The 55,587-nt window shown below is 65.8% G+C and carries 55 protein-coding genes (1 of these 55 only partly in view); 27 read left to right on the forward strand and 28 right to left on the reverse strand.

The window, feature by feature from the left end; translation table 11 throughout:
* Positions 1-651 precede the first annotated feature (651 nt).
* Positions 652-2,250, reverse strand: a complete 1,599-nt coding sequence (ahpF, locus tag BG61_RS08490; protein ID WP_035939062.1) for an alkyl hydroperoxide reductase subunit F — start codon at positions 2,248-2,250, stop codon at positions 652-654.
* A gap of 82 nt (positions 2,251-2,332) precedes the next feature.
* Positions 2,333-2,896, reverse strand: a complete 564-nt coding sequence (gene ahpC, locus BG61_RS08495) for an alkyl hydroperoxide reductase subunit C (protein WP_035939064.1) — start codon at positions 2,894-2,896, stop codon at positions 2,333-2,335.
* Between the two features lie 296 nt (positions 2,897-3,192).
* Between ahpC and BG61_RS08500 the strand changes: the two genes are divergently transcribed.
* Positions 3,193-3,888 (forward strand): NADPH-dependent F420 reductase, encoded by a 696-nt coding sequence (locus BG61_RS08500; RefSeq protein ID WP_081868013.1) that lies wholly within the window; start codon positions 3,193-3,195, stop codon positions 3,886-3,888.
* Positions 3,889-4,150: 262 nt separating this feature from the next.
* The gene (gene ribA, locus BG61_RS08505) at positions 4,151-4,819 is read left to right on the forward strand and encodes a GTP cyclohydrolase II (RefSeq protein WP_035939066.1); all 669 of its coding nucleotides are present in this window, start codon (positions 4,151-4,153) and stop codon (positions 4,817-4,819) included.
* A gap of 18 nt (positions 4,820-4,837) precedes the next feature.
* On the opposite strand, the gene BG61_RS08510 is transcribed toward ribA, so the two are convergent.
* A complete protein-coding gene (locus tag BG61_RS08510; RefSeq protein ID WP_035939254.1) occupies positions 4,838-5,560 on the reverse strand; it encodes a 2OG-Fe(II) oxygenase in 723 nt (240 codons plus the stop codon).
* A gap of 261 nt (positions 5,561-5,821) precedes the next feature.
* Between BG61_RS08510 and BG61_RS08515 the strand changes: the two genes are divergently transcribed.
* Positions 5,822-7,969: an NHL repeat-containing protein gene (locus BG61_RS08515; protein WP_051672387.1), complete on the forward strand. Its 2,148-nt coding sequence runs from the start codon at positions 5,822-5,824 to the stop codon at positions 7,967-7,969.
* A 52-nt stretch (positions 7,970-8,021) separates the two neighbouring features.
* Here the strand turns inward: BG61_RS08515 and BG61_RS08520 are convergent, their stop codons facing one another.
* The 6 genes from BG61_RS08520 to BG61_RS08545 all read right to left on the reverse strand — a co-directional run bounded on the left by BG61_RS08520 (position 8,022) and on the right by BG61_RS08545 (position 14,692).
* Positions 8,022-8,516, reverse strand: coding sequence for a hemerythrin domain-containing protein (locus BG61_RS08520; protein WP_035939068.1), 495 nt, complete (start codon positions 8,514-8,516; stop codon positions 8,022-8,024).
* Positions 8,517-8,565: 49 nt separating this feature from the next.
* A complete protein-coding gene (locus BG61_RS08525; RefSeq protein WP_051672378.1) occupies positions 8,566-10,920 on the reverse strand; it encodes an ATP-dependent DNA helicase in 2,355 nt (784 codons plus the stop codon).
* A gap of 65 nt (positions 10,921-10,985) precedes the next feature.
* Positions 10,986-11,564, reverse strand: coding sequence for a VOC family protein (locus BG61_RS08530; RefSeq protein WP_051672379.1), 579 nt, complete (start codon positions 11,562-11,564; stop codon positions 10,986-10,988).
* Positions 11,565-11,758: 194 nt separating this feature from the next.
* The gene (locus BG61_RS08535; protein ID WP_063740966.1) at positions 11,759-12,952 is read right to left on the reverse strand and encodes a transglutaminase domain-containing protein; all 1,194 of its coding nucleotides are present in this window, start codon (positions 12,950-12,952) and stop codon (positions 11,759-11,761) included.
* A 301-nt stretch (positions 12,953-13,253) separates the two neighbouring features.
* On the reverse strand, positions 13,254-13,709 hold the full coding sequence (locus BG61_RS08540; RefSeq protein ID WP_035939266.1) for a RidA family protein: 456 nt from the start codon (positions 13,707-13,709) through the stop codon (positions 13,254-13,256).
* A 41-nt stretch (positions 13,710-13,750) separates the two neighbouring features.
* On the reverse strand, positions 13,751-14,692 hold the full coding sequence (locus BG61_RS08545) for a LysR substrate-binding domain-containing protein (RefSeq protein ID WP_063740967.1): 942 nt from the start codon (positions 14,690-14,692) through the stop codon (positions 13,751-13,753).
* 147 nt (positions 14,693-14,839) lie between these two features.
* Between BG61_RS08545 and BG61_RS08550 the strand changes: the two genes are divergently transcribed.
* Positions 14,840-15,682 carry a class II aldolase/adducin family protein gene (locus BG61_RS08550; RefSeq protein WP_035939070.1) on the forward strand — a complete coding sequence of 281 codons (843 nt, stop codon included), beginning with the start codon at positions 14,840-14,842 and terminating at the stop codon, positions 15,680-15,682.
* A gap of 129 nt (positions 15,683-15,811) precedes the next feature.
* Positions 15,812-17,125, forward strand: coding sequence for an MFS transporter (locus tag BG61_RS08555; protein WP_035939072.1), 1,314 nt, complete (start codon positions 15,812-15,814; stop codon positions 17,123-17,125).
* Between the two features lie 62 nt (positions 17,126-17,187).
* Here BG61_RS08555 and BG61_RS08560 read toward each other — a convergent pair whose 3' ends face one another.
* On the reverse strand, positions 17,188-17,874 hold the full coding sequence (locus tag BG61_RS08560; protein ID WP_035939074.1) for a GntR family transcriptional regulator: 687 nt from the start codon (positions 17,872-17,874) through the stop codon (positions 17,188-17,190).
* Positions 17,875-18,125: 251 nt separating this feature from the next.
* Between BG61_RS08560 and BG61_RS08565 the strand changes: the two genes are divergently transcribed.
* The 7 genes from BG61_RS08565 (at position 18,126) to BG61_RS08590 (ending at position 24,122) form a co-directional block, all read left to right on the forward strand.
* A complete protein-coding gene (locus BG61_RS08565; protein WP_035939077.1) occupies positions 18,126-19,667 on the forward strand; it encodes a Rieske 2Fe-2S domain-containing protein in 1,542 nt (513 codons plus the stop codon).
* 76 nt (positions 19,668-19,743) lie between these two features.
* Positions 19,744-20,739: a PDR/VanB family oxidoreductase gene (locus BG61_RS08570; RefSeq protein ID WP_035939081.1), complete on the forward strand. Its 996-nt coding sequence runs from the start codon at positions 19,744-19,746 to the stop codon at positions 20,737-20,739.
* A gap of 32 nt (positions 20,740-20,771) precedes the next feature.
* Entirely contained in the window at positions 20,772-21,281 is a 510-nt protein-coding gene (locus tag BG61_RS08575) for a hypothetical protein (protein ID WP_035939083.1), read from the forward strand.
* 226 nt (positions 21,282-21,507) lie between these two features.
* Positions 21,508-21,639, forward strand: coding sequence for a hypothetical protein (locus BG61_RS44630; RefSeq protein ID WP_267908591.1), 132 nt, complete (start codon positions 21,508-21,510; stop codon positions 21,637-21,639).
* A gap of 40 nt (positions 21,640-21,679) precedes the next feature.
* Complete coding sequence (locus BG61_RS08580; RefSeq protein ID WP_035939085.1) at positions 21,680-23,257, forward strand: FAD-binding oxidoreductase; 1,578 nt, start codon at positions 21,680-21,682, stop codon at positions 23,255-23,257.
* Complete coding sequence (locus BG61_RS39180) at positions 23,254-23,682, forward strand: hypothetical protein (RefSeq protein WP_051672381.1); 429 nt, start codon at positions 23,254-23,256, stop codon at positions 23,680-23,682. Before BG61_RS08580 ends, BG61_RS39180 begins: the two co-directional genes overlap by 4 nt.
* An 86-nt stretch (positions 23,683-23,768) precedes the next feature.
* Complete coding sequence (locus BG61_RS08590; RefSeq protein WP_035939087.1) at positions 23,769-24,122, forward strand: DOPA 4,5-dioxygenase family protein; 354 nt, start codon at positions 23,769-23,771, stop codon at positions 24,120-24,122.
* Positions 24,123-24,209: 87 nt separating this feature from the next.
* On the opposite strand, the gene phaP is transcribed toward BG61_RS08590, so the two are convergent.
* The 5 genes from phaP to BG61_RS08620 all read right to left on the reverse strand — a co-directional run bounded on the left by phaP (position 24,210) and on the right by BG61_RS08620 (position 28,107).
* Entirely contained in the window at positions 24,210-24,785 is a 576-nt protein-coding gene (phaP, locus tag BG61_RS08595) for a phasin family protein (RefSeq protein ID WP_035939090.1), read from the reverse strand.
* Between the two features lie 488 nt (positions 24,786-25,273).
* Positions 25,274-25,558 carry a hypothetical protein gene (locus BG61_RS42740; protein WP_158447182.1) on the reverse strand — a complete coding sequence of 95 codons (285 nt, stop codon included), beginning with the start codon at positions 25,556-25,558 and terminating at the stop codon, positions 25,274-25,276.
* A 63-nt stretch (positions 25,559-25,621) separates the two neighbouring features.
* Positions 25,622-25,846, reverse strand: a complete 225-nt coding sequence (locus BG61_RS08605) for a hypothetical protein (protein WP_035939095.1) — start codon at positions 25,844-25,846, stop codon at positions 25,622-25,624.
* A gap of 316 nt (positions 25,847-26,162) precedes the next feature.
* Positions 26,163-27,101: a DMT family transporter gene (locus BG61_RS08610; protein WP_370818102.1), complete on the reverse strand. Its 939-nt coding sequence runs from the start codon at positions 27,099-27,101 to the stop codon at positions 26,163-26,165.
* A 544-nt stretch (positions 27,102-27,645) separates the two neighbouring features.
* Complete coding sequence (locus BG61_RS08620; protein WP_035939102.1) at positions 27,646-28,107, reverse strand: hypothetical protein; 462 nt, start codon at positions 28,105-28,107, stop codon at positions 27,646-27,648.
* 715 nt (positions 28,108-28,822) lie between these two features.
* Here BG61_RS08620 and BG61_RS08625 point away from each other — a divergent pair.
* A complete protein-coding gene (locus BG61_RS08625; RefSeq protein ID WP_241486490.1) occupies positions 28,823-29,113 on the forward strand; it encodes a hypothetical protein in 291 nt (96 codons plus the stop codon).
* A 48-nt stretch (positions 29,114-29,161) separates the two neighbouring features.
* On the opposite strand, the gene BG61_RS42745 is transcribed toward BG61_RS08625, so the two are convergent.
* A complete protein-coding gene (locus BG61_RS42745; RefSeq protein WP_158447181.1) occupies positions 29,162-29,326 on the reverse strand; it encodes a hypothetical protein in 165 nt (54 codons plus the stop codon).
* 350 nt (positions 29,327-29,676) lie between these two features.
* Between BG61_RS42745 and BG61_RS08630 the strand changes: the two genes are divergently transcribed.
* On the forward strand, positions 29,677-29,970 hold the full coding sequence (locus BG61_RS08630; protein ID WP_129572317.1) for a hypothetical protein: 294 nt from the start codon (positions 29,677-29,679) through the stop codon (positions 29,968-29,970).
* A gap of 184 nt (positions 29,971-30,154) precedes the next feature.
* Positions 30,155-31,381, forward strand: a complete 1,227-nt coding sequence (locus BG61_RS08635; RefSeq protein ID WP_035939109.1) for an NAD(P)/FAD-dependent oxidoreductase — start codon at positions 30,155-30,157, stop codon at positions 31,379-31,381.
* Between the two features lie 409 nt (positions 31,382-31,790).
* Here the strand turns inward: BG61_RS08635 and BG61_RS08640 are convergent, their stop codons facing one another.
* From BG61_RS08640 to BG61_RS08655, 4 genes are all read right to left on the reverse strand, one after another.
* The gene (locus BG61_RS08640; RefSeq protein ID WP_035939112.1) at positions 31,791-32,819 is read right to left on the reverse strand and encodes a S1C family serine protease; all 1,029 of its coding nucleotides are present in this window, start codon (positions 32,817-32,819) and stop codon (positions 31,791-31,793) included.
* 92 nt (positions 32,820-32,911) lie between these two features.
* Positions 32,912-33,814, reverse strand: coding sequence for an ATP adenylyltransferase family protein (locus BG61_RS08645; RefSeq protein WP_035939114.1), 903 nt, complete (start codon positions 33,812-33,814; stop codon positions 32,912-32,914).
* 76 nt (positions 33,815-33,890) lie between these two features.
* On the reverse strand, positions 33,891-34,643 hold the full coding sequence (locus tag BG61_RS08650) for a hypothetical protein (protein WP_051672382.1): 753 nt from the start codon (positions 34,641-34,643) through the stop codon (positions 33,891-33,893).
* Positions 34,644-35,942: an L-fuconate dehydratase gene (locus tag BG61_RS08655; protein ID WP_035939116.1), complete on the reverse strand. Its 1,299-nt coding sequence runs from the start codon at positions 35,940-35,942 to the stop codon at positions 34,644-34,646. It abuts the gene before it with no gap.
* Between the two features lie 131 nt (positions 35,943-36,073).
* Here BG61_RS08655 and BG61_RS08660 point away from each other — a divergent pair, with 131 nt between their 5' ends.
* From BG61_RS08660 to BG61_RS08680, 5 genes are all read left to right on the forward strand, one after another.
* Positions 36,074-36,814, forward strand: a complete 741-nt coding sequence (locus BG61_RS08660; RefSeq protein ID WP_306434264.1) for a GntR family transcriptional regulator — start codon at positions 36,074-36,076, stop codon at positions 36,812-36,814.
* A gap of 78 nt (positions 36,815-36,892) precedes the next feature.
* Positions 36,893-38,371: an ABC transporter substrate-binding protein gene (locus BG61_RS08665; RefSeq protein WP_035939120.1), complete on the forward strand. Its 1,479-nt coding sequence runs from the start codon at positions 36,893-36,895 to the stop codon at positions 38,369-38,371.
* A 62-nt stretch (positions 38,372-38,433) separates the two neighbouring features.
* Entirely contained in the window at positions 38,434-39,585 is a 1,152-nt protein-coding gene (locus tag BG61_RS08670; protein ID WP_035939122.1) for a carbohydrate ABC transporter permease, read from the forward strand.
* The gene (locus tag BG61_RS08675; RefSeq protein ID WP_035939124.1) at positions 39,582-40,619 is read left to right on the forward strand and encodes a carbohydrate ABC transporter permease; all 1,038 of its coding nucleotides are present in this window, start codon (positions 39,582-39,584) and stop codon (positions 40,617-40,619) included. Before BG61_RS08670 ends, BG61_RS08675 begins: the two co-directional genes overlap by 4 nt.
* The gene (locus tag BG61_RS08680; RefSeq protein WP_081868015.1) at positions 40,616-41,734 is read left to right on the forward strand and encodes an ABC transporter ATP-binding protein; all 1,119 of its coding nucleotides are present in this window, start codon (positions 40,616-40,618) and stop codon (positions 41,732-41,734) included. The genes BG61_RS08675 and BG61_RS08680 overlap by 4 nt, the downstream gene beginning before the upstream one ends.
* A 25-nt stretch (positions 41,735-41,759) precedes the next feature.
* Here the strand turns inward: BG61_RS08680 and BG61_RS08685 are convergent, their stop codons facing one another.
* Entirely contained in the window at positions 41,760-42,197 is a 438-nt protein-coding gene (locus BG61_RS08685; protein WP_035939127.1) for a hypothetical protein, read from the reverse strand.
* Between the two features lie 306 nt (positions 42,198-42,503).
* Here BG61_RS08685 and BG61_RS08690 point away from each other — a divergent pair, with 306 nt between their 5' ends.
* The 3 genes from BG61_RS08690 to BG61_RS08700 all read left to right on the forward strand — a co-directional run bounded on the left by BG61_RS08690 (position 42,504) and on the right by BG61_RS08700 (position 44,736).
* Positions 42,504-43,013 carry a hypothetical protein gene (locus tag BG61_RS08690; protein ID WP_035939129.1) on the forward strand — a complete coding sequence of 170 codons (510 nt, stop codon included), beginning with the start codon at positions 42,504-42,506 and terminating at the stop codon, positions 43,011-43,013.
* A 256-nt stretch (positions 43,014-43,269) separates the two neighbouring features.
* A complete protein-coding gene (locus BG61_RS08695) occupies positions 43,270-44,034 on the forward strand; it encodes a ParA family protein (RefSeq protein ID WP_035939281.1) in 765 nt (254 codons plus the stop codon).
* Between the two features lie 24 nt (positions 44,035-44,058).
* Complete coding sequence (locus BG61_RS08700) at positions 44,059-44,736, forward strand: methyltransferase family protein (RefSeq protein WP_035939131.1); 678 nt, start codon at positions 44,059-44,061, stop codon at positions 44,734-44,736.
* Between the two features lie 63 nt (positions 44,737-44,799).
* On the opposite strand, the gene BG61_RS08705 is transcribed toward BG61_RS08700, so the two are convergent.
* Positions 44,800-45,249 (reverse strand): anthrone oxygenase family protein, encoded by a 450-nt coding sequence (locus BG61_RS08705; protein ID WP_035939134.1) that lies wholly within the window; start codon positions 45,247-45,249, stop codon positions 44,800-44,802.
* Positions 45,250-45,725: 476 nt separating this feature from the next.
* On the opposite strand from BG61_RS08705, the gene BG61_RS08710 reads away from it, so the two are divergent.
* The 3 genes from BG61_RS08710 to BG61_RS08725 all read left to right on the forward strand — a co-directional run bounded on the left by BG61_RS08710 (position 45,726) and on the right by BG61_RS08725 (position 48,842).
* Entirely contained in the window at positions 45,726-46,643 is a 918-nt protein-coding gene (locus BG61_RS08710; protein ID WP_035939136.1) for a LysR family transcriptional regulator, read from the forward strand.
* 1,486 nt (positions 46,644-48,129) lie between these two features.
* Entirely contained in the window at positions 48,130-48,477 is a 348-nt protein-coding gene (locus tag BG61_RS08720; protein WP_035939140.1) for a hypothetical protein, read from the forward strand.
* Positions 48,474-48,842, forward strand: a complete 369-nt coding sequence (locus BG61_RS08725; RefSeq protein ID WP_035939143.1) for a DUF2784 domain-containing protein — start codon at positions 48,474-48,476, stop codon at positions 48,840-48,842. The genes BG61_RS08720 and BG61_RS08725 overlap by 4 nt, the downstream gene beginning before the upstream one ends.
* A gap of 15 nt (positions 48,843-48,857) precedes the next feature.
* Here BG61_RS08725 and BG61_RS08730 read toward each other — a convergent pair whose 3' ends face one another.
* From BG61_RS08730 to BG61_RS08740, 3 genes are all read right to left on the reverse strand, one after another.
* The gene (locus BG61_RS08730) at positions 48,858-49,022 is read right to left on the reverse strand and encodes an FmdB family zinc ribbon protein (RefSeq protein WP_035939146.1); all 165 of its coding nucleotides are present in this window, start codon (positions 49,020-49,022) and stop codon (positions 48,858-48,860) included.
* Between the two features lie 130 nt (positions 49,023-49,152).
* Positions 49,153-49,968: a mechanosensitive ion channel family protein gene (locus tag BG61_RS08735; RefSeq protein ID WP_035939149.1), complete on the reverse strand. Its 816-nt coding sequence runs from the start codon at positions 49,966-49,968 to the stop codon at positions 49,153-49,155.
* Positions 49,969-50,071: 103 nt separating this feature from the next.
* Positions 50,072-50,602, reverse strand: a complete 531-nt coding sequence (locus BG61_RS08740; RefSeq protein ID WP_035939150.1) for an Lrp/AsnC family transcriptional regulator — start codon at positions 50,600-50,602, stop codon at positions 50,072-50,074.
* A gap of 151 nt (positions 50,603-50,753) precedes the next feature.
* On the opposite strand from BG61_RS08740, the gene mdeB reads away from it, so the two are divergent.
* On the forward strand, positions 50,754-53,462 hold the full coding sequence (mdeB, locus tag BG61_RS08745) for an alpha-ketoglutarate dehydrogenase (protein WP_035939152.1): 2,709 nt from the start codon (positions 50,754-50,756) through the stop codon (positions 53,460-53,462).
* Between the two features lie 50 nt (positions 53,463-53,512).
* Here the strand turns inward: mdeB and BG61_RS08750 are convergent, their stop codons facing one another.
* The 3 genes in view from BG61_RS08750 to BG61_RS08760 are tightly spaced (at most 55 nt apart) and all read right to left on the reverse strand, a layout consistent with a single transcriptional unit that may run on beyond the window.
* Positions 53,513-53,848 carry a c-type cytochrome gene (locus BG61_RS08750; protein ID WP_035939154.1) on the reverse strand — a complete coding sequence of 112 codons (336 nt, stop codon included), beginning with the start codon at positions 53,846-53,848 and terminating at the stop codon, positions 53,513-53,515.
* A 4-nt stretch (positions 53,849-53,852) separates the two neighbouring features.
* On the reverse strand, positions 53,853-54,179 hold the full coding sequence (locus BG61_RS08755) for a ribbon-helix-helix domain-containing protein (protein ID WP_035939155.1): 327 nt from the start codon (positions 54,177-54,179) through the stop codon (positions 53,853-53,855).
* A 55-nt stretch (positions 54,180-54,234) separates the two neighbouring features.
* On the reverse strand, positions 54,235-55,587 hold the 3' portion of the coding sequence (locus tag BG61_RS08760) for a GMC family oxidoreductase (RefSeq protein WP_035939157.1). It continues 216 nt past the right edge of the window; only the last 1,353 of its 1,569 coding nucleotides appear in the window; its start codon lies beyond the right edge, outside the window — the gene reads right to left on this strand; its stop codon occupies positions 54,235-54,237.

The following is a 55,587-nucleotide window of genomic DNA, read 5'->3' on the forward strand; positions in this document are numbered from 1 at the left end:
TCGGTTCGTTGAGCGGATAGGTACGCGACCCACTGTGGCAGCGCGCCGTCAAGCGGAGTGGTAAGGCAGTCATTCATCCGTCTTGGCACTGCGTGCCCGACGTAAGGTGCGCAAGGAGTCGGGTACGCGCGGCGTCAAGCGCTGCGCCTTCGTACGCAAGAAGAAAAAGCGCAGCGATTGGTTGTAGTGGACCCCACGTCCGAGCGAAGCGAGGACGGATGAATGATTGCCTTACCACTTCGTTTAATGGCGCGACGACGCAGTGGGCCCGCGTACCTATCAGGCTGAAATACAGAGGTGGACACTCCAACGGTCGGGCCACTTTGAATGAATCAAACGTGGCCACGTCCTAACACCGCTTACCCCATAGCTGCTTTCTTTGGTTACTTTCTTTGCAGCAGCAAAGAAAGTGACTGCCGCCCCGCACAGGGGCGAAGCTAATAAACCAATAGCAATGCAAGTTTCATAGAAGCCGAAGCGCATCAAACGGTTCAAAAAACATCAAACTCCAAGCGGCATGCCTGTGCAAAGAAAGTGACTGCCGCCCCGCACAGGGGCGAAGCTAATAGACCAATATCAAAACAAGTTTCACAAAAGCCGAAGCGCATCAAACGGTTCAAATAACACCAAACCCAAGCGCCAGCGGCACGCTTACGCGACGACGATGCTTTCCTCCGCGCCCACGTCCTCTTCGACCGAACTACGGATCAGATGATCGAACGCGCCAAGCGAGGCCTTGGCACCTTCGCCGACCGCGATCACGATCTGCTTGAACGGCACGGTCGTCACATCGCCGGCGGCAAACACGCCGGGCACCGACGTCGCGCCCTTCGCATCGACGACGATCTCGCCGTGTCGCGACAGCTCCACCGTGCCCTTCAGCCACTCGGTGTTCGGCACGAGCCCGATCTGCACGAAGACGCCTTCGAGTTCGATGTGCTTTGCTTCCCCGGAGCGCAGATCCTTGTACACGAGCCCATCGACCTTCTTGCCGTCGCCGTTGATTTCCGTGGTCTGCGCCTGCGTGATCACCGTCACGTTCGCCAGGCTCCTGAGCTTCTTCTGCAGCACCGCGTCGGCGCGCAGCTCGGCACCGAACTCGATCAGCGTCACCGCACTCACGACCCCCGCCAGATCGATCGCCGCCTCGACGCCCGAGTTGCCACCGCCGATCACCGCGACGCGCTTGCCCTTGAAGAGCGGCCCGTCGCAGTGCGGGCAATACGCGACACCATGGTTGCGATACTCGCGCTCGCCCGGCACGTTGATCTCGCGCCAGCGCGCGCCCGTCGCGAGCACGATGGTCTTCGCCTTCAGCACGGCGCCACTCGCCAGACGCACCTCGTGCACCCCGTTGATGCGCCCGGGAATCAGCGCTTCGGCGCGCTGCACGTCCATGACGTCGACGTCGTAGCTCTTCACGTGCTGCTCGAGCGCGGTCGCGAACTTCGGCCCCTCGGTTTCCTGCACCGACACGAAATTTTCAATCGCAAGCGTGTCGAGCACCTGTCCGCCGAAGCGCTCCGCGACGACGCCCGTCGTGATGCCCTTGCGCGCCGAATAGATCGCGGCGGCCGCGCCCGCAGGTCCACCGCCGACGATCAACACGTCGAACACCGGCTTCTTTTCCAGTTCCTTCGCGGCGCGCGCGCCCGCATTGCTGTCGAGTCTGGCGAGGATTTCCTTCACGCCCGTGCGGCCCTGGCCGAACACTTCGCCGTTCATGTAGACGGTCGGCACGGCCATGATCTGGCGGGCCTCGACTTCGTCCTGGAAGAGTGCCCCGTCGATCGTGACCTGACGGATGCGCGGATTGATGATGCTCATCACGTTCAGCGCCTGCACGACTTCCGGGCAGTTCTGGCACGAGAGCGAAATATACGTTTCGAATTCGTAGTCGCCGTCGAGGTTGCGGATCTGCTCGATCACCGCGTCGTCGAGCTTGACCGGGTGGCCGCCCGTTTGCAGCAGCGCCAGCACGAGCGATGTGAACTCATGGCCCATCGGAATGCCGGCGAAGCGGATGCCCGCGTCCTTGCCCGGTTCGCCGATGGAAAACGACGGCTTGCGCTCGTCATCGCTATGCTTTTCGATCACCGCGATGCGGTCCGAAAGCGACGCGATTTCCTCGAGCAGGGTCCGCAATTCGCGCGACTTGTCGCTATCGTCGAGTGAAGCGACGATCTCGATCGGCCGGCTGACCTTTTGCAGATAGGCTTTCAACTGAGTCTTGAGATTGGCTTCCAGCATGGCGTATCGATTTTTCCGTGACAAGGCGTGTGACATCCAGCCCCGCTTCAGCGAAGCGGGGCCGGACCATGAGGCGAGGCGCTCAGATCTTGCCGATCAGGTCGAGCGACGGGGTCAGCGTTTCAGCGCCCGGCGTCCATTTCGCGGGGCAGACTTCGCCCGGATGCGCTGCGATGTATTGCGCAGCCTGCACCTTGCGCAGCAGTTCGCCCGCGTCGCGGCCGATGCCGTTGTCATGGATCTCGCACAGCTTGATCTCGCCTTCCGGGTTGATCACGAACGTGCCGCGCAGCGCCATGCCTTCTTCCTCGATCAGAACATCGAAGTTGCGCGAAAGGGTGAGCGTCGGGTCGGCGATCATCGGATATTCGATCTTGCCGATCGTCTCCGACGTGTCGTGCCATGCCTTGTGGGTGAAGTGCGTGTCGGTCGACACGCCATAGATCTCGACGCCAAGCTTCTTGAATTCCGCATAGCGATCGGCCAGATCGCCCAGTTCCGTCGGGCACACGAACGTGAAGTCGGCCGGGTAGAACACGACGACAGACCACTTGCCCTTGAAGTTTTCTTCGGTCACGGGCACGAATTCGCCCTTGTGATATGCGGTTGCCTTGAACGGTTTGACTTGGCTGTTGATGATCGGCATTACGTGGGTCCTTGTGTGGGTGTGGAAGAGGTGGGACCGATTATGCACAGAAGCTATCGACTATAGTAAATCGATTGATTTTATGGTGGTCATATGATTTCGCTATGACGGCGAGCGGGCGTGATGAAGACCGTTTCCGTAGCAGGGTTGCCGCGCGGCGTGTGTGCGCGCGAATCCGTCCTGCATGGCGGGCCAAGCGCGTGTTGCCCGCGCCGGTTACCCTGTCACTTGAAGCTCGAGGCGGAGTGCCGCGAAGGGACGCGGGGCGCCGCCGGTTCATCTCACAGGAGAAGGTCATGAAGATTGGCATTATCGGGGCCGGCAACATCGGCCAGGTGCTCGCGCAGCGTTTTGTCGAAGAGGGGCATGAGGTGCGTATCGCCAACTCGCGCGGGCCGGGCTCGCTGGGCGAGGTCGGGCGCAAGACGGGCGCCACGCCCGCCGAAGTGAAGGACGTGGTGCGCGACGCGGAACTGATCGTCGTGACGATCCAGCAGGGCCGCGTGCGCGAGCTGCCGAAGGACCTGTTCGCGAGCGTGCCGGCGAGCGTCGCCGTGGTCGATACGGGCAATTACTATCCGCGCGAGCGAGACGGGCGCATCGAGGAGATCGAGAAGGGCACGATCGAAAGCCGCTGGGTCGAGTCGCAGATCGGCCGTCCGGTGGTGAAGGCGTTCAACAACATCTACGCGGACTATCTGCTGAAGAAGGGCAAGCCGGCGGGTACGCCCGGGCGCATCGCGCTGCCGGTCGCGGGCGACGATCCGAAGGCGAAGGCGGTGGTGATGAAGCTCGTCGACGAGATAGGTTTCGACGCGGTGGACGCAGGCTCGATCGACGACTCGTGGCGCCAGCAGCCGGCGACACCCGTGTACACGGGCGACTTCGATGCAGAGGGCGTGCGCGCCGCGCTCAAGAAGGCGGACCCCGCGCGCAAGCCCGAGTGGCGCGCGACCGACAGGAGCCCGGGCACCTTTGAGAATCCGCAGTAAGCGGGGCGTGCGGCGGCGCGCTGTGGTGCGCCGTGCGGCTGCACGCGGACAGCCGCACGGCGGATCGTCCGGGTCACCGCCGGGAGCGGTAAAAACCCTCGGCGGCGAGGGCCTGTGAGGCCGAAAGGCTGCAAACTTTCCCGAGGGGCTTTAACATGACGTCCCGGGCAGCCGTAATCGCCGGCGATTGGCGCAACTTGCGCAGGATCGGGCCGGCGACGGCGGAGCAGCGCTCCGACGCCACAGACTTGCTGAAACAGACATGAAAACCGCTTCCGACCCGCAGGACGTGCAGGACACCGCCACCCAGTTCGGCCAATGCCGTCCCAACGAGGATGTCGAGCTTGCCGCAACCGCCACCATCCCCACGCGCTATGGCACGTTCGCCTCGTATGTGTATCGCGTGAAGCGCACGGACATCGAGCACATCGTGTTCGTCATGGGCGACGTGCGCAACGGCGAGTCGGTGCTGACGCGGCTGCATTCGGAATGCGTGACCGGCGACGTGTTCGGCTCGTATCGCTGCGATTGCGGAGAACAGCTCGACCTCGCGCTGCGCTATATCGCCGCGGAGGACCGGGGCATCCTGCTGTATCTGCGCGGCCACGAAGGCCGGGGGATCGGCCTCGCGAACAAGATCCGCGCGTATGCGCTTCAGGAACAGGGGCTCGACACCGTCGATGCGAACCTGCATCTCGGCCTGCCCGACGACGCCCGCGAATACGACTCCGCTGCCGCGATCCTGCGCGCGCTGAACGTGAGGTCGGTGCGGCTGATGAGCAACAATCCGTCGAAGTTCGACACGCTGCTCAAGCACGACATTCCGGTCTGCGAGCGAGTCGCGCTCGCCATTCCGATGCGCGAGGAGAACGAGCGCTACATCAAGACGAAGCAGGCCCGCTTCGGGCATTACTTCGACGAGAACGAATAACAAGCCACCCGCAGCGCTTCACCGCGCGTCGTGAAAGATCACGCCGAGCGTATGGCGCTGCCCCGAGCGCAACCGGCTCACGCCGTGGCGCAGATTGACGCGATACGCGCCGCGCGTGCCCTGCACCGGCCGGTGATGAACCGCGAACACTACCGCGTCGCCTTGCGCGAGCGGCACCACCTCCGCACGCGACTGCATGCGCGGCCGCTGCTCCGTCATCACGAACTCTCCGCCCGTGAAGTCGCATCCGGGTTCGGAGAGCAGAATGGCGAGCTGCATCGGGAAGACGTGCTCGCCGTACAGGTCCTGATGCAGGCAGTTGTAGTCGCCTGCGCCGTATTGAAGGATCAGCGGCGTCGGGCGCGACTGTCCCGCGCCATGACAGCGGCGGATATAGTCCGCGTGGTGCGGCGGATAGCGCACGTCGATCTTCATGATTTCATTCCAGCGGTTCGCCACCGGCACGAGATGCGGATAGACCGTTGTCCTCAGTTCGCCGATCAGCGCAGGCAGCGGATAGTCGAAGTACTTGTACTCGCCGCGCCCGAAGCCGTGGCGCTCCATCACGACCCGGCTGCGGAAGATGTCCTCGCGTGCATAGAGTTCGACGAGCGATCGGCATTGCGCCGGCGCGAGCAGGCGCGGGATCGTCGCGCAGCCGTACTGGCCGAGTTCTTCTTCCACGCGCGCCCAGTCGATCGCATCGATTCGTTGCGCGATGGGTTCGGCATCCGCGTTCATCACCCTCTCCAGCGCCTTCATCGGCTATCTCCGGCATTCGTTTCAATGCTGTAGTCTGCGCCCGCGAAGTGGTGGGCCGCACTCCGGCTTTTGCTCTTGAATTCGCCGATGACGCCGCATCGCCCCGATTTATTTCGCAGAAAAATAAATCGGGGCTGTTTTATTCGTATGATCTTTCGAATGATTTGGCACTATGCTCGAAGCCACCAGGGTCATTCGAGGAGATCGCCAGTGCACATCCGCTTGCGTGCAGTCGTCTTGATGGGGTGGATGTACGCCGTCTGCGCGCAGGCCGCGCATCTCGACTACACGACCTCGTGGATCGGCAATACGTTCGGTTACGGCGACGGCAAATGGGTTCAGCTCAACGTCGAAGCGATCAGCGTGGCGCCCGACGGCACCGTGTTCACCAACGCACCCTGGGACGAAAGCGGCAGCGAAGTCGCCGCCTACCGCAACGGCGACAAGCTCGCGGTCGCGGGCTTCACGCACGGCTGGGGCGCGCACGGCGGCGACGCGGTCGCGAGCAACTCGACCTACCTGTACGCGGGCATGTCGATCGACACGGAGGACGGCGTGCTCGTTGGCAGCGACTATCCGCCGAAGGGCCAGGCGTGGTTCGGCATCACGCGGCGGCAGGTGTCGAATATCGCGAAGGGTGTGCCGTTCGCGAGCGGCATCGGCAACAGCGCGAACTCCAGCAAGAACAGTTTCGTGCGTCTGAACGCCGTGCGCGACGGCACCGATGCCAGCGTGCGCGGCCTCGCCGCGACCGAAACCGAGCTGTTCATCGCGAACACCTACGCGGATCGCATTGAAGTGCTCGACGCCAATTCGATGCGCCGGATGCGTTCCTTCGCGGTGCCGTCGCCGGGGCGCATCGCGATCGACGCAGACGGTTCGCTGTGGGTGATCCAGGGCCTGCGCGGCGACGCCGGGCGCAGCGTCGCGCATTATTCGCCGCAGGGCGCGCTGCTCGGCGCGGCGCTCGCGCTGCCCGCGCAGGCGGTGCCCGTCGATGTCGCGATTGCGCCTGACGGCCGGTTGCTCGTCGCGGACAACGGGCCGTCGCAGCAGATCCTCGTCTTCAGCAAGCCGGCGACCGGCACGGCGCAGTTGTCCGGCACGATCGGCACCCGGGCGGGCATCTTTCACGAGACGGCCGGCGTGCCCGGTGTCATGCGTTTCAACGGCATCACGGGTATCGGCTTCGATCGCGCGGGCAACCTGTACGTCGCGCAGAACGGCTTCGGGCCGCGCGCGTTCGCGTCGGGGCTGAACGGCGAGGGCACCGTGATCGAGAGCTACAACTACGCGAAGCGCACGCTGAACTGGCGCTTGCAGGGGCTGACGTTCGTCGACGGCGGCGACTTCGACCCCGCCTCGCCCCGCGACGTGTTCAGCGGTTCCAAGCACTTCAAGATCGACTACTCGCGCCCGCCGGGGCAGGAATGGTCGTATGCGGGCTCCACGCTCAACCGCTTCGCCTACCCCGACGACCCCGCATTCCATCTGCCCAAGGGCGTGCGAGGCGAACCGATGGTGCGGCGCCTGAACGGGCAGCGTTTCCTCTTCACCATCGACATGTATTCGCACTATCTGAGCGTGTTCCGCTTCCAGGCCGGGGCGCAGGGCGAGACCGCGATCCCGTCGGGCCTTATCTCGCAGACCCCGATTCCCGGCGACTGGCCCGCCGGCCAGCCCGCGCTCGGCGAGTTCATGTGGCGCGACGCCAACGGCGACGGCCGTGTCGGCGCAGGCGAGATAGAAAGCAATCCGTCGGCGGGCAACACCGCCGCGAACGGATTCTGGTGGGTGGACAGCGCGGGCGACGTGTGGATGGGGACGCTCGTGAGCGGAATCCGGAAGATGCCGCTGCAGGGGTTCGACGCGGCCGGCAACCCGGTCTACCGGTATTCCGCCTCGACCGTGTTCCCGATGCCGGCTCCGTTCACCCGCATCGCGCGGATCGTCTACGTCGCGGAAACGGACACGATGTACGTGACGGGCTTCACGAGCGGTTATCCGTACGACGCGTCGCACTGGAAGGAAGCGGGGCGGGTGCTCGCGCGCTACGACCGCTGGAGTTCGGGGCATCCGTCGCTGCAGTACACCATCGCGCTGCCGTGGACCGTCGATGCGAGCCCGCAGGTCACGACCGTCGGTGTCGCGGTGGCGGGAAGCCATATTTTCGTCGCGGAACTGTACACGGCGCGCGTCGATATCTACGACAACCGCACGGGCCAGTTCATCGGAAGCATGACGCCCGGGCCGGAAGTGGGCGGCACGGGCGGCTGGGTCGACGTCTATCTGGGCATCAGCGCGGCGCGGCGCGACAACGGCGAGTATGTCGTGCTGGTGGAAGACGACGCGCGCGCGAAGATCCTCATGTATCGGTGGAAGCCGTAGAGCGCGGCGCACGGCACAGGAAACCGGGCGCCGCGTGTGCGGAACGCGCGGCTCAGTGCGCCGTCGCGGCTTCCGTGATCCTGTTCTGCAGCGCTTCCTTGCGGGCCGCGATCCTGCGGCCGAGCGCATCGAGGTCGAGCCCCGTCTTGCGCAGTTCGGGAAAGAGTTCCGACTCTTCTTCCTTTACGTGATGATTCACGCTTTCCGCGAGCACCTTGAAGGTCGCATCGAACCCTTCGTCGCCGGCCTTCAGCTGCGTGAATTTCTCGATCAGCGTCTTGACGAGGAAGTGCTCGACGAACGCTTCGTCGACGCCTTCCTTCTCGTCGCTCCCGAGCGCCTGTCTTGCCGCGGGATAGAGCAGTTCTTCCTCGACCATCGCGTGGATCGTCAGCAGTTCGCAGGCGCGCTGCACGAGCGTGGACCTGCGTTCGAGGTCGTCTTTCGGGGCGCGCGAGAACGCATCGAACAGCTGTTCGACGGCGCGGTGATCGGCCTCGAGGATGTCGAGGGCATTGGCTTGCTGGGATGCTTGGGTGACGGACATGGCGACTCCTCTTGAGGGGTACCCATGCATAGCAATGCAAGTGCCTGCGTCAGCCCTCGCGCTGGCGCACCACGTCCACCCGCCACCACGCGGGCAAGAGGCGCCGCACGTCGGGACGCGCGAAGCGGTCGTCGATGAGGTACAGCACGCCGCGGTCCAGCGGCCCGCGGATCACGCGCCCCGCGGCCTGCACCACTTTTTGCAAGCCCGGGAAAAGATACGCGTAGTCGTACCCGGCGCCGAACGCCTCCTGCATGCGCGCTCTCATCTGCTGATTGACCGGGTTGAGCTGCGGCAGCCCGAGCGTCGCGACGAACGCGCCGACGAGCCGCGTGCCCGGCAGATCGATCGCCTCGCCGAACGAGCCGCCCAGCACCGCGAAGCCGATGCCGCATCCATTGGGAACGAAGCGGTCGAGAAACGCCTGCTGGTCCGGCTCGCTCATGGCGCGCGACTGCTCCCACACCGGAATCGACGGATGACGCGCGGCGAGCGCGGCCGCCACCTGCGCGAGGTACTCGAAGCTGCTGAAAAAGCTCAGATAGTTGCCCGGCGCGCGGGCGTACTGCGCGGCGATCAGATCGACGACGCGGCCGATCGACTGCTCGCGGTCGCGATAGCGCGTCGAAACGTCCGCGATCGCGCGCACTTCCAGCTGCTGCGCGGTGAACGGCGACGCCACGTCCACACACACGCTCGACTCGGGCAGGCCGAGCGTGTCGGAGTAGAAGTGCGCGGGCGTGAGCGTCGCGGAAAAGAGCGCGATGGAGTGGGCGCGCGCGAAGCGCGGCTTCAGATGCGGTGCCGGAATCACGTTGCGCAGGCAGAGCGCGGCAGAGCGCTGGCGTGCGCCGGGCGCGCCGGGCGTGCCCGCTAGCGTGATGTCGAAGATCGAATGCGTATCGAAGCGCTCCGCGATGCGCACGAAATGCATCGCGTCGAAGTAGAAGCGCAGCGTGTCGGGCGAAAGCGCGTCGGGATGTTCGGCGACGTAGTCGGTCATCTGCGAATTCGCCTGCTCCAGCGCCGCGATGAGGCGCTCCGGCAGCGCGGGCTGCACCGCGTAGCCGGCGGTCTGGTCGCGGCTCAGATCCCGCCAGCAGCGGCCCACGCGCGCCAGGGACTTTTTCAGGAACGCCGGCGCCATGCAGCGCATCGCGTTGAACGCGGCCTGATCGAGCGTCGCGGAATACATGCTGCGCGCGCGGTCGACGAGATTGTGCGCCTCGTCGACGAGCACGCCAACGCGCCAGCGGTTCGCCTCGGCGAGCGCGAAGAGCATCGCGCTCGAGTCGAAGTAATAGTTGTAGTCGCCGACGATCACGTCGCTCCATCGCGACAATTCCTGGCTGAGGTAATACGGACAGACCTCGTGCGCGAGCGCGACGCGGCGCAATGCTTCCCTGTCGAGGCGCACGGTGGCGAGTGCGGCGGCGCGCGCCGCGCTCAGGCGGTCGTAGAAGCCGCGGGCGAGCGGGCACGATTCGCCGTGGCAGGCGAGGCCGGGGTGCTCGCACGCCTTGTCGCGCGCGACGAGTTCGAGCACGCGCAGCGGCGGCTGCGGTGCGGCGGGCGTGGCCGGTGTGGTCAGGGTCGTCAGGGCGTCGAGCGCGAGCGTGCGGCCCGCGCTTTTCGCGGTCAGGAAGAAGATCTTGTCGAACTGCTGGCCGGGCCACGCCTTCAACAGCGGAAAGAGCGTGCCGAGCGTCTTGCCGATGCCCGTCGGCGCCTGCGCCATCAGGCAGCGCCTCGCCACCGCCGACCGGTAGACGGCCGCCGCCAGATCTCGCTGGCCGGGCCTGAACGAAGCGTGCGGAAAGGCGAGGCGGCTGAGCGCCGCGTCGCGCGCGCTGCGGTGCTCCAGTTCCTGCGCGGCCCAGGCGATAAACCGCTCGCATTGCACGACGAAATGCTCGCGCAGCGTATCGGCCGAATGCGTTTCGACGAACACCGTTTCCTTCTGGCTCGCGATGTCGAAATAGACGAGCGCCACGCGAACCTGCGCGAGACCGAGCTTGCGGCACAGCAGCCAGCCGTAGATGCGGGCCTGCGCCCAGTGCAGTTCCCGGTGATTGGCCGGCATCGCGTCGAGCCGGCCGCGATGCGTCTTGATCTCTTCGAGCTGGTTCGCCGCGGGATCGTACCCGTCGGCGCGGCCGCGCACGCGAAGCGGGCCGTAGTCGCCGGCGAGCGCGACTTCGGTCACGTAGCCGGCAGCGCGCCGCGCCGTCACGGTAGAATGGCCCGCCATGCCTTCCTGCGCGGTGGGCGTTGGCGTGAAGCGCAGGTCGAGGTCGCCGCGCTTCGCCGTGAATTCGCACAGCGCGCGCACCGCGACGACGTAGCGCGGCGGGCTCCCGTCCGGGGCGGCTTCATCGATGGGCGGATCGCATGCTGTATGCATGTACAGTATTCTAGCACCCGCTGATTCGGCCGCTCGCCGGGCCGCTTCGAGACCGGAAGCCTCGCTCAGGCGCTGGTGGCTTCGGCGGCGTCGGTGCGCCAGCGGTTGTTCGGCGTGCGGTCGCCGTTCATCCAGCGGCGCAGGTCGCGGTGCGCGGTGGCGGCCATTTGCCGGGCGATCTCCATCGCATCCCGGTTATCGACGGCGAATTCCAGCATGAGTCCGTTGGGATCGGTGAGATAGAGCGACGTGCACGCGCCGTGGTCGATCTGGAACGGCGTTGCGCCCGCCCGCGTCACGCGCTCCTCGATCTCGCGCTGCGTGGCTTCGTCGACGAGAAACGCAACGTGGACAAACTGCGATTGCTCCGTCGCGCGCCACGCCGCCTGCTTCTCGAGGTCGGCGAAGCTGAAGAACGCGAGCGCGCTGCCGTCGCCCATTTCATAGAACGCGAGGCCCAGTTCGACCCATTCGCCGTCGATGAACTCGCGCTCCACGTACATCGCGGTAAGCGGAATGCCGAGGACGTCCTCGTAGAACTGGCGCGTTTCCTCGTGATTGTCCGTGGTGTAGGCGTGATGATGCAGACGCATCGGCAGCGCCTTCAGGCGTTTCGCGGTGCGCTCTGCGGGGGACACGTTCATGCTCTGGCTCCTTCGCTGAAATCGATGGACGGGACGCGCGTGCGTCGCGTCGTCGTCGGCGAGTGAGTCGCGGCGCGATCCGTTTGCGAAGCGCCGGGCCATGCTACCGAACGCCGACAGAAGGACAGAACAGCGCAAGGCGGAGAAATATTCCGCGCAGCGGCGGGTAAGGCAGGCTTCAGGTTCGCGGCGGATCAGCTGTCGGTGCTGCGGAGCGCCTCGATGGGCAGCAGGCCGTGCGCAGGCTCCGCGAGCGACGGCGCGGCCGAGTTCTCCGGTGCCAGACGCCACTTGGGAAACACGCCGGAAACATCGACACGCCACGACTGCCCCGTGCGCCCGGCAACCACCGACACCATCGCGACCGGGCGCACGCCGCGTCGATTCGTCGCCACGCGGCGGGCGCTGCCCGGCGCATCGCGTTCGAACGACGCGCTCCCGTCTTCGTTGAAGACCATCGCGAGCGGGCGCTCCGCCTGCCCCGACGCGCCCAATGCGGCGACCGCCGGCCCTGCGGGCGTGCGCAGCGCCGCGCTCGCGGGCTTGCGGCCCGCCAGGATCGACTGGAGCAGCGCGGAGGGGCCGGTGGGCGCGATGGCCGTGGTCGTGTCGGGCGCTTCGGCGCTCGCCGCGGTTCCCGGCTCGGGCGTGCGCTTGACCGCGGCTGGCGGCGGCGAATCGAGCGCAATCGGTTCGGCGGAGGCGTCCGGCTGCGCGACGAGCATGACGTGCCAGTCGTCGGGGGTGTTGTTGTAGCGCGGCGCGAGCGACACGAGGCGCAGGCGCGAAGGATCGAAGCCCGCATCGCGCAGCAGCAGATACTTGGCGACTGCGAAGTCCTTGCAGACGCCGCTCTCGGCGAAGAAGCGCGAAGGCGGATAGTAGCTGCCGTCCGTGCCATCGCGATAACGGACTTCGTTGATCAGCGCGTTGGCGAGCAGCAGCGCGGAAGTGTCGCCTTCCTTTGCGCGCTCGCTGCGCACTTGCGCGACGAGGCGGCTCCAGCCAGCAGGCTTCTGGGCCGCGTGAACGCGCATCGCGTCGCGCAGACGCTGCACGCGCGACGCCGCTTCGGGCGATTGCTGCGGCTTCGCGTCCGACATCGTCACGAGGAACATGAGGTCGCCCACCTGCGCGAGTTGCGGGCGGATCTTCCTTTGCGCCTCCCACCACGTCGCGTCGCGCAGACGCCTGAGGCCGGCTTCCAGCGCGCCCTCCAGCGCCGGTGTCGTGAGTTCGTTCGCCGATGCCCGGAACGCGTCGGCCACCAGGGCGTGCGCGGCGGCGTCCTGCGGCGCCTTGTCGTCTTTCAGGGCCCACGCGCTGCCGCTCACACCGAAGGCGAGGGAAGCGAGCACGGCAACGCGAAGCAGTCGGCAAGGACGCATGGAACCTCCAGAGATTTGCTCGGAGAGTCAGTCTGTGTGCCGACCCTTTCGGAAGCCGCCGCGGACCTGGATGCGGCTTCAGCCGGGGCGTGGAGGAGTTACTGCATGCATCATGCCAATCTGCGCCGTTGGGTTCCGGCGCGTGCGCTCACGCCCGCCGGACAAAGGGTATGCGGGCGGTGCCCGCCCGTATGTTCGCTGGCGCAGATTCGCGCGATCGTGGCGAGTGGTGGGTGGCGGCCAACAGCTCTGGTTCGCGCAGTCGGCTGCAGTGCGACACGTGCGGCGCCGCAGCGCGCGCTCAGCGCTTCAGTTCGAAGATGCTGTCGATTTCGACGGGAATGCCCATCGGCAGCGTATGCACGCCGAGCGCGCTGCGGGCGGGGAGGTTCTCGGCGCCGAACAGGTCGCGCAGCAGATCGCTCGCGCCGTTCGCGACCGCGGGATGCTGCGTGAACGACGGCTCCGCGCGCACATACACCGTCAGCCGGTTGCATCGCTCGATGTGTTCGAGCCCGCACGCTTCGTCGACGCACGCGAGGATCATCAGCATCGTGAGACGCGCGGCATGCTGCGCGCGCTCGAGCGACACGTCGTCGCCGACGATGCCCGTCAGCGGCCTGCCGTTCTCGAATGGCCCGAGACCCGCGACATACGCCTGGTTTCCCGATACCGAAACCGTCCGGTACGAGCCGAGCGGCCGGATCGGCGCAGGCAATTGAAGACCGAGCCGGGCGAGGCGCCCGGAGAAGTTCACATCCATGTTCGTTGCCGCCCGGAAGTGGTGTTGCCCTGATCTCAGGGTGAAGGCTGCTTGTCAGGCCTGGCGCGAGGCTCGGCGCCGGATTCGGACGCCGGGTCCGTGCGGGCCCACAGCCAGTCGCAGAAGCACTTCACCTTGTCGGTGTTGCGCTCGTTCACACGATACGACAGAAAGTGCGTTTCGCGCGCGAGCGGCTTGAACACGCCCGCCCCAAGCTCGATCAGCTCTCCGCGGGCCAGTTCGCGCTCGGCGAGGCGGATGGTTTCGAGCGCGACGCCCATGCCGTCCACCGCCGCCGAGATCGCGAGCGCGGCGCGGTCGAACGAGGGCCGCGCGCGCACCGGCAGCGTGAGCCCGTTCAGCGCGAACCAGTCCGACCACGTCACGCGGCTCAGTTGCGAATCGATCAGCGTGAGGTTGCCGATCTGCTCGGCCACGGGGACGCCCTCGCGTACGAGCGACGGCGCGCACAGCGCGATGATGCGTTCGGCGCCGAGCGCCTGCGTCACGATGCCCGGGCGCTCGTTGACGATGCCGTACGAGATCGCCACGTCGACTTCGTGCATGCGCGTGAGGTCGATCGGCTCGGCACCGGAGGACAGGCGGATCGTGATGTCCGGATGCGCCTGCATGAATTCCGGCAGGCGCGGACCGAGCCACTTCACGGCGAAGCTCGGCGCGCAATGCACGGCGAGCACCTGCGCATGCGGCGCGAGCGCGACTTCGCTGCACGCGGCCTCGATCACGTCGAACACGCGGCCCAGGCTTTCGAAGAGACGCCGCCCCTCGGACGTCGTTTCGACCCGGCGGTTGCGCCGGTGAAAGAGCGGCCTGCCGAAATACTGCTCCAGTTCCTTCACCTGATGGCTGATGGCCGACTGCGTCAGATGCAGTTCCTCCGCCGCGAGCGTGAAGCTTTCGAGCCGCGCGGCCGCTTCGAACGCGCGCAGAAGGACGAAGTTGGGGATGCGTCTCATGTGTCGCCGCAATGCATGAATGGAGTTCATCTTTCTATGAACAGCCATCGTTTGTCAATCGGGCGCGCGGCCGCGACCATGGGACCCGTCGAATTGCTCATGTCTTACCTCTCTCACCTTTCAACGCTCACAACAAGGAGTCAAACCATGGCAGCAGTGATGGACGCAGGGCCGCAGGCGCTCGTGAAGGACGGCAAGGTATCGATTTATCAGCCCGAGCAGAAAGGCCTGATCTTTCCCGAGCTTCCCGTGTTCTCGAATCCGGCGGCGCATCGCCAGCACCTGAAGGAGCGGCTCGTCGGCGCGTGCCGGGCCTTCGCGCAGCAGGGCTTCGACTACGGCTTCGCGGGCCACCTGACGGTGCGCGATCCGGAGAACCCCGGCCTCTACTGGACCAATCCGATGGCGATCCACTTCTCGCAGGTCAAGGTGTCGAACCTGATCTGCGCGGACCATCAGGGCAATGTCGTCGAAGGACGTCACGCGATCAACCGCGCGGGCTTCGTGCTGCACGCGGCGGTTCACGAGATGCATCAGGACATCGTCGCGATGTGCCACGCCCATACGGTTTATGGGACCGCGTTCGCGTCGCTTGGCAAGAAGCTCGAACCGATCACGCAGGACGCGGCCGCGTTCTTCGAGGACCACGTCGTGATTGGCGACGAGGCGGGCCAGGTCGCGGTGGAAGTGAAGGCGGGCCACAAGGTGGCGCACGCGTTCAAGGGCGTGAAGGCCGCCATTCACCAGAACCACGGCCTTCTGACGGCGAGCCGGCACAGCATCGAATCCGCGGCGTTCTGGTTCATCGCGCTCGAGCGGTGCTGCCAGCAGCAACTGATGGTCGACGCCACCGGCATCGCGCCGAAGCTCGTGACGCCCGAGCGCGCGCGCTACAGCCGCGAGCACGTGGGCAGCGAGTACATCGGCTGGCTGCACTTCCAGACCATCTGGGACGAACTCGTCGCGACGCAGCCGGACATGTTCGACTGATCTTCGCCTTGCCGCGCGGGCCCGGATCGTCGAGCCCCCGAGACCCCGTACCCGTGGACACGCGCACAGAGCGCCCATGCACAGCGCCGGCGCGTTCCACCGCCACCAGAACATCAGGAGACACACAACATGAGTTCCCCCAGTCCGGTTGCGTACTACGAAGGCGACGAAACGTCCACCTATGCGAAGGTGACGTGGCGTCTCCTGCCGTTTCTGTTCCTGTGCTACCTGTGCGCGTATCTCGACCGCATCAACGTGAGCTTCGCGAAGCTGCAGATGCTTCAGGACCTGCATTTCAGCGACGCCGTGTATGGCGCCGGCGCCGGCGTGTTCTTCGTCGGCTATCTGCTCTTCGAGGTGCCGAGCAACCTGATCCTGCTGCGCGTCGGCGCGCGGCGCTGGATCGCGCGAATCATGATCACGTGGGGGCTCATTTCGGCGGCGATGATGTTCGTGACGACGCCCGCGAGCTTCTACATCATGCGGTTCATGCTCGGCGTGGCCGAAGCGGGCTTCATTCCGGCGATCCTGCTCTATCTCACGTACTGGTTTCCGGCCTCGCGCCGCAGCAAGGTCACGGCGCTCTTCATGACGGGCATTCCGATGTCGGGCGTGATCGGCGGACCGCTGTCCGGCTGGATCATGAATCACATGAACGGCGCGCACGGCATCGCCGGCTGGCAGTGGCTCTTCCTGCTGGAAGGCATCCCGACGGCCATCCTCGGCTTCGTCGCGTTCTTCTTCCTGAACGACAAGGTCGCCGATGCGAAATGGCTCTCGGAATCGCAGAAGGCGCTGCTCGAGGCCAACCTGAAGGAGGAAGCGTCCGCGCATGCGCTGCATTCCGTGAAGGACGGGCTGATGCACCCGAAGGTGCTGCTGCTGAGCGTGATCTACTTCTTCTTCACGATGGGCCTGTACGGCGTGAGCTTCTGGCTGCCCACACTCGTGAAGGCGAGCGGCGTGGCCGATCCGCTCGACATCGGCCTGCTTTCCGCGATTCCGTATGCGGCCGCTGCCGTATCGATGCTGCTCGTGAGCCAGAGTTCGGATGCGCGCGGCGAGCGTCGCTGGCATCTGGCGCTGCCGGGACTCGTCGGCGCGGCCGGCTTGTGCCTGAGCGTCGCCTATGCGCACTCGACGCCCATCGCGATGATCGCGCTCACCATCGGCACGATGGGCGTGATGACGACGATCTCGCAGTTCTGGGTGCTGCCTCCCGCGATTCTGGGCGGCGCGGCGGCGGCAGCGGGGCTCGCGCTGGCGAACTCGGTCGGCAGCATCTCGGGCGTGGTGAGCCCGTACGTGATCGGCCTGATCCAGACCGGCACGGGATCGACCGGTAACGGCGTGCTCGGGCTGGCGGTGAGCCTCGTGATAGGCAGCGCGCTCGTCTTCACGGTGCCCGCTGCGCTTGTGAACAGCCGGCGCAGGCAGGGGTGACGCGCGCATGCGCCGACGCCAACGGCCCCGCGCATGCGGGGCCGTTGGCGTCTGGACCGTGTTCAGCGCTCATGCGCGCCGGGTGTCTCGTTGAGCACTTCCCCGAGCCGCTCGACGAGGTTCTGCCGCGCGCGGCTCGTGTGCTGGTCGGTCAGTTCCATCGCGAGCTTGCTGTCGCCCTCGGCGATGGCGGCGGCAATGGCCGCATGCTCGTCCCAGATCCATTTGCGCTGGCCGGAAACCTGCAGGACGGCGCCCATCACGCGGCGCAGATGCACCCAGTGCAGATGCGCCGTCTCCGTGATCAACGGATTGCCGGACGCGGCATAGATCGCGGAATGGAATGCCATGTCCGCATCGATCATCGCCTTCACGTCTTCGCCCTTCGACGCCCGCCGGCCGTTCGCGATCAGCGACTTGTCGAGCTTCGCGCCGCGCTCGGCGGCAAGGCGCGCGGCGAGCGAGTCGAGCGCGCCGCGAATCTCGTAAAGGTTGCTGATCCACGCTGCATCGAGCGGCGTGACGAGGAGGCCGCGGCCGGGGGCGTCCTGCACGAGGCCGTCCTTCTTCAGAAGGCGCAGCGCCTGAAGCACCGGCGAGCGCGATACCTCCAGCTGCTCGGCGATCTCCTCCTGCGTGATGCGGGTTCCGGGCGCGAGCGACCCTTCGCTGATGGCGTCGAGCAGCACCTTGTAAACCTCGTCGACGTAATCCGTGCGCGCCCGCAGCTTGAGCAGTTTGCCGGCCATGATGAATGTTCCTTCTGGATACAGAATACATGAAGGTTACAACCCGGCGATCGTGCGGTCAATTCCGGCGATCCGCCAAGGCGACGACGAAAAATCATGCGCGACTTCGCGTTTACCCATAGAGACATCGCCCGGCTTCGCGCCTAATCTTTGGATACAGAGTACGGAGTTCTGAATCGTGAAGCCAGAGATTCGGACCTCGCGTACCACGCGTCATCAACACCCCCGACCAACCCACAACAGGACTCCCCATGAGCATCAAGTCAGACAAGCTGGAAGGACAGAAGAGCAGCGGCGGCAACGTCGTGTCGAAGAAGCTGATTCCCTACGGCGGCTACTACACGAGCAAGGTGCCGGGACACGACCCGGAACTCACCGAGACCGGCCCCGGCACGCCGATGGGCGAATACATGCGCGCGTTCTGGCATCCGGTGTGCATGTCGATCGAGCTGACTGATACGCCGCGCTTCCTGAAAATTCTCGGCGAGGAGCTGGTGGCGTTTCGCGACGGCAGCGGGTGCATCGGCGTGCTGCATGCGCACTGCGTGCATCGCGGCGCGTCGCTCGAATATGGCGCGATTCAGGAGCGCGGCATCAAGTGCTGCTATCACGGGATGGTCTTCGACGTGGACGGCTCCTGCCTGCACGTGCCGTTTCCGAAGGGCGAGGAGAAGGAGGCCGAGAAATACGCGTGCTCGATCCAGCAGGGCGCCTACAAGGCGGTCGAGCGCAACGGGCTCGTGTTCGCCTACATGGGGCCGCCCGAGGAGGAGCCGCCGTTCCCCGAATGGGAAGGCGACTACACCGTGCTGCCCGGCGACGAACTCGTCCCGTACAGCAACTTCCAGCACTGCAACTGGCTGCAGGTGCAGGACAACGCCGCGGACAACTATCACCCGACCGCGCTGCACGCCGGCAAGAACGTCGTGAACGGGCACTACCAGGGCACGACCTTCGATGAAGTCGGAGCGGCATCGATGGAAGTCGCACCCGACATGCATTTCGTGCCCGTCCAGCAGGGCCGCAGCCTTGCGTGCGCGGGGGCGCGGCGCGTGGACGGCGACCGCCTCTTCGTGCGCGTCCAGCATCAGGTGCTGCCGAACCTGAGCCTGCATGCGTACACATCGGAAGACGGCTCGAAGAAGAAGCTCTTCAGCCGCTTTCACATCGTGCGCTGGACCGTCCCCGTCGACGACGAGAACAGCAAGATGATCGGCTGGCGCGTGATGGGCCCCGGCATCGATACGCGCGGCGTGGGCAAGAAGGAACTGGTCGGCTACGAGTCGATCGACTTTCTGGAAGGGCAGGTTGCGATGCGGCGCCCGGAGCGCTTCGGCGACTACAAGATCGAGGACCTGCCGCCGATTCCGCCGAACCATCGCGAGCGCGAGCACTACAAGGCGGCGCAGTACGCCCCCGGCGATTACGAAGCCATCATCAGCCAGCGCCCGATCGCCGTGCATGCGCTCGAAAATCCGACGAAGTTCGACGCCGGCCTGTTCCAGTTCCGCAAGATGCTGCGCGATGCGGTGCGCGGCACGAATCCGGCGGCGTCGGCGCGCAGCTTCGCCGATTGGTTCCGCGAGAACGCGGGCGCGCCCAACAGCTACTGTTCGGGCAACGTGTTCGACATTCCCGAAGGCGAGACGGTCGAGGAGGAAGTGGCGCGGCGCCGCAAGGTGACGAAGCAGATCGTCGCGATCCTCACGGAAAGCGAGCAGTACAAGGGAGCGCAGCGCGCCGCTTTCGTGCGTGAGAAGTTCGAGACGCTCGAGCAATCGATGAAGGCCTGACGTTCGGCGCCGCGGGTGCGCCCGCGGCGCCGAACCGGGTCGCGCAAACCAGGCATCACGAGTCAGGACCAGCAAAATGGCAACTCAACAGACACCGGCCGCCCGCGACGAGACGCTCCAGCTGCTCGTCAGGCAGATCCGCTTCGAAGGCAGGGGCATCAACTCGTACGAACTGGTGGACCCCGCCGGCGCGGACCTTCCGCCGTTCACGCCGGGCGCCCATATCGACATTCATCTCGGCGACGGCCTCGTTCGCCAGTATTCGCTTTCCAATTCACCGGACGAGCAGAAGCGCTACGTGATCGCCGTGCTTCGCGACGAGCGCGGCCGCGGCGGCTCGAAGGCATTGCACGAGCGGCTGCGCGTGCAGGACCTCGTGCGGGTCAGCCGGCCGCGCAACAACTTCCATCTCGTCGGCGACGCGCGCAAGGTGATCCTGCTTGCGGGCGGCATCGGCGTGACGCCGCTCAAGTCGATGGCGCACCGGCTCGAGCAGGCGGGCGTCGACTACGAAATGCACTACTGCGCGAAGGATGCGAGCTGCACGGCCTTCGGCGCGGAACTCGAACCGATGCGCGCAAACGGCCGCCTGCATTTCCACTTCGACGGCGGCAATCCGGCCGCAGGCCTGAACATCGTCGAATTGCTGAGCGAACCCGCGCAAGGCAAGCACGTGTACTACTGCGGACCGGGCGGCTTCATGAACGCATGCGCCGAGGCGACCGGGCACTGGCCCGCGGGCACCGTGCACTTCGAGCACTTCAAGGCGCCCGAGCGCGCCGGGTCATCCCCCGCGGCCAACGATGCGGTCGACAGCTTCAGCGTGAAGATTGCGAGCACGGGGCAGGTGATCGAGGTGTCGAAGGACCAGAGCATCGCCGATGCGCTGGAGGATGCGGGCGTCGCGATCGAAACGTCGTGCCGGGCTGGACTCTGCGGCACGTGCAAGGTCCGTTATCTGTCGGGCGAAGTGGAGCACAACGACTGCATTCTCGGCGACGACGAGAAGAGCACGTGCCTCACGACATGCGTGTCGCGCGCGACCACGAGGGAGCTGGTGCTCGATCTTTGAACGCTCGGGGTTGCTCGTCGAAAGGGGGAGACATGAGGCTCGACTGGATTCGGCGTGACGGTGACGCTGCGGATGCGCATGCGGGCGGCTTCGTTGATGACGGCAGGACGGTCGGACAGCGCAGCCGCCTGATGGGCGACACGGGTCTTTCGTTTCCCGTCGATGCTCGTCCGCAGTCGTTCGAGGATCGCTGGTGCGATGCTGCGGTGTTTCCGGCGAAGGCGCGCAGGGTGATCGAAAGCGAAGCGCGCTTCGCCGGCTTCGAAATCGTGCTGCGCGACGTGGCGTGCGATTTCGCGCATGCGTCGATGCTGCTGCGCAGCGGCGGCCGGCTCGTTCTGCTCGTGATCTGCGACGCGAGCCGGCGCATCGACGGCGATCGGGTGCATGCGGTCGTTCGCCGGGCGCGGCTTCTTTGCGCGGGCGCCGCCATTCTGCTCGCACACTCGGGCGAGCGCGGCGGTGCGTCTGAAGGCGTGCTGCACCGGATGAACGGAGTCGATGATCCCGCGCTCTATGTCGCCTGGATGACGGACTGCTGACGATTTCGCCATCAGTCTCATCCACAATCGAAAGGCTCGTTAAGCCGATATGAAAGTGTTTCCCGGGCGCTCGGACGATGTGCGCCTTTCTGTATTGCGCGACACGACAAGGAGTACGGCAAGGAAGTCGCGAGCGATGGAATAATCCGTCGCGCCAAGTCGTTTAGACCATGGGTGCGCACGACGCCTTCGCGTCTGCGCTCGTCCCGAACCCATGGAGAAACGAATGAAACTCATGAGAATCGTATCGATCGTGGTCGCCACGCTCGCCGTCGCGCTCGCCGGATGCCAGACCGACGGCACGGGCGGCTCGGGCTCGTCTACTGGCTCCAGCAGCGGCAGCAGCGGAGGCTATTGACCGCGCCGCGCTCGATGGACGCGTCGCGGGTCAGCGGACGGTGAACGGTCCGCCGCTTCCGCCGGGCGTTTCCGAAGGTGACTTCCGGCTTGCGCTCGCCGAGTTCACGGCGATCGTGGGCCGCGAGGCGGTACTCGCCGGCGACGTCGCCACGCAAGCCTACCTGGACCCGTTCGCTCCCGGCGATGCCGGCGCGTATCGGGCGTCGGCTGTCGTGATGCCGTCGGGCGTCGAGCAGATCCGCGCGGTCCTGGGTGTCGCGAACCGGTATCGCGTGCCGCTGTGGACCGTATCGACCGGGCGCAACTTCGCCTACGGCGGCGCGTCGCCGCGCCTCGCGGGCAGCGTCGTGCTCGACCTGCAGCGCATGAACCGCATCCTCGAGATCGACGACACCCTCGGCTTCGCGCTCGTCGAACCCGGCGTGAGCTACTACGACCTGTATCGCGCACTGAAGGCGCGCGGCAGCAAGGTCTGGCTCGATCCGCCCGCGGCGGGGTGGGGCAGCGTGGTGGGCAATACGCTCGAGCGGGGCTACGGCACGACGCCTTACGGCGACCATGCATCGATGCAATGCGGCATGGAAGTGGTGCTGGCGAACGGCGATGTCGTGCGCACCGGCATGGGCGCCATGTCCGGCAGCCGCGAGTGGCAGGTGTTCAGGCCGGGCTTCGGGCCGTCCTACGATGCGATGTTCATGCAGTCGAACTTCGGCGTCGTCACGAAACTCGGCATCTGGCTGATGCCCGAGCCCGAGGGCTACATGGTGTGCCGTTACGCGTTCAGGCACGACGCGGATCTCGAACGCATCGTCGAAACGCTGCGCCCGCTCAAGCTCGACGACACGATACAGAGCAACGCGGTGATCGAAAGCGCGGTGCGCTGGGCAGCGGGAGTATCGACGCGAAGCCAGTGGTATGACGGCGCGGGCGCAATGCCCGATGCGGCCATCGATGCGATGGCGCGCAAGATGGGCATCGGCCGCTGGAACCTGCGCTTCTGCCTGTATGGACCGCAGGCGCTCGTGACCGCGCGCCGCGACATCATTCACAAGCGTTTCGCGATGATCGACGATGCGCAACTGTTCGATTTTCCCTACCGCGATGCGAGCGTCGAACCGACGGGCGGCGGCGACCGCAGCCAGGTCGGCATTCCGGGGCTCGACGCATTCAACCTGCTCAACTGGCGCGGCGGGTCCGGCGCGCATGTCGATTTCTCGCCGGTCTGTCCGACGACCGGACGTGATGCGGTCAGGCAATACCGCATGGTGCGCGAGCGTGCCGCGCAATTCGGCTTCGACTACTACGGCGGCTTTACGGCGAGTCAGCGGTACATGCACCACGTGTTCGCGGCCATTTTCGATCGCGACGACCCGGCGCAATCGCGCGGCGCGGGCGATCTGGTGAAGGCGCTGATTGAAGACGCGGGGGCGGCCGGCTACGGCCAGTACCGCACGCATCTCGCGTTCATGGACCTCGCTGCTTCGCAATACGACTTCAACGATCACGCGCTGATGCGTCTCACCGGCGCGATCAAGCAGGCACTCGATCCGAACGGCATTCTGTCGCCGGGAAAGCAGGGGATCTGGCCGCAGCGCAGCGGGGAGGGCGGGCGATGAACACGAGGCGGCGAGACTTCCTGGCCGCGGCATCGCTCGCGGCGGCGGGTTCGTGGGTGCTGAGGCCTGCGCGAGCCATGGCCGCCCGGGAGACCGGCCAGCCCCTCAAGACATCGCTCACGATCGTCTTCGACGAACGCCGCGCCGACAGCCGCGCGTTCGCGCTTCGCGCGCGCATGGCGGGCGCGTGCATCGTCCCGTTGAACGACGACATCGGCGCGCTGTGGTTCCGGACCTTGCTGCCCGCCGCCGGTTCGGGGCGCAGCGCCCTGGGCGGACTGACCACGCACGCCGATGCGTTCCTGATCGCGCGCTTTGCATCCGGTATCGGCATGCGCATGACGCGCCGCGCCATCGACGCGCGCAGGGGACCCGGCGCGCTCGTCGCGTGGCGGCTCGATCATGCGCCGGTGCAGACGGGCTGAGCGCTCTCGGCCGTCGACGTGTTTAATATCGTGTGTAGCGCGCGCCAGGGCCACCACGGCGTGCGAATCAACCGACAGGATCGACGATGACCCCTATTGATGCAGCAGCCATCACGAGCTGGCATGCCCACGTCTATTTCGATGCCGCGACGCGCGACGAAGCGTGGCAGCTGCGGGAAGAAATCGCGTCCCATTTCGGCGACATCCTGCAAGTAGGGCGCTTTCACGAGCGGCCCGTCGGTCCGCATCCGCTCTGGTCGTATCAGCTCGCCTTTGAGCGGCCGCATTTCACGCAGATCGTGGAATGGCTCGCGCTCAATCACGGTGCGCTCGACGTTTTCGTGCATCCCAACACCGGCGACGCGTTGCGCGATCATCGCGATTCTGCGCTATGGATCGGCCATTCGCATCGGCTCGCCTTGCATGTGCTGAGCACGTGACCGTGTTCGGCGTTGCAGCGAAGTGCAAAAAGAAAAAGCGGGCGAATGCCCGCTTCCAGCAGTTGAAGCTGCGCGCCGCTGCCGGCGTTACTTCTTCGACGAGCTCGCCGCTTTCCCCACAGCCGACAATTGCTGGGCAACACCCTTGGACGCAGCGCTGGCATTGCTTTCCGCCACCTCGACGACCTGTTTCGCCGCTTTCTTCGCCGCCTCGTACGCGGAATTCGCCGATTCGGCCGCTGCCCCGATCGCGGATTTCCAGGCGCTCACGACCGCCTCGCTGCCTGCGGGCGCATTCCTGGCGAGACTGTCAACGTAGCTTTGCGCGTCCTGTTGCGACTTGCGGAACTGCGCTTCCGCAACCGATGCGAGCACGCCCTGCGCGCCGGTCATGATTTCGTAGACGTCGCGCCAGTACGCTTGCATACGCTCCGCGCTCGCCTGCATGTGGCCCGTCTGAAGCGCGAAAAATTCCTGCGGGTCGCGGGCGAGCACCACCTTGCCCGCCAGTTCCTGATTTTCCGCGATCGTCGTCCTTACCGTCTGGGCATTCAATGCGACGAGTTTTTCGAATCCTTCAAACGTCCTGGCTGCGATACCGAAAATCGTATCGAAGCCCGCCTTCTGTGATGCAGACAACTGTTCCGGATCAAGACTGCTCATCACTGAAAACTCCATGGGTAAGTAAATGGCATTTGTTTTGTGCGACGCAGCGAATATTTGATTTTAGGCTTTGGCAAAATCGTGTCAATTGCGTTTTCCCCGCTTGACGGTAATGCGTGAAGATTGGTATGAGGGAATATTAAACCGCCGGTTCGCAATTAAACAGATTTATAAAAATACGATGGTTCGTTTGTTTACGGGGTTTACCTTGATCCAGCGCCGATTGTCCTTCGCAATAGCGCCCATTTGTCCGGACGAATCGCCAACGCCTGCCGTATATCGCAATTCCAGCGCACTAATGCTCGTAAACGCTAGGTTAATTGGCATCTGAATGGATTGTTTCCCTACTTGACATACTGCACCGCGACATAGAAAAATCATGCTCCTCAAACGAGCACCGTCAATGCACGTTTTGGTTATTAGTATGATTTTTGCGTGTCACGGCGTAGTCATTGTCGATGCGTAGGATTAACTGGCGCCGCAGAGCGTCAGCGTTTGAACCGAATCAAATATAAATCGAGAGAAATCAGCACATGGGGCGACATTCCCAAACCATCGGACACCTCGAACGCAGTCACGAGGACAACGCCCTTCGCCGCGCCATGGCCGCGCGGCTCGACCGAACCCTTCAGCGCGCCGGCGTCAGTTCCGCCAAAGCCGCCAACATGCTCGACGTGAGCGAAGCCGACGTGCAGTTCTGGCGGCGCGGAATTACGGTGCCGCCGCTGCGCGCGTTCAATCGCCTGGCGGCGACGCTCGACGTCGATGTTCACTGGCTCTGCACGGGACAGTCGCAGAGCACTCACGCAAGCGCTCCCTGACGAGCGCAAGGTCCGCTAGGAAAGCGACGCCAGCACGATCGACAGCCTTCTGACGTGAGCCTTGAAGGCGTCGTTCGTTTCGCGGTCGCTGGTCGCAAGATGCGACGTCTCCGCGATGTCGGCCTGTTCGTGGAAGTCGTTGACGACCCTGGCCCTCACCTCCGGCGGCAACGACCGCACGATCGAGACCAGCAAGGCTTCCTCAGCGTGCATCATGCCCAGTATGGAACGCGTATCCATGCGAAGCTCCGTCGGCGGTGGCGTGGATCAAATCTAGCACGCGGGATTGCTTCGGGGGAAAGCGTGTTCGTGCGTCACTTCGCGGGGCACCCGGGCGCGCGCCTGCCTGCGATGTAATCGTCGATCAGCGCGAGATAGCGCTCGCGTCCGAAGCTCGGGCAACGTCAGAACGGATCGATGTGATGTTCGGAGAGGAGCGTCACGCCGCCGCCGAACGTGCGCGTGACGTACCGGTCTTCGGGGCGGGTGACGGCGGCTTGCGGCATGGGCCCTCGCCAATGGGCCGGGTTGCGGTGGCAAAGGCGGCAACGGGCGTTCACGCGGACGAGCGCGGCTGCACGGCGCGCCGCGGCGCGCTGCGCCCGTGAAGCAGCACCGTGCCGATTCCGCTTGCCGCGATCACGCACATGCCGATTGTCATCCAGAAGTCCGGCACCTGTCCGAAGAAGATCCAGCTGAAGAACGCGGCGAAGCCGAGCTGCGCGTAGCTGAAGGGCGTGAGCACCGAGAGCGGCGTGCGGCGCAGCGCCTGGAGCATGAGCAACTGGCCGAGCGTCGCCATCGACGCCATCAGCACCACCAGGCACCAGTTGCCGAACGCCACGCCCCTCACGGCCGGCAGCGTTTCCGCCTGATCCATCCACACGAGCACGCACAGGACTGCGGTGGCGACGAGCGCGGTCAGGAAATTGGTCGTGATCGCGTCCTCGGTGCGGGACAAATGGCTCGACACGACCTGGAAGCATGCGAAGGTGGTCGCTGCCGCGATCGGGTAGACCACCGTCCAAGTGAACGCGCTGCCGCCGGGCCGCACGACGAGCAGCATGCCGATGAAGCCCAGCACGACCATCGCCCACTTGCTCCGGGAGACTTCGTCCTTGAGGACCGTTGCCGCGAGGAGGGTGGAGATGAGCGGCGCGAGCATCGCGAGCGATGTGGTGACGGGCAAGGGCAGGTGGCGCAGTCCGGCGAACGTGCATGCCGAATTCGTGAGCAGAAGCGCGGCACGCACGAACTGAAGCTTGAGGCTCGCACTGCGAAAGAGACCAGATCCGCCGCGCCTGACCAGCCAGACACCGAGCACGACGAGCTGGAACAGATAACGCACCCAGAGCAGCGCCAGAAGCGGCACGGCAGCTCCGATGAGCTTGACGGTCGAATCGCTCGCGGCGAACGCGGCGGTCGTCATGACCATGATGAGGATGCCGGCGCCCGGGCTCTCCGTGTCGACCCGGTATCGGCTCTTGTCTTTCATCGCTGTCATGGCGTTGCGGTCAATCTGCTGTCTCCTGCGTGATGCGCGCCGCATGTCGCGGCCGGACAGGTCTCATTGTAAGGTTTATTTGTACCAGTTAGTGAAAATTGCATGCGACGGCGCGCGCAATGCGCGCGGTTCCGTTCGAGCGATGTGCGGCCCACTCGCTTTGCGCATCCGGGTCGTACGCCTCGCAGGCGATTCTGCCCATGAAGGCGCACCTTTCAGAACACTGTTGCTATTTTGCACGGAGGCCCCGCGTTCGGCGATTTGCGGCCTACACTTAAAGTAGTTTCTCAAGATGTCCGATGTGCCGCAGGAGGTAGCGATGAGAACCAGGACGCGTCAGGTGGTTCGGATGCTGGCGGATATGAGGCATGCCGCGCACTGCAGGGCACTGCGCAATGCCGCGACCCAGGAAGCGATGCGACTGGCGGACGAGGAGGCGCGGGCCGAGCCGGACGCCAGTGGGACCGAACCGTCCGACACCGCAAGCGACAGTCGCCCGCCGTCCGAAGCCAAGGCGCGTTCGGGGTTTCACTGACTACGGTTCGTTCCGGTCGCGTGCGGTTCGGTAAGGCGAGAAGCGCCAGTGCCCGGCGGCATCCTTGACCGCGACGGCGCCGTGCTCGTGCAGCACTTCGCCGATGGCACCCGGCTTGATGTCCGTCGTGATCCTGATTACGAGCAGCGTGCGCTCGCGGCACGCAGCGTTGTCCGCTTCGCTCGCGCGAGCGCGCTCGGGCAGCCGGGCCTGTGCCGCGGCGAACCTGTTGCGCGCGCCCGTGACGCCCTGATGCTCTCCGTGCGCCGCATACTCGGCTTCATCCTCTCCCGGCATGCCGGGAGGCGGGAATAGCGCCTCGGTGCCGTCCGGGTCCGCGCCTGTCCGTTCCGCTCTGTAGAGGTGCGCATCGTCGCGGCTGAGGCCGGCGAGCTGCAAGGCTCGAAGCGCTTCGTGACCATCGCGATAAGAAGCGAATACACCCACTATGACCTGATTCATCGTCGCCCCTCTGTATCGTTCGCATACCTGTCTGGTTGAGGCTGTTTGTGGCTCGTCGTGGCTCGTTGCGGCTGGTCGTGTCCACCGCTTCATGGTTGGATGCGCACGCGTAAGCCGCGCTGCAAGTTGAAAAAATGAAACGGCCTGCACGCGGACGCTTTCGGCTGGGTGCGTATCGATCGGCCTGCGCGATGGATGTCCGATGGGCGGCTCGAGTCATCCTTTGCGGTCAAAGCAGCGAGCAGCATGACGGCACCTCGATTATTCAATGCACGGTGAATAGCGATGCATGCAGGGTGCACCGGTCCGGTATGGCTTCAGGCGAAGCACACGCCGCGATGCTTTTGATTCGTCATATGAACTGATAGCAACGAGTATTCCCGGCGGTTGCCGGGCTGAAGCCGGGGCTTGCGTTTGAATAAGCGGTGCGTAGTTGACCGATCGATCGTGCGCAGAAGAGGGTCGGTGGTTGCACGCGTATCGCGCGCGGCGAGGGGGCCTCTTCCTCGATCGTGAGCGCGTGCGGCTCGCGCGCCGCGCCGGTTGCGGCGCTAACGGCTATCACCTAAAGTGCATGATGCGCAGCATTCGAAGGCGCCTTCGACCCACTGGCGTAACCCGTCGCGAGGTTTGAATGAAAGCGAAAGCCTGCGCTTGTGCATTCTTGCTGCTGTCGGCTTCCGCAGCGGCGGCGCCATGTTATACGGATGGCGATGTGGTCACGCTGGAAGGAACGGCCGTGCGGCAGCCCACGCGCATGACCGACGCCGGCTCGAAGCCCGCCTGGGTGCTCTCGCTTTCCAGCCCGATCTGCGTCGACAGTCCGACGGCCCCTCAGGGGCAGCGGCAGAGCTCAGTCACGCAGGTGCAGATCATCGACACCATCCCCACCGAGAACGAGCGCATCCAGCTGACGGGCAAGCTCGTCACCGGCAACATGAGCGCGTACTACGCGGTGCCCACGGCCATCTGGGTGTTGAGGGAGCGGCCCGCGCCGTCGCGATAGACAGGCGGCAAGCGGGGCAGGCAGGGCCGCCGCGACCCGGCGCTCGCTTCAGCCCGGCTCGCTTCGCGAGCGGCTCCACTCCGCCACGACGAATTGCAGGGACTGGTTTTCCAGCCCCCTCTCTTCTGCGAACTGAACGATCGCATCGAGTTGCTCGCCCGTGCATCTGAATGCTTCGCGCGGCGTCAGCGGATGGTCTGTTTGCGTGGGCATGGCAATCCTTTGTAGGACCTTCTCCCGACAGGGCGTGCATCATCGGCGCCTGACGCGCCTGCACGAGCTGCTGCTGAAATTAAGCCGGAGTGCCGCGCTAGATACTGCCTGCTAGCGCACACAAGCCCGCAGACGATGACGGCAACGCGTCATCCCGGGCGACGTGGCCCATCCCTTGCGAGCGTTCACGCCGCGTGTGCTTCGCACGACCGGTCGCGAGGTTGCGTGCAGCATGTGGAATAAAGAGCGCGTCTGGTTCGTTTAGGAATGAATGAGCGGGCAGGCTGGCGGCGCGTGCCAGTCATGAGAGACGCTCGCTACCGACGCACGAAGCTGACGAGGAGGATGCTGTGAGCTCCGACGAGTATCAGCGACAAGAGCTTGGTCATATCGAGCGCATGATCATCGAGCTCGAGCGATTGCCTGAAGACGAGCGCATCGCGGTGCGGGAAAACCCGGTGATGAACCCCGAGTACTGGCGCAAGCGCATCAATGTTCTGATGACTTCTCCCAATGCGACGCGCCTCGTGATCCGCGACGCCGCGACCCTGCTCCAACGGCTCGCGCGAATAGCCGCGCCCACCACCGACGAGCCGCACGCCACTTCCGCGATCCATCACACCGCTTCGAAGCGGTCGACCTGACGCGTCCCGCGCCGCCTTGCCGAAGATTGCCGCCACGCCCGAGCGCCGCTGAACTATAGTCAGATGCGGCGCACGGTCGCTGCGCAGGCCGTTGCCCGCCGCGCGCACGCACCGGCATTGCCCGCCTGCATCACAATGCCGCCGAAGCCGCGCACCGTCTTCAGACCCATCGCGGGAGGCCATCTTGGCGCGAATCGTGGTGCTCGGTACCGGCTTTGCCGGCCTTTGGAGTGCGATCGGCGCGGCACGAAAGCTCGATGAACTGGGCATGCGCGACGGGTCCGTCGAAGTGGTCGCGATCAACGCCCGCAAGCATCACAGCATCCGCGTGAGGAACTACGAGGCCGATCTCGGCGAGACGCTCGTGCCCCTGTCCGATGTGCTCGATCCGATAGGGGTGCGGTGGATCGAAGGCGCGGTCTCGGGTATCGATGTCGCGAGCCGCAGCATTGCGATCCGCGCGCAAGGGGCGGTCCGACCTCAATCGCTCGCCTATGATCGACTGGTCGTGGCGCTCGGCAGCAGGCTCGTGCATCCGCCCATACCGGGGCTTGCCGAACATGCGTTCGATGTCGATACCTATGAGGGCGCCCTGCGGCTCGAAGCGCATCTGCGTGCGCTGCCTTTGCTCGCGCCTTCGGCCGGGCGCTATACGGCGGTCGTCGTGGGGGCAGGGCTGACGGGTGTCGAGATAGCGGCGGAGTTGCCGGCGCGGCTCGGTGGCATTGCAGGCGAAGGCGGGGGCCGTGCCGTGCGCGTGATCCTCGCGGACCGCAACGCGAAGATCGGGCAGGCCATGGGCGGCGCGCAGCCGGTGATCGAACGCGCGATGAACGCGCTCGGTGTCGATCTGATGCCCAACGCGAGCCTGAAGTCGGTGGAGGCGAACGGCATCGAGTGTGTCGATGGCGAGCGCATCGACGCCGCGACTGTGATCTGGTGCGGCGGCATGCGCGCCAATCCTCTGACCGAACAGATCCCGGTCGAGCGCGACGCGGCGGGGCGCCTTTTCGTCGATGCGTTCATGCGCGTCGAAGGCGTGCCCGGCGTGTTCGCGGCAGGCGACTGCGCGCATGCGCTCATCGACGGCGTGAGGCCGTCGGTCATGTCGTGCCAGCACGGACGGCCGATGGGACGTTATGCCGGACACAACGTCGTGTGCGATCTGCTTGGGCTCGAGATGCTGCCGCTTCATATCGACTGGTACACGACCATCCTCGATCTCGGGCCCTGGGGCGCCGTGTACACGGAAGGGTGGGACAGGCATCTCGTCGCCGAAGGCGATGCCGCCAAGCGCACCAAGCGGATCATCAATGGGGAGCGCATCTATCCGCCTCGCACGCGCGTGAGGGAGGAGATTCTTGCTGCCGCCGCGCCGGTTGTTCAGGCGCCTCCGCCGCGCGGGGCTTGAATATCCTTTTTGCTGCGCTCGCGCTTGGGCTGGGTGTTTTTTGAACCGTTTGATGCGCTTCGGCTTCTATGAAACTTGCATTGCTATTGGTTTATTAGCTTCGCCCCTGTGCGGGGCGGCAGTCACTTTCTTTGCTGCTGCAAAGAAAGTGACCAAAGAAAGCAGCTATGGGGTGAGCGGTATTAGGAGGGAATCGCATTGAGCATGTCAGAGTGGCCCGACCGTGGGAGTGTCCACCGCGGTATGTTGAGCGGATAGGTACGCGGACCCACTGCGTAGTCGCGCCGTTAAAGCAAGTGGCAACGCAGTCATACCTCCGTCCTCGCTTCGCTCCGACGACAGGACCACTATCACCTTGTCCTGTGGGCCACGCCTCGCTTTGCTTTGCTCCGACACTTACTATCCTGCGTCACCCCTTCTGCTCGGTTGGCGTCAACTCGAGATCGATCTTCTGCACCCCGCGCAGCACCGTCACACCCACCGCGCGATCAATCCGCGACGCATCCAGCGTCCGCTGCAATCCATCCACGCTCTCCACGTCGATGCCATCCACCGCCAGGATCGTGTCGTCAGTCCGTAAGCCGCCCTGCGCCGCCGGGCTGTCCTTCACCACCTCCATCACGTGCACGCCGCTCTCCGACGTCAACCCGAAATAACGCTGCACGCGGCGCGACACCGGCCTCGTCGTCCCCGCCACGCCGATATACGCGCGGCGAACCCGCCCGTACGCGAAGATCTGCATGATCACCCACTTGGCCGTGTCGATCGCCGTGGCAAAGCAGATCGCCTGCGCACCCGGAATGATCGCCGTGTTCACGCCGATCACCTGACCCGCCGAATTGATCAGCGGCCCGCCGGAATTGCCCGGATTGAGCGCCGCATCGGTCTGGATCACGTCGTAGATCATCCGCCCGGACGTCGAGCGCAACGACCGCCCGAGCGCGGACACCACGCCCGCCGTGACCGTCTGCGCAAGCCCGAGCGGACTGCCCACCGCAATCGCAATCTGCCCCACGCGCAGCCGCCCCGACTCGCCAAGCTCCACATGCGGCAACGGCTCGGGCGAGCCGATGCGCAGCACCGCCAGATCGCTGCCGGGATCGTCGCCGACGAGATCGGCATCGAACTTCGCGCCGTCCGCGAGGGTCACGCGAATGTGCGTCGCGCCATGCACGACGTGGCTGTTGGTCAGCAGATAACCGTCCGGCGTGAAGATGAACCCCGAGCCGGTCCCGCCGCGCGCGCCGCGGCCGCCCGGGTCGCCCGGCAGGCGGCGCTCGACGGAAATGAACGCCACGGCCTGCTGCACGCGCTCGAGCGCGCCGATGACCGTGCTGGAATAGGCATCGAGGAGGGCGTCGTCATCGAGCGGGAGCGATGCAGCCGCATCCGACGCACCCCGCGGCAGATCGTCAATGAAACGGGGACGGCTTCCCATGATCGGGCTCCGAATGAATGGATACCGACATGCAGGGCGGCCGGATCTTTTTCAAGATGCGGGGAAGGGGGCGCGCCGCAACGCTGCGCGCGCTACGCCGGCGCGGGTCCTGCCGCGCGCCGCAGCACCGTCATCGGGCCGAGTTCCGCAATGGCCCGCATCTGCGCCGCGTCGCGCACGAACAGCGACCCGGCGAATCCCAGCCCGTTGACTGCGATCCCTTCGACGCTCGCCGCCGATCGCGGCACGAGCAGCATCCACTCGCGCGTGACGAGCAGGTTGTATGGCGCCGACTGATGCGCCTCACCGTCGATCTCGACGGCGCGCAGGCCGGCGGCCTCCATCAGCGCGCGGTAATGCGCGCACGCGTGCTGCGCCATCCGCGGCGCGTTCGAGCCGAGCCGTGCATCGAGCCGCGCGAACGCGTGGGCAAACGGCAGGCGGGGCGCGCCGGCGCCATCGTCCGCGAAAAGCGGCTCGACCGGCACGGCCGGGCCCGTCTGCGAGAGCGGCAGCGGCACGATCTGCAAATGCTTGTGCGGCTGGCTCGCGCCCGCGAGCGCGCCGCCGTTGTAGAAGCCGAGGCCGTCGAATTCGGCGAGGCACGTGAAGAGCGCCTCGAAGTCGGATTCGTTGACGAGCGCTTCCTGCGCCTCGAAGCGGCGCGTGACGATCAGCAGATGATGCGCGATCACGTTGAACTTGTTGAGCACCACGCGGTGCCGCGCGCCGAGATCGCAGACGACGAGATCCGGGTCGCAGGGCAGGAAAGGATTGTGCCGGGCGCCTTCGGCTGCCGCGGCCCTGCGCTGCCGCCCGTCGTCTTCCTTGCGCGCGACGCTCGACACCTGGCGCACGACGAAGCGCACGCCGGCGTCGTCGACGGTGGTCTGCACGGTCTCGATCGGCCGCAGCGCGCCGCAGGCGAGCGCGTGCTGCGTCCGCTGCACGATGGCGGGCCAGAGGGAGCCGGGTAAAAGGCGAGGTTCGGTCATCGCGGGAGGGTTGCGGCGCCTGTTGCATGTAGCGTACGCGTCGCACATATAGGCATGAAAGACGACATGAACAGTATCACCCGTTCGAGCGCTTCCCTTCGATGTGCAACGTACGGTTCGCCACGCTGCAAAGCGCCACGCCCGCCGCCGCGCTCGCCAGATGCTTCAGCGTGTGCCCGGAGACAATATGGCCGGTGAGCGCCCATATCGGCGTGTCGAGCAGTTCGAATACCTTCGAGAGCGCGTACCAGCCGATCACGCGCCACCATGCCGCTGCCGCCGGCACGCGGCCGCGCGCGGCGCACCAGACGACGCACGCCACGCCGCCGAATTGCAGCAGCGCATAGGGCCACAGGCTGCCGAGCGCGCTCCAGTACCAGACGGTCGCTGCCGCGGCGGCGGCCGCCGTCAGCGCTTGCGGCCACGTCGCGCGTTTCAGGGTCGCGGCGCTCGCCAGCATCACGAGCACGCCCGCGAAGACGACGGTCATCGGCAGCCTGTCCCACGCGAGCGTCGCGTCCGACGGCGCCCAGTGGTAGTACGCCGAGCCCGCTGTCGTGAGCAGGAAGCCCGCGCCCGCCACCGTGATGCCGTGCAGCACGAGCGGGGCGCGCCCCGCATGGCGCGCCGCCCAGCCGAGGTTCATCGCGGCGGGAATCAGATACGCGAGGCTCGACAGCACATCGGCGGCGCTGGGAACCGGGCCGAGCGTGCGTGTATCCGCGAACTGGTGATACGACGCCGGCTGCGCGAGCGGATGCAGCCATTGCAGCACGGCGCCCGCGGCAAACAGCGCGGCGATGCCCGCGATCAACCTGAACGAAGGCATTCAGGTCCGCCACGCCGCGCCGTTCGGAAACTCGAAACGCGCGAGCGACTCCGCGTGCATCTCGATGCTGTAGCCCGGCGCCTGCGGCGGCATGTAGCGGCCGTTTCGTATGACGACGGGATCGGCGAAATGCTCGTGCAGGTGGTCGACGTATTCGAGCACGCGATCGTCGAGCGATGCCGACACGCACAGGTAATCGAACATCGAAATGTGCTGCACGTACTCGCACAAGCCGACGCCGCCCGCATGCGGACACACCGGCACGCCAAATTTCGCGGCCATCAGGAGCACGACGAGCACCTCGTTCAGTCCGCCCAGCCGGCAGCTGTCGACCTGGCAGAAGTCGATCGCCTGCGCCTGCAGCAGCTGCTTGAACATCACGCGGTTGTGGCAGTGCTCGCCCGTCGCGACGCCGATCGGCGCGAGCCGCCTGCGGATGGCCGCGTGGCCGAGGATGTCGTCGGGGCTCGTCGGCTCCTCGATCCACCACGGATCGAATTCGGCGAGCCGCCGCATGTTCGCGATCGCTTCGTCCACTTCCCACACCTGGTTCGCGTCCATCATGAGCTTGCGCTCCGGGCCGATCTCCTCGCGCAGGATGCGGGCGCGCCGCACGTCCTCGTCGAGATTGCCGCCGACCTTCTGCTTGAAGTGCGTCCAGCCCTGCGCGACGCCTTCGCGGGCGAGACGGCGGATCTTGTCGTCGTCGTAGCCGAGCCAGCCCGCCGACGTCGTGTACGCCGGATAGCCGCGAGCGAGCATCTCCTTTTCCCGCTCGCCCTTCGTGGCCGTGTTGCGGCGCAGGATGGCGAGCGCCTCCTGCGGCGTCAGCGCATCGGTCACGTAGCGAAAGTCGAGGCAGCGCACCAGTTCCTCCGGGCTCATGTCGGCAAGGAGTTTCCACACGGGCTTCGCCTGCGCCTTCGCCCACAGGTCCCACACGGCGTTGACGACCGCGGCCGTCGCGAGATGGATCGCGCCTTTCTCGGGGCCGATCCAGCGCAACTGGCTGTCGGAGGTGAACGCGCGCCAGAACGCGCCCATGTCGGCGGCGATGTCTTCCAGCCGCCGCCCGGCGACGAGCGGCGCGAGCGCCTTCACCGCCGCCACGCAGACCTCGTTGCCGCGCCCGATCGTGAACGTGAGGCCGTGGCCGGCCGTGCCTTCGGGCGCGTCCGTTTCGAGCACGACGTAGGTCGCCGAATAATCCGGCGCCGCATTCATCGCATCGGAGCCGTCGAGCGCGCGCGAGGTCGGAAAGCGGATGTCGCGCACATGCAGATTCGTGATCGTCGTCATTTGCAGTTCCTCCGAAGATGAATGGCAGCTTTCGGCCGGGCTGGGTTAAGGCGGATCGCCTGAAGAGGACGTTGACAACACCGGTTCCGCCTCCTAGCCTGCTAGCATGTTAGTTACAAATCAAGGGCGGCGTGAGCTCGATTACTAACGACACCCCTGCCGGAAGCAGCGTTGCCGCCGACCCCTACGGCGCATTGCCGAAGCTGCAGGGCGCGGAGCGCGGCAATCTCACCGGGCTGGTGGAGGAGGCGCTGCGCGAGGCGATCGTCAGCCTTGCGATGGAGCCCGGCATGATGATCGACAAGCTGGCGGTCTGCGAGCGCATGGGCGTGTCGCGCTTTCCGGTGTCGGCGGCGCTCGCGAAGCTCGCGGCGGCCGGTCTCGTCGAAGTATTGCCGCAGCGCGGCACGCGCGTGATGCCGATCGTGATCCACGACATCCGCCAGCATCTGTTCATCCGCAGCGCGCTCGAAGTGGAGACCGTGCGCTCGCTCGCGGCCGAGTGCCCGGAGCCCACGCTCGCCGCGCTCGACGCCAATCTCGGGCGTCAGCGAGAAGCGGTTGCCGCGGGCGAGCGGCAGGGATTTCATCTGCTCGATCTCGCTTTTCACGAAATCCTGCTGGATGCGACCGGCCTGCCGCGCGTGAAGGAGATCGTCGCGGTGTCGCGCAGTGCGCTCGACCGCGCGCGCCGCCTGATGGCGAGCCCGCAGCGCCATGCGCATACGCTCGCGGAGCACGTGCGCATCGTCGATGCGATCAGGCTGCAGGACGTCGAGGCCGCCGCTCATGCGATGCACCATCACCTGGATGAAGTGGTCGCTGAATTGCGGCGCTTCGCCAGCGAGCGACCCGACTTGTTCAGGGAGTGAAGCAAGGCGTCGCCAGACGCAACGCAACGCAACGCGAAATCAGGCGCAATCAACCACGGAAAGTGGAGGAGACAAACAATGAAGCTGCTGAAACTTGCAGGAGCGGGCGTCGTGGTGGCGGCCGCGTGGCTGTCGGCGGGCGCGGCCCGCGCGGCGGACGACTTCAAGGGCGTGACGGTCAACGTGATGACCTTCGCGGGGCCGCAGATCGCCGAGCCGCTGCAGCGCCGCGCGCCCGAATTCGAGAAGCTGACGGGCGCGAAGGTCAACATTCTGACCGTGCCGTTCTCCGATCTCTATCAGAAGCTCCTCACCGACTGGGCGTCGGGCACGAATTCCGTCGACGCCGCCGTGTTCGCGCCGCAATGGATGGTCGACTACACGAAGGGCGGCTTTCTCGAAGACCTGTCGGCGCGCGTCGCGAAGGACGCGGCGCTGAAGGAGAACGACGTGATGCCGTTCTTCGTCGATTTTTCGCAGAAGTACAACGGCAAGACCTATCTGATCGCGCTCGACGGCGACTTCCAGATGGTCTACTACCGCACCGATATCCTCCAGCAGCTCGGCAAGCAGCCGCCGAAAACGTGGGACGACTACCTCGACATCGCCAAGGCCGCGAACGGCAAGGTCTTCGGCGGGGACGGCAAGCCGGTCGCGGGCTCGTGCATCTCGAAGAAGCGCAACGCGCAGGCGTACTGGGCGATCATTTCGATCGCGGGCGGCTATCTGCAGTCGAAGGGCACCGCGCAGGGCGCGTTCTTCGACCCGCGCACCTTCAAGCCGCTCGTGAACAACGACGCCTTCAAGGCCGCGCTCGACGTCTACAAGGCATCGACCCAGTACGGCCCGCCGAACGAAATCAACCTCGACGTCGGCGACACCCGCAGCGCGTTCATCTCCGGACACTGCGCGCTCACGCTCGACTGGGGCGACATCGGCGTGCTCGCGATCGATCCGAAGCAGTCGAAGGTGATCGACAAGGTCGGCGCCGTGGTCCTGCCGGGCTCGACGAAGGTGCTCGACCGCGACAGCGGCAAGCTCGTCGCCTGCGACAAGGCCACCTGCCCGTACGCGGTCGACGGCGTGAACCACGCGCCGTTCGCGGCGTTCGGCGGCTGGTCGGGCGGCGTCAACGCAAAGGCGAAGCCGAAGGTGAAGGAGGCGGCGTACGCGTTCCTGTCGTACATGAGCCAGCCGGCGCAATCGAACGTGGACGTGACGATCGGCGCGAGCGGCTTCAATCCGTACCGCCGCTCGCAGTTCACCGACCTCGCGATGTGGAAGAAGGCGGGCATGAGCGAGACGGCCGCGAACTCGTATCTCGGCGCGATCAGGGCGAGCCTGGAAAGCCCGAACATGATCATCGACCTGCGCATTCCGCAGAACCAGCGCTACGAGCAGGTCGTGCTGGACACGGCTGTCGCGCGCTTTCTCGCGGGCGAGCTCGACGCCAGCGCCACGATGAAGGCGATCGAGACCGGCTGGAACGAAATCACCGACGACCTCGGCAAGGAGGGCCAGTTGCGCGCCTACCGGGCGTCGATCGGCGCGAAATAGCGAGCCAGCAAGCTAGCGAATGCCGGGCGCGCGCCGCGCCCGGCGACACGGAAAAGGTCCACATGCAATCTTCGTCGCACGCATCGTCTGCCGGACGTTCACGGCGCGCATCGCGGCGCTCGCCGCTCGCGGACTGGCTCGACCGGCAGGCGCCGTACGTGTTCGTGCTGCCGACGGTGCTCGTGATCCTCGGCTTCTCGATCTTTCCGCTCGTCGCCTCCGCGTATCTGTCGCTCACGCGTTTTGCGATCAGCGAGGGCGGCTATGAGCTGACGTTCGTCGGGTTGCGCAACTACGTGCGGCTTTTCACCGGCAGCCAGCAATTTCATTTCACCGGCGTGTTCCGGCCGCCCGGCCTCATCAGCCTCGCGGTGATGGCCGCGGCGGCGCTCGTCACCGTCTGGTGGCTCGCGCGCTATCTGCGCGGCGCGCGGCGCTCCGCCATGGGCGCGCTCGGGCGCGCGATAGCGGCCGCGGCGTTCCTCGCGCTCGTGTGGCTTGGCGCGAGCACGACGGGCAACGGCGGCGCGCTCGGCAGCCTGATGGTGACGCTTTTCTACGTGGTGGTCGGCGTCGCGCTGCAGTTCGCGCTCGGCCTCGGGCTCGCGTACCTGTGCACGCTGCCGCTCGGCGGCGGCCGGTTCTTCCGCCTGCTGTTCTTCTTGCCGCTGATGGTGACGCCCGTCGGCATCGCCTACATGTTCCGCATGATGGCCGATACGTCCGTCGGGCCGCTCGCACCGCTCTGGTCGCTCGTCGGGCTCGGCCAGATTCAGTGGGCAGCGGACCCCTGGCTCGCCCGCACGGTGGTCGTGATCGGCGACACGTGGCAGTGGGTGCCGTTCATGTTCCTCGTGCTGCTGGCGGCGCTCGAAGGCGTGTCGCGCGATCAGGTCGAGGCCGCGCAGCTCGACGGCGCGTCGAACTGGCGCATCTTTCGCGACGTCACGTGGCCGTCGATCGCGCCCGTCGCCGCGAGCGCGGTGCTGATCCGGCTGATCGAGGCGTTCAAGATCGTGGACCTGCCGAACGTGCTGACCAACGGCGGCCCGGGCATTGCGACCGAATCGATGACGCTGCACGCGTTCATCGAATGGCGCACGCTCAACCTGGGCGGGGCGTCGGCGGTGGCGTACATGCTGTTCTTCGTCTCGACCATCGCCTGCGTGTCGTTCTTCCAGCTGGTGGTGAGGCGCGCGAGGGGGCACGCATGACGCTTCTGAAACGCTGGTTCGTTCGCACCCGCATCGACGAGATGCCGCCCGGCGCGCGCATCGCGGCGTATGCGCTGCTCGGGCTGTGGTCGCTCGTGGTGCTGTTTCCGCTCTACTGGATGGCGATCACCTCGTTCAAGCTGCCCGTGGACGTGTCCGCCGGCCCGGCGTATCTCCCGTTCGTCGACTTCAGGCCGAGCCTCGACGCCTGGCGTTACATTTTCGTCGATCTCGGGCCGGACACGTTCCGCCCGTATCTGAACTCGCTGATCGTCGCCACCTGCGGCACGGCGGCGGCGGTCTTCTTCGGCTCGATGGCCGCCTATGCGCTCGCCCGCATCGAATACCGGCCGCCGGTGGCGGCCGTCGGCCTAGGCGTGCTGATGCTCGCCGCGCTCGTCGCGGCGGCGGGCTGGGGCGGCGTCGATCCGCGCATCGCGGCGGCGGCGTGCATCGCGCTCTTCTTCCTGCTGCTGCGCCCGGTGGTGCGGCGTTCGCGCCGCCACCTCGGCAACGACGACATCCTCTTCTGGATCGTTTCGCAGCGCATTTTGCCGCCGGTCGTCACCGTGATCCCGATCTATCTCACCTTCAGAAGCGTCGGCCTGCTCGACACGCACCTCGCGCTCGTCATCACCTACGCGACGGCGAACGTGCCGGTGGTCGTGTGGCTGATGTTCGATTTCTTCGACGGCGTTCCGAAGGAAATCGAGGAGAGCGCGCAGATCGACGGCGCGACGCGTTTCGCGATCCTGTTCGGCATCGTGTTTCCGCTGGTGGCGCCCGGGCTCGTCGCGACGAGCCTGCTCGTGCTGATCCTCTCGTGGAACGAATACCTGTTCGCGCTGTTCCTGACCACGGCCAACGCGCAGACGCTGCCGCTTCTCGTCGCGGCGCAGAATGCGACGCGCGGGCCGCAATGGTGGAACATGTCGGTGCTGATTCTGATCATGATCCTGCCGGTGATGCTGCTGACACTCACGCTGCAGCGCTTCATCGTCAAGGGCATTCTCGTGGGAGCGGTCAAGGGATGACGGACATGCACACGCCGGTGCACGACGCACGGCTCGGCCAGATCGCGGCGGCGCAGCATTCGAAGAGCGTCTCGCTGCGCAACGTCGGCAAGACCTTCGGCGATACGCGCGTGCTGCGCGATCTCACGCTCGACGTGCATGCGGGCGAGTTCCTCGTGCTGCTCGGCGAATCGGGCTGCGGCAAGACGACGGCGCTGCGCATCATCGCGGGGCTCGAGTCGGCGACCGAGGGCACCGTGCATGTCGGCGATAAGGACGTGACGCGGCAATTGCCGCGCGACCGCGACGTCGCGATGGTGTTCCAGTCGTATGCGCTCTATCCGCACAAGACGGTGTACGAGAACATCGCGTATCCGCTCGTCGTGAGAAAGCGCCCGAAGGCCGAGATCGACGCGGCGGTGCGCGAAGTCGCCGCGAGCGTGCAGCTCGAGCCGCTGCTCGAGCGTTATCCGCGTCAGCTTTCGGGCGGCCAGCGGCAGCGCGTCGCGCTCGCGCGCGCGATCATCCGCCGCCCGGCGGCGTTCCTGATGGACGAGCCCCTCTCGAACCTCGATGCCAAGCTGCGCGGCCACATGCGCGCGGAACTCAAGCACATGCAGCACGAGCTCGACATCACGACCATTTACGTCACGCACGACCAGATCGAGGCGATGACGCTCGCGCATCGCGTCGCGCTGATCGACAAGGGCGAATTGCAGCAGCTCGACACCCCGGCGCGCATCTACTCCGATCCGGCGAACCTGTTCGTTGCGGGCTTCATCGGCTCGCCGCCGATGAACTTCCTGCGCGGCACGCTCGCGAACGGCCGCTTCGACGCGCCGGGCGTCGCGCTCGAAGCCGACGTGAATCATCAGGGGGAGGCGACGCTCGGCGTGCGTCCCGAGGAATGCGCGCTCGTCGCGGCGGGCGAGGGGCAGGTGAGGGGCAGGATCTACTCGGTCGAGCTGATCGGCGACCACTCGCTCGTCACGATCAACACGGGGGAGCAGCAGGTGGTGGTGAAGGTCTCGAACACGTTCGCGGGCGAGATCGGGCGCGAAGCCGGCGTGCGGGTGAACCGCGAGCGCGTGTATTTCTTCGACCGCCAGTCGGGCCAGCGCATCCGGCGGGCCTGAGGCGCCGCGCCGCGCCGCGCGGCCGTCACGCCGGCGCTTCAGGCGTCTCGGCATCTTCCAGCGAATCCGCAGCGCCGCGCTGCGGCTGCATGACCGACGGGCTGAGCGTAAGGAACCCGGCGAACCCGGCGCGCATCGACTGATGCACCGCATGCTGGATCAGCGCGACGAGCACGCCCGATTTCATCTGCGGATCCTGGTCGATCACGATGCTCACCACCTTCACGCTTCGCGTTCCCGTCTGAAGAATCATCCAGCCCGCCGTCGCGCCGTGTTTTCGCGCGCGAAAGCGTTGCACGCCGGGCTTGTCGCGCAGGATGCCGTCGCACATCTCGCACTCGTGCTCGTCGCAAAGGGCGATGCCGAGCGCATTCACCTCCGGCGACGCGCGCAACTGCTCCCTGAACTGCTCCATCAGGCTGGACCATGCGCCATACGCCTTGATTTCGTCGATATCGATCATCGTCGTTTCCCGAAGTCCATGCAGGCATATACGCGCGAAAGCGTACGTGCGGATGACGCGGGCCGGGCGCGCAAGAAACGGCGTGGCGGGCGCGGCGGAATCCCCAGATAACGAACCATTGCGCGGATTTATTCCCGAACGGTGAAAAAAGGAGCGGGAGCCGCGCATGGCCGCCTGTGGGTGGCCGCCAGCCGCCGTATTGCGCGGACCGCGAATTCCGGCGTGATCGGGACTATATTTGAATCACTGGGCCAGCGAACGCGCCGGGCCGCTTCGGCTCCGGCAAGGTCCGAAAGGAGGCGCGACATGCGGCGCATCTATTTCCTCTTGCCCAACGTGCAGAGCGCGAAGGGCATCATCGACGAATTGCTGCTGAAACGGATCGAATGGCGGCACATCCACGTGCTCGCGCGGCCGGGCGTGCCGCTCGAGGATCTGCCGCAGGCGACGCTCGCGCAACGCAGCGACCTGCTCTACGCGCTCGCGCGCGGCACGGCGGCGGGCGGCGTGACCGGCATGCTTGCCGGACTGGTCGCGATGGCGTTTCCGCCCGCGGGCCTCACGATCGCGGGCGGGGCGGTGGTGTGCATGACGCTCGCGAGCGCCGGCTTCGGCGCATGGACCGCGACGATGATCGGCGTCGACGTGCCGAACACGCGCCTGAGGCGCTTCGAGGCGGCCATCGAGAAGGGCGAACTGCTGATGATGGTCGACGTTCCCAAGGTGCGCGTCGAGGAAATCGAGGAGGTCATCAAGAGCCATCATCCCGAAGCGGACGTCGAGGGCACCGACCCGACGATTCCCGCGTTTCCATGAACGCCCGCGGCGGCGCCGGGCATCTCGTGCCGTCGCGCGCCGCGCCGCTTTTCTGATGCGATAAGATCACGTGCCGGCGCGCGAAGGCGGCCTTTTTGCCGGGCGCCGGGCACGTGTGCCGATCCGTCTCCCTATTCCGGATCATGGTTCGCATGGTGCCCCGATTGATCGGTAAGAAAGGGCCCCGCAGCGCGCCGACGGGCGTTTGCGCGACCTGCTGCACAACGATAAAACTTCATTCGAGGACGACAAGCCGATGCGCCGAGTGGTATTCAATCAAAAGGGTGGAGTGGGCAAATCCACCATTGTCTGCAATCTCGCCGCGATCAGCGCTTCGCAAGGTCTGCGCACGCTCGTGATCGACCTCGATCCGCAAGGCAATTCGAGCCAGTACCTGCTGGGCGGCGAAGCCCAGGACACGCAGCCGAACCTCGTCAATTTCTTCGAATCGGCGTTGAGCTACAGTTTTCGGGATCCCGAATTTACGTCGTTCATTCACGCGACGCCGTTCGAGAATCTGGACATCGTGCCTTCGCATCCCAGTCTCGAAGCGTTGCAGGGCAAGCTTGAATCGCGCTACAAGATCTACAAGTTGCGCGACGCGCTGAAGAGCCTCGAAAACTACGACGCGATCTACATCGACACGCCGCCCGCGCTGAATTTCTTCACGCGCTCGGCGCTGATCGCGGTGGAGCGCTGCCTCATTCCGTTCGATTGCGACGACTTTTCGCGCCGCGCGCTTTATTCGGTGCTGGAGAACGTGCAGGAGATCCGTCATGACCACAACCCGGACCTGAGCGTCGAAGGCATCGTGATCAACCAGTTCCAGCCGCGCGCGAGCCTGCCGCAGCAACTCGTCGACGAACTGCGCGGCGAGAGCCTGCCGGTGCTGAACTCGTATCTGTCGCTGTCGGTGAAGATCCGCGAAAGCCATCAGCACGCGCGGCCGATGATCTATCTCGAGCCGCGCCACAAGCTCGCGCAGGAGTATCTCGCGCTGCATCACGAACTGAACGGCTAGCAGGCGTTTGCGCCTGAATCGTTCATGGCCTTCAGGCTCCTGCTCACGATGGCGCTCGAGGCACTGCTCTTCGCGGTGCTCCTGTTCGGCGCGGCCGGAACGCTGTGCTGGCCGGCGGCGTGGGCCTATCTCGCCGTGTTTTTCGGCGGCGGCACGTGGGCGGCGCTTGTGCTGCTGCGGCGCGATCCCGCGCTGCTCGCGGAGCGGATGAAATCGCCGTTTCAGTCCGGCCAGCCGTTCTGGGACAAGATATTTCTGCTTTCGATGATCGTCGGCTGGTGCGCCTGGCTCGTGCTGATCGGACTCGATGCCGTGCGCTTCCGGTGGTCCGCCATGCCGGTCTGGCTGCAATGGGCGGGCGGGGCGCTGCTCTTGCTGTCGTTCTGGATGATCGCGCGCGTGTTTCTCGCGAACACGTTTCTTGCGCCTGTCGTCAGGATTCAGACGGAGCGCGCGCATCGCGTGATTTCGACCGGCCCCTACGCGATCGTGCGCCATCCGCTCTATGCCGCCGCGCTGGTTTTCCTGCCCGCGAACGCACTCGTGCTCGGCTCGTGGTGGGGCGTGGCGGCGTCGCTCGTGCTGGCGGGCGGGATCGTCTACCGCACGGTGATGGAAGAGCGCGAGCTGATGCGCGGTCTCGACGGCTACCCGCAGTACGCCGCCCGCGTGCGATATCGCCTGATTCCGGGCGTCTGGTAGGCGCGGCGGGTCCAGCCGGTTACCGGTGAATCACCGGTGTACTGGCGGTTCACCAGCCGTTCCCTAACCGCGCAGCAGCGCCGCCACGAAAATCACCGACGCCACCGCGCTCGCGCCCGTGCGCACGGCATGCAGCTTTCCCCACTTGTCCAGCAGCGAACGCGTTTCCTGCGATGCGAGGTCACGCCCGGGGGCGAGCAGCCGCGCATTGGTCGGCTTGATCACGATCAGCGTGAACGGCACGACGCCGCCGATCAGCACCGCGCCCGCCCGCCACGCCGCACCCCCGCCGAGCAACCACGCCGCCACGCCCGCCAGAGCGCTCGCCACCGCGAGCGGCGCCTGCATCAGCGTGGCGCGCTGGTAGCTGGGCGCCCAGAGCGCCGCGGCGGTTTTCGTGTCGAAGCGCATGCGGGCGGGATGCTCGACAGCACTGATATAAATGGCCGCTCCGGCGAACACGGCGCAGCCGAGCGTCGCGACGAACTGGGCGGCCTGAAGGATCAGAAGCATCGAGCTTCTCCCCGGGTTAGGGTCAACCCGCAGAAACATGTGGGAACTCGCGCAATTTTGGGGAATAAACCGCACCCACAGATGTTTTCATTGATGCAAGGGGCGCGTCCAACGCGCCGGTCCTGACAGCGTGTACGAGATTGTGCGCCCGGGAACCCTCGCAGACACGCCCGCCGCTGCCTCTCGCGGCTCCGGGCGCGCCAGGCGGGGTGTTCGCGGGCGGGCGGTGACGCGCGCTTTCCGGCTTCGGCGCTTCGTCGAGTGGTTTGCACGGAAGCTTGAACCGTGCGGACCCGGCCCCGGGCAGCGATGCTGCCGCGCTCACAAGGCGTGCCGGTCGCCGCTTGCGACCGTTTCGCCGTGCTCGAGGCATGTTCGTCGTGCCGTTGCGCGGTCCTCGAAATTACAGAAAACGAGAAATGCCAGTGCAACTCACCAGCTCACGTAGTTCACTCACTGTAGATAGCCTGAGCGGCATGGTCGCCTTCGTGCGTTCCGCCGAGTCCGGCAGTTTTGTCGCGGCTGGCCGCATCCTGGGCCTGTCGGCGTCGGCAATCGGCAAGAGCGTGATGCGGCTCGAGGCGAAACTCGGCGTCCAGCTGCTTCATCGGACCACCCGCCGTATCAGCCTCACCGACGAAGGCGCGCGCTTCTTCTCGCGATGCAAGAGCGTCCTGAGCGAGATCGAGGACGCCGAAAGCGACATCCTGCATACCGCCGACGCGCCTCGCGGACGCCTGCGAATCAGCATGCCGGCGATGGGCTACCGGCTGCTGCTGCCGCTACTGCCCGAATTCCGGCAGCTCTATCCGGACATCCAGCTGGACATCGACTTCAGCGACCGCATCGTCGACCTGACGCAGGAAGGGTTCGACGCGGTGATCCGCACCGGCAAGCTCGCGGATTCCCAGCTGCTCGCGAAGCCGCTGATGCCGTACCGGCAGCTGATGGTGGCGTCGCCCGGTTATCTCGACCGCAACGGCACGCCGCAGACGCCGTCGGATCTCGCGCATCACAAGTCCATCCGCTACCGGCTGCCGGCCAACGGCCGGCTGCAGGAGTGGGCGTTCGAAAGCGATGCGCGCGCGCCGCACAATGCCGATCTCGTCACGACGCTGTCGTTCAACAACGTCGAAGCGGTGATCGACGCGTCCATCGCCGGGCTCGGGCTCGCCTATGTGCCTGATTTCATGGTGAAAAACGCGCTCGACAACGGCCAGTTGCAGACCGTGCTCGGCGACTTCACGCGTGTGCACGGGGTCTTCCAGATCCTGTGGCCTTCGAGCCGGCATATCGCGCCGCGCCTGCGCGTGTTCATCGACCACGTCGCGGGACGGCTCGGCGGGCAGGTTGCGCCGCGCCCCATCCGGTACGCGGCGGCATCGCCGGCCTGACGGGCGCCGAAGGCACACGCCTGACGGAGTCTGACAGAGCGGCGCTGCGGCTGGCATGCGGCTGTCATGCGGGTTGCCATGCATTCGCGGACTGCTGCGCGCAGTTGGCGCTTGCCGGTTTGCCCGGCTGATTCGCTTCGCTGATCGTTTCGGTTCATCGGTTCGCTCCGCGCGTCGGGCGAGCGGGCGAACCGAAGCGCATCGGATGCGAAGCGTGCCCGCGCACTCCGTCCGGCAGCTGATTTCGGCCGCCGCTGACAAGCTCGTGCCGAACGTAGGGCGTCGTCCCGCGCCACAGAGGTCGGTCGCCTAGCGTCAGAGCTGGCGAGACTGGACGACGTTTGTGCCATACCGGTCGCATTCAGAAAGCGATCCCGTCGCCGTCTGAACGCCTGTTCGGGGCGCTCGCGGGCCGGTTGCATATCGTCGTCCCACGAAAAGTTTGCCCGCGAGTCATCCCATGAGCCGTCGCAGAACACGGCGGCTGGTGACGACCTGCATCGTGACGCCGTTTTTCCCAGGCGCGACGGATGAAGTCGTGCGGGCAACCGTCCAGGTCGAGTGCTGGTGCGCGCGTGAGGCAGCCGCCTCGGAGGCGCGGCGCACCGTCTCGGCGGGTTGGCGCGCCGGACCAGACGAGTGCGCACCTCATCATGGAGTGCTGCGACCACCGTGGCATCCCACGACCAGCATGGTCATCAGCATCAGATGCTAATATTTACGCATGCCGCGTCGTCCTCAGCTTGCCGTGACGCGCTACGCGTCGCAGACACAAGTTTCGTGCGCCGTTTCCCAGCCGGTATTTAAATGGCTCGTTGTCCATCTTCGAACGGGTGAGCATCGATGGAAAGAATCGACTCGTACAAGGGCTTTGAAGTCACCGTGACGCTTGAGTCTGTGCGGGCTGTGTCGAGCGAATTCACATATGGACCCCCGGTGGGGTACGTTGCAGTGGTGAGTATCTGCACGGCGGACCCGAAAAGACCAATAGGCGTACCGATTCGGCTCGTGACAGAAGGAAACCGCGTCTTCGGCACGGAGGACGAAGGTTTGACGGCAGGATTCAAGGCCGCACAGCGTGTGATAGACGACAAGGTTGGCCCTTGATTTAAAGACGTCTGCTCGTTTATCGGCCGAAGTCCGCGAACGCGACGGCACCGAACATCTGTCGTGCCGTCGCGGCACGGTCTCTGAATACACAATGCCCCGGCGTCTCCTTCACAGGAGGCCCGGGGCGTTTTCATTGGCTCAAGTCCGTCCGTGACCACGACGACTCTGGCACCCTGCGGCACCCCTCCATAGGCCCGTAGCACTCGCTTTGTAACCCGGTAGCAATTACCTGGCGCCCTGCGCCGAACGCGCCGCGCGCCGGCGTAGGTCGCGGTTTTCCGCTGAAAACAACGAACATCGCGGCCGATGCCTCGCGCGATTTCGATGTATAAAAATCACATGCGCGTTGCGCGGTGAGCGGACGGGGGCCGGACCGATGCCTGAGCAGATCTCGAAGTATCCCGACGTGACGCTTCAGGTGCTGAAGGGCGCGGGAGCGAAGTGCGGCGAGGGCGCCGAGCAGAAGATCCTGAAGCAGTGCCCCGCCGAGCGTTTCTGCTCGCTGCCGACGGGGGAAATCTGCGTCTATGGTATCGACGGCATCGCGAACATGACGCAGATCAGCCCGCGCGAAATCGCCACGGCAATCGCCCCGCTGGTGCCGCCCGAGCCCGCCGACCCGCCCGCCGCCGTATGGGTCGAGGCGATCATCCTCGGCATCGTCTTTTTCGCGGGCATCGTGCTCGGGCGCTTTCTCAGGAAGCGCAGGAGCGTGAGCCCATGATCTACGTCGCGCTCGCCGATCTCGTGCTGATCGCGCATCTCGCGTTCGTCGTGTTCGCGCTTCTGGGCGGCGTGCTCGTGCTGCGCTATCCGCGCCTGCTCTGGGTGCACCTGCCGGTGCTGGCGTGGGGCGTCGTGGTCGAATGGGCGGACTGGGTGTGCCCGCTTACGCCGCTCGAAAATCATCTGCTGCGCATGGGCGGCGAGGCGGGCTACGCGGGCGGGTTCATCGAGCGCTTCGTTTCGAAAATCCTCTACCCCGAGGCGCTCACGCTGATCCTGCGCTACGTGCTCGGGCTCGTGCTGATCGCGGTCAACGTGGCGGTGTATGCGTTCGTGTTCGCGGCGCGGCGCCGCGCGGCCTGACGCACGCTCGCGCCTTCAGCTCTTTTTCGTCGTCTTCGCGACAAACGGCGTCGGCACGTGCTGGACTTTCTCGCTGCCGCACTTCGGACACTGCGGATGGATCGTCTCGTGTTCCGCGAGATGTTCCGCATGCTCGAACGTCTCGCCGCATTCCTCGCAACGATACTGATAAGTCGGCATGGCTCTCCTCCAACCGGGATTGCGCGGACGCGCGCTGCTTGCGAGCGCGTAAGCAATAACCCATTCTAGGCAGAAAACGGGCGCGCCGGGCGCTCATTGCCCGTGCCGGGGCCCGCTTGACGCGCGCGCGTCACGCCGCCGCGGAGCGCCGCACGACCGGCGTCTCCGGCGTCGGATAGCCTGCCTTCGCGAACGTTTCGATGATCGCGCGATTCGTGTCGAAATAGACCTGCCAGTAGTCTTTCGTATGCGTGTACGGGCGCACGCACAGGAGCGGGCCTTCGGGCGTGAACGAGAGCACTTCGATGTCGGGCGCGGGCGTCTCCGACACGTTCGGAATCTGCGCGACCGCGGCCTTCAGGCGCGCGATGGCGTCGAGCGGATCGACGCCGTTGGCGATCTTCGCGGTGAGCTCCACGCGCCGGTACGGCAGCAGGCTGTAGTTCCAGATCGTGTCGGAGAAGATCTTGTTGTTGCCGACGATCGTCGCGACGTTGTCGGGCGTGGTGATCATCGTGACGAACAGGCCCAGTTCCGTGACGGTGCCGGTCACGCCGCCCGCCGAAACGAAATCCCCGACCGCGAACGGCCTCAGGATCTGCATGAACACGCCCGCGGCGAAGTGCGCGAGCAGTCCGCCCCACGCGACGCCGATTGCGAGGCCGAGACCCGCGATCAGCGCGGCGAACGACGTTGTCTGAACGCCGAAGATCTGAAGGATCGCGAGGATCAGCAGCACGTTCAGGAGCGCGCCGAGGATCGAGCCCAGATAGTGCGCGAGCGTCGGATCGATGCGCTCGTTGCGCGCGAGGATCTTGCGCAACGCTTTGGTCACGAGCCCGATCAGCCATCGCCCGACGATCCACAGCGCAATCGCTGAGAGGATCATGATCCCGAATTCCACCCCGCGGGTCATGATGAAAACGCGTACGGTCTCGAAGTTCATATTGTTCTCGCTTGGGACGCGTGCAGTCGGAAATCTTTGCCTGATTGCCTCGTGAGTTATAGGCGAAGGGCGGCGTGTCCGCAAGCGGGATGAAGCACGGTGCTCAGGTCCAGTCCGAGGGCGAATCGTCGAGGTCGGGCAGCGTGAGTCCCGACGCCGGCAGCGGCAGCGCCGTCTTGTAGCGCACCTGCTTGAGCGCGAAGCTCGAGCGGATGTTCGACACCCCCGGAATCTTCGTGAGCCGGTCCAGGATGAAGCGCTCGAGCGCCATCACGTCGGGCACGACGACGCGCAGCAGGTAGTCGGCGTCGCCCGTCATCAGGTAGCACTCCATCACCTCCGGCCGCTCGCCGATCGCGCGCTCGAAACGCGTGAGCGCGTCCTCCACCTGCTTTTCGAGACTCACCTGAATGAACACGTTGATGCGCAGGCCGAGCACCTCGGGGTTGAGCAGCGTGACGTGCTGCTTGAAGATCCCCGTTTTTTCGAGCGCGCGCACGCGGTTGAAGCAGGGCGTGGGCGACAGGTTCACCGCGCGCGCCAGCTCGGAATTGGTGATGCGCGCGTTCTGCTGAAGCTGGTTGAGGATGCCGATGTCGGTGCGGTCCAGGCGCTGTTTCGACGAAGAGGTCATAGTTGAAATATTCCGTGTATCGATGGCGACGAAGAATAAACACTCTATCTGTCAGCATTAAGACAAGCAAATGAGACGCACATTCTGCGCTTGCGTGGCTATGCTGTTTCAATCGTCATTGAATCTTCATCGTTACTGCGGAGTCGCCCCCATGACCGATTTATCCAGCGGAACCACCCAGATTGTGTCCATAGCCAAAGGCCGCGAGGACAGCGACCCGGGCGAAACGGCCGAGTGGCTCGAAGCGCTCGACGCCGTCGTAAGCCACGTCGGCAAGGAGCGCGCCCAGTACCTGTTCGACCGCCTCTCCGACCACGCGCTGTCGATCGGCGTCGAATCGGCGCGCGCGCGCATCACACCCTATGCGAACACGATTTCCGTTGAGCGGCAGCCGCCGTATCCGGGCAATCTCGACATCGAGGAACGGCTCGCCGCCGTGCTGCGCTGGAATGCGCTCGCGATGGTCGTGCGCGCGAACCGCGCGTACGGCGAGCTGGGCGGGCATATCGCGAGCTATGCGTCGGCCGCCGACCTGTTCGAAGTGGGCTTCAACCATTTTTTCCGCGCATCGGGCGAGGACGGGCAGACGGGCGGCGACCTCGTGTATTTCCAGCCGCACTCGTCGCCGGGCGTCTATGCGCGGGCCTTCCTCGAAGGCTTCCTCGACGAGGCGCATCTGCGGCACTACCGGCGCGAGATCGCCGGTCCGGGGCTGTGTTCGTATCCGCATCCCTGGCTGATGCCGGACTTCTGGCAGTTTCCGACCGGCTCGATGGGCATCGGTCCGATCAATTCGATCTATCAGGCGCGCTTCATGCGCTATCTGCAAAACCGCGGCCTGCAGAAAACGGACGGGCGCAAGGTCTGGGGCTTCTTCGGCGACGGCGAGATGGACGAGCCCGAGTCGATCGGCGCGCTTTCGCTCGCGGCGCGCGAGCAGCTCGACAACCTCGTGTTCGTGATCAACTGCAACCTGCAGCGGCTCGACGGGCCGGTGCGCAGCAACGGGCGCATCGTCGACGAGCTGGAGGCGCAGTTCACCGGCGCGGGCTGGAACGTGATCAAGGTGCTGTGGGGCTCGGACTGGGACGCGCTCTTCGCCCGCGACCGCTCGGGTGCCTTGCTGCGCGCGTTCGCGCATACCGTGGACGGCCAGTTCCAGACCTTCTCCGCCAACGACGGCCGCTACAACCGTGAGCGCTTCTTCGGCCAGAACGCCGAGCTTGCCGCGCTCGCCGCGCATCTGTCCGACGAGGACATCGACCGCCTGCGCCGCGGCGGCCACGACGTGAGGAAGCTTCACGCGGCGTATGCCGCGGCGCTCGCGCACAAGGGCCGCCCGACCGTGATTCTCGCCAAGACGATGAAGGGCTTCGGCATGGGCGCGGGCGGGCAGGGCCGCATGACCACGCACCAGCAGAAGAAGCTCGATTTCGACGACCTGAAGGCGTTCCGCGACCGCTTCCGCCTGCCGCTCTCGGACGCCGACGTGGAGCACCTCGAGTTCTACAGGCCCGCCGCCGACAGCCCCGAGATGCGGTACCTGCATGAGCGCCGCGCGGCGCTCGGCGGCTATCTGCCGCGCCGGCGCAAGGCCGCGTCGGAGAGCCTGGCCGTGCCGCCTCTCGCGACGTGGGCGCAGTTCGCGCTGGAGGCGAACGGCAAGGAGATGTCCACGACCATGGCGATCGTGCGCATGCTCGGCAGCCTGCTGAAGGACGCATCGATCGGGCCGCGCGTGGTGCCCGTCGTCGCCGACGAGGCGCGCACCTTCGGCATGGCGAACATGTTCCGGCAGGTTGGCATCTACTCGCCGCTCGGGCAGCTCTACGAGCCCGAGGACCTCGGCTCGATGCTCTACTACCGCGAGGACACCCGCGGGCAGATCCTGGAGGAGGGCATTTCCGAGGCGGGCGCGATGTCGTCGTGGATCGCGGCGGCGACGTCCTACAGCGTGCACGACCTGCCGATGCTGCCGTTCTACATCTACTACTCGATGTTCGGCTTCCAGCGCATCGGCGACATCATCTGGGCCGCCGCCGACCAGCGCTCGCGCGGCTTTCTGATCGGCGCGACGGCGGGCAAGACGACGCTCGGCGGCGAAGGGCTGCAGCATCAGGACGGCAGCAGCCATCTGGCCGCATCGACGATTCCGAACTGCCGCGCCTACGATCCGGCGTTCGCGTACGAAGTGGCGGCGATCGTCGACGAAGGCATGCGCGAGATGGTCGAGCGCCAGCACGACGTCTTCTATTACATGACCGTGATGAACGAGAACTACGCGCAGCCGTCGGCGCCGGGCGCGCTCGACGCCACGCTGCGCGAGGGCATTCTCAAGGGCATGTACCGGCTGTCAGGCAGCGAGGCGGCGCAGGTTCAGCTGCTCGGCTCGGGTGCGATTCTCGGCGAAGCGATCGCCGCGCAGATGCTGCTGAAGGAGGACTGGAACGTCGAGGCCGCCGTCTGGAGCGTGACGAGCTTCACCGAGCTGCATCGCGACGGCGCCGCGTCGGAGCGCAGCGAGCGGCTCGGGGAGGCGGCGGCCGCGCCGTTCGTCACAACGGCGCTGGAGGGTTCGCGCGGCCCCGTGATCGCGGCGACCGACTACGCGCGCGCCGTGCCCGAGCTGATCCGCGCCTACGTGCCGCGCCGCTACGTGACGCTCGGCACCGACGGCTTCGGGCGCAGCGACACGCGGCAATCGCTGCGCGAGTTCTTCGAAGTGGACCGCAGGTCGATCGTGCTTGCGGCGCTGAAGGCGCTCGCCGACGAAGGGGCGATCGACGCGCAGGTGGTCGGCCTCGCGCGGGAGCGGTACGGCAAGGGCCAGGTGCAGGCCGGGGCGCCCTGGCAGCGCTAGGCCGCGGCCGTGCCGTGCCGCGCGGGAAACCTCGCGCGGCACGGCGCCGCTCAATGCTCCGGTGGCCCCGCCAGAATCCACGCGATCACGCTTTGCAGGTCGGCGTCGCTGATCTGCGCGTTCGGCGGCATGCCGACCTGTCCCCAGACGCCGGTGCCGCCGTCGCGGACCTTGTGGAACAGCTTGTCCGTGGCGGTGCTGTCGCCGGCATATTTCTTCGCGACCGCCCGGTACGACGGCCCGACGAGCGGCGCGTTCACCGCGTGGCAGGCAAGGCAGTTGTTCTTCTGCAGGATGTCCGTCGCGGCGGTGCTGTCGATGGCCGCGAACGCCGATGCCGCCGTGGCGCCGAGCAGCGCGGCGCAGATCGCTGTGCAGAGGCGCATCGGCTTACCCCGCCACCTTGTCGACCGCCGCGACGCTCGTCGCGCGGCTGCGGAAACCGAGCGACGCGTCAGCTTTTAAACCCTGATACCGCAGGCAGGTCACGCGCAGGAACGACGCGAAGTTGGTCGTCTCGCCGAGATGCTGCGTGATTTCCTCGTGCAGCTTGGCGATCAGCTGATTCGTGGTCATGTCGTTGTCGGCGGCGAGTTCGGAGAGCGTCTGCCAGAAGAGGTTCTCCAGCCGGATGGTGGTCGTCACGCCGCTGATCCGCACCGAACGGCTGCGGCATTCGTAAAGGATCGGGTCGGTTTGCGCGTAGATCTTGCACATCGGATGACTCCTCGTTTGGCGCGCCGGGCCGTGGCGAACCGGCCCGGCGCGGCGTTCAGATGGACCGGCGGCGCATCTGGTCGGCGATGTAGTCCGACTGCCGGATCGCGAGCGTCACGATCGTGAGCGTCGGGTTTTCGGCGGCGCCGGTGGTGAACTGGCTGCCGTCGGAGACGAACAGGTTCTTCACGTCGTGCGTCTGGCCGTACTTGTTGACGACGCCGTCGCGCGAGCGCGCGCTCATCCGGCAGGTGCCGAGGTTGTGCGTGGACGGGTAGGGCGGCGTGCGCAGCGTCTTCGTCGCGCCGACCGCTGTATAGATCGCCTCGCCCTGCTGGTACGCGTGATTGCGCATGGCGATGTCGTTCGGATGGTCGTCGTAGTGGACGTTGGCCACGGGCAGGCCGAGCTTGTCCTTCACGTCGCGATTGAGCGTCACGCGGTTCGACTCGCGCGGCATGTCCTCGCCGACGATCCACATGCCCGCGAGGTTCGCGTAGTTGTCCATGTAATACGTGAAGTCGCGGCCCCACGCGCCGGGGTCCAGGAACGCCGCGGCGAACGGCAGGCCGAGTGCGATCGTCTCCAGTTCGTAGCCGCCCGCGAAGCCGCGTTTCGGGTTGTAGACGGCTTCATCCGTGACGATGCCCGCCATGGTCGTGCCGCGGTAGAAATGCACGGGCTGCGGGAACACCGCGTAGACGGAGCCGGTGGTGTGGCGCATGTAGTTGCGCCCGACCTGGCCGGAGCTGTTGGCGAGCCCGTCCGGGAACTTCGACGATTCCGAGAGCAGCAGGAGCCGCGGCGTCTCGATCGAATTGCCGGCGACGCACACCACGCGCGCGCGCTGGCGCTGCTGCTTGCCGTCCGCGTCCATATAGACGACGCCGCTCGCCTTGCCCACCGCATTCGTCTCGATGCGCATCACGTGCGACTCGGGACGCAGGTCGAGGCGGCCGGTGGCTTCGGCGGCGGGAATCTCGGTATAGAGCGTCGACCATTTGGCGCCGGACTTGCAGCCCTGAAAGCAGAAGCCGAGCTGCATGCAGCTCGCGCGGCCCGCGCGCGGGCGGCTGTTGATCGCCATGTGCCCGGTGTTGCAGGTCTTGTAGCCGACTTTCGTCGCGCCGTCGTACATGATCTTGAAGTTGTTGTTGCCCGGCAGCCCCGGTATGCCGTTGGTGCGCGTGACGCCCATCTTGTCCTCGGCGCGGGCGTAGTATGGGGTGAGATCGGCGAGCGTGATCGGCCAGTCCATCAGGTTCGCGCCGTCGATCGCGCCGTAGGTCGTGCGCGCCTTCAACTCGTGCGCGTGAAAGCGCAGCGACGCGCCCGCCCAGTGCGTCGTCGTGCCGCCGACCGTCTTGCAGAGCCACGCGGGCAGCTGCGGGAAATCCCTGGCGATGCG

It is taken from the genome of Caballeronia glathei (assembly GCF_000698595.1).
Taxonomy (GTDB): domain Bacteria; phylum Pseudomonadota; class Gammaproteobacteria; order Burkholderiales; family Burkholderiaceae; genus Caballeronia; species Caballeronia glathei.

What these genes read in the sequence shown, in the direction of transcription:
- ahpF (WP_035939062.1), bottom strand. Translation starts at nt 2,250, where the DNA reads ATGCTGGAAGCCAATCTCAAGACTCAGTTGAAAGCCTATCTGCAAAAG.
- ahpC (WP_035939064.1), bottom strand. Translation starts at nt 2,896, where the DNA reads ATGCCGATCATCAACAGCCAAGTCAAACCGTTCAAGGCAACCGCATAT.
- BG61_RS08500 (WP_081868013.1), top strand. Translation starts at nt 3,193, where the DNA reads ATGAAGATTGGCATTATCGGGGCCGGCAACATCGGCCAGGTGCTCGCG.
- ribA (WP_035939066.1), top strand. Translation starts at nt 4,151, where the DNA reads ATGAAAACCGCTTCCGACCCGCAGGACGTGCAGGACACCGCCACCCAG.
- BG61_RS08510 (WP_035939254.1), bottom strand. Translation starts at nt 5,560, where the DNA reads ATGAACGCGGATGCCGAACCCATCGCGCAACGAATCGATGCGATCGAC.
- BG61_RS08515 (WP_051672387.1), top strand. Translation starts at nt 5,822, where the DNA reads ATGGGGTGGATGTACGCCGTCTGCGCGCAGGCCGCGCATCTCGACTAC.
- BG61_RS08520 (WP_035939068.1), bottom strand. Translation starts at nt 8,516, where the DNA reads ATGTCCGTCACCCAAGCATCCCAGCAAGCCAATGCCCTCGACATCCTC.
- BG61_RS08525 (WP_051672378.1), bottom strand. Translation starts at nt 10,920, where the DNA reads ATGCATACAGCATGCGATCCGCCCATCGATGAAGCCGCCCCGGACGGG.
- BG61_RS08530 (WP_051672379.1), bottom strand. Translation starts at nt 11,564, where the DNA reads ATGAACGTGTCCCCCGCAGAGCGCACCGCGAAACGCCTGAAGGCGCTG.
- BG61_RS08535 (WP_063740966.1), bottom strand. Translation starts at nt 12,952, where the DNA reads ATGCGTCCTTGCCGACTGCTTCGCGTTGCCGTGCTCGCTTCCCTCGCC.
- BG61_RS08545 (WP_063740967.1), bottom strand. Translation starts at nt 14,692, where the DNA reads ATGAGACGCATCCCCAACTTCGTCCTTCTGCGCGCGTTCGAAGCGGCC.
- BG61_RS08550 (WP_035939070.1), top strand. Translation starts at nt 14,840, where the DNA reads ATGGCAGCAGTGATGGACGCAGGGCCGCAGGCGCTCGTGAAGGACGGC.
- BG61_RS08555 (WP_035939072.1), top strand. Translation starts at nt 15,812, where the DNA reads ATGAGTTCCCCCAGTCCGGTTGCGTACTACGAAGGCGACGAAACGTCC.
- BG61_RS08560 (WP_035939074.1), bottom strand. Translation starts at nt 17,874, where the DNA reads ATGGCCGGCAAACTGCTCAAGCTGCGGGCGCGCACGGATTACGTCGAC.
- BG61_RS08565 (WP_035939077.1), top strand. Translation starts at nt 18,126, where the DNA reads ATGAGCATCAAGTCAGACAAGCTGGAAGGACAGAAGAGCAGCGGCGGC.
- BG61_RS08570 (WP_035939081.1), top strand. Translation starts at nt 19,744, where the DNA reads ATGGCAACTCAACAGACACCGGCCGCCCGCGACGAGACGCTCCAGCTG.
- BG61_RS08575 (WP_035939083.1), top strand. Translation starts at nt 20,772, where the DNA reads ATGAGGCTCGACTGGATTCGGCGTGACGGTGACGCTGCGGATGCGCAT.
- BG61_RS44630 (WP_267908591.1), top strand. Translation starts at nt 21,508, where the DNA reads ATGAAACTCATGAGAATCGTATCGATCGTGGTCGCCACGCTCGCCGTC.
- BG61_RS39180 (WP_051672381.1), top strand. Translation starts at nt 23,254, where the DNA reads ATGAACACGAGGCGGCGAGACTTCCTGGCCGCGGCATCGCTCGCGGCG.
- BG61_RS08590 (WP_035939087.1), top strand. Translation starts at nt 23,769, where the DNA reads ATGACCCCTATTGATGCAGCAGCCATCACGAGCTGGCATGCCCACGTC.
- phaP (WP_035939090.1), bottom strand. Translation starts at nt 24,785, where the DNA reads ATGAGCAGTCTTGATCCGGAACAGTTGTCTGCATCACAGAAGGCGGGC.
- BG61_RS08605 (WP_035939095.1), bottom strand. Translation starts at nt 25,846, where the DNA reads ATGGATACGCGTTCCATACTGGGCATGATGCACGCTGAGGAAGCCTTG.
- BG61_RS08610 (WP_370818102.1), bottom strand. Translation starts at nt 27,101, where the DNA reads ATGAAAGACAAGAGCCGATACCGGGTCGACACGGAGAGCCCGGGCGCC.
- BG61_RS08620 (WP_035939102.1), bottom strand. Translation starts at nt 28,107, where the DNA reads ATGAATCAGGTCATAGTGGGTGTATTCGCTTCTTATCGCGATGGTCAC.
- BG61_RS42745 (WP_158447181.1), bottom strand. Translation starts at nt 29,326, where the DNA reads ATGCCCACGCAAACAGACCATCCGCTGACGCCGCGCGAAGCATTCAGA.
- BG61_RS08640 (WP_035939112.1), bottom strand. Translation starts at nt 32,819, where the DNA reads ATGGGAAGCCGTCCCCGTTTCATTGACGATCTGCCGCGGGGTGCGTCG.
- BG61_RS08645 (WP_035939114.1), bottom strand. Translation starts at nt 33,814, where the DNA reads ATGACCGAACCTCGCCTTTTACCCGGCTCCCTCTGGCCCGCCATCGTG.
- BG61_RS08650 (WP_051672382.1), bottom strand. Translation starts at nt 34,643, where the DNA reads ATGCCTTCGTTCAGGTTGATCGCGGGCATCGCCGCGCTGTTTGCCGCG.
- BG61_RS08655 (WP_035939116.1), bottom strand. Translation starts at nt 35,942, where the DNA reads ATGACGACGATCACGAATCTGCATGTGCGCGACATCCGCTTTCCGACC.
- BG61_RS08665 (WP_035939120.1), top strand. Translation starts at nt 36,893, where the DNA reads ATGAAGCTGCTGAAACTTGCAGGAGCGGGCGTCGTGGTGGCGGCCGCG.
- BG61_RS08670 (WP_035939122.1), top strand. Translation starts at nt 38,434, where the DNA reads ATGCAATCTTCGTCGCACGCATCGTCTGCCGGACGTTCACGGCGCGCA.
- BG61_RS08675 (WP_035939124.1), top strand. Translation starts at nt 39,582, where the DNA reads ATGACGCTTCTGAAACGCTGGTTCGTTCGCACCCGCATCGACGAGATG.
- BG61_RS08680 (WP_081868015.1), top strand. Translation starts at nt 40,616, where the DNA reads ATGACGGACATGCACACGCCGGTGCACGACGCACGGCTCGGCCAGATC.
- BG61_RS08685 (WP_035939127.1), bottom strand. Translation starts at nt 42,197, where the DNA reads ATGATCGATATCGACGAAATCAAGGCGTATGGCGCATGGTCCAGCCTG.
- BG61_RS08690 (WP_035939129.1), top strand. Translation starts at nt 42,504, where the DNA reads ATGCGGCGCATCTATTTCCTCTTGCCCAACGTGCAGAGCGCGAAGGGC.
- BG61_RS08695 (WP_035939281.1), top strand. Translation starts at nt 43,270, where the DNA reads ATGCGCCGAGTGGTATTCAATCAAAAGGGTGGAGTGGGCAAATCCACC.
- BG61_RS08700 (WP_035939131.1), top strand. Translation starts at nt 44,059, where the DNA reads ATGGCCTTCAGGCTCCTGCTCACGATGGCGCTCGAGGCACTGCTCTTC.
- BG61_RS08705 (WP_035939134.1), bottom strand. Translation starts at nt 45,249, where the DNA reads ATGCTTCTGATCCTTCAGGCCGCCCAGTTCGTCGCGACGCTCGGCTGC.
- BG61_RS08710 (WP_035939136.1), top strand. Translation starts at nt 45,726, where the DNA reads ATGGTCGCCTTCGTGCGTTCCGCCGAGTCCGGCAGTTTTGTCGCGGCT.
- BG61_RS08720 (WP_035939140.1), top strand. Translation starts at nt 48,130, where the DNA reads ATGCCTGAGCAGATCTCGAAGTATCCCGACGTGACGCTTCAGGTGCTG.
- BG61_RS08725 (WP_035939143.1), top strand. Translation starts at nt 48,474, where the DNA reads ATGATCTACGTCGCGCTCGCCGATCTCGTGCTGATCGCGCATCTCGCG.
- BG61_RS08730 (WP_035939146.1), bottom strand. Translation starts at nt 49,022, where the DNA reads ATGCCGACTTATCAGTATCGTTGCGAGGAATGCGGCGAGACGTTCGAG.
- BG61_RS08735 (WP_035939149.1), bottom strand. Translation starts at nt 49,968, where the DNA reads ATGAACTTCGAGACCGTACGCGTTTTCATCATGACCCGCGGGGTGGAA.
- BG61_RS08740 (WP_035939150.1), bottom strand. Translation starts at nt 50,602, where the DNA reads ATGACCTCTTCGTCGAAACAGCGCCTGGACCGCACCGACATCGGCATC.
- mdeB (WP_035939152.1), top strand. Translation starts at nt 50,754, where the DNA reads ATGACCGATTTATCCAGCGGAACCACCCAGATTGTGTCCATAGCCAAA.
- BG61_RS08750 (WP_035939154.1), bottom strand. Translation starts at nt 53,848, where the DNA reads ATGCGCCTCTGCACAGCGATCTGCGCCGCGCTGCTCGGCGCCACGGCG.
- BG61_RS08755 (WP_035939155.1), bottom strand. Translation starts at nt 54,179, where the DNA reads ATGTGCAAGATCTACGCGCAAACCGACCCGATCCTTTACGAATGCCGC.